This is a genomic window from Gordonia lacunae, from assembly GCF_002149015.1.
Taxonomy (GTDB): domain Bacteria; phylum Actinomycetota; class Actinomycetes; order Mycobacteriales; family Mycobacteriaceae; genus Gordonia; species Gordonia lacunae.
The window spans coordinates 1-56981 of record NZ_NGFO01000006.1 but is presented as its reverse complement, the minus strand read 5'-3'; the positions used below and the strand labels follow the sequence as shown (position 1 = coordinate 56981).

Here is a 56981-nt window from a genome sequence, read left to right as displayed (position 1 = left end):
TCGGTGACCTGTTCGTACACCTCGACCTCGTGCCCGAGCTGTCGCAACGCGATGGCCGCCGAGGTTCCGCCCATGCCGGCGCCGATGATCACTGCTTTCACAGGAACCCAGGCTAGGTGTCCCGGCGCCGCGGCGCGCGGCGAGCGTCCGGGACAGCGGGCAACCCGGTCGACGGCGTGACGAACTCGCACGCCGATGGAACCGGTGATGTCAGGACCGATGGTGGCCGGTGACGAGCGCGGTGACCATCTCCTGCCACTGGTGGGTGATCGTGTCGAGGTCGAGCCCGACCTCCACCAGCAGGTAACGCACCGAACTCGCCGACAGCGGCGCCTGGACGGTGAGCGCCAGGAAATCCAGCGCGCCGTCGAAGCCCAACTGCCGCAGCAAGATCTGTACATGCTGGGTGGACGTGCGGGCCACCGGATGGCTCATGAAGTCCTCGGCGCCGGCGCCGGCCTCCAGCAGGATGTCCAGGTGGTCGGAGGTGAGTTTGAGACGAGCGCGGCCGTAGGCGAGTAGACGGTCGAGCGGGGGAGCGCCCGGTCCCAGCGGCTCCGGACCCGAGAGATAGGCCTGCTGGATCTCGGACTCACTGTGGTCGAGGAGCGCGAGCATGAGCCCGGTCCGACTGCCGAAGCGACGGAACACTGTGCCCTTGCCCACACCTGCCTCGCGGGCGACGGCCTCCATCGTGACCGCGGCCGCGCCGTGATGGTCGATCAGGTTCTTTGCGGCAGCCAGCAGCAGACGCCGGTTACGTGCGGCGTCGGCACGTTCGGTCCCCGAGGGGTTGAGCGAGATGTGGAGCGGGGAGTGGTCGGGCCCATTCGGCACGTGATGAGCCTAACTCTTGACCAGATTCGGAATGAATCGGACCCTGGTCCGGTTAGAGCATGTCGTAGACAAGGTCCCGTGGGCATTCACGGACCCCTGTGCCATCGAGAGGAATCACATGTCGGAACGAGTCGTCGAACTGGTCGCGCTGGTCGGAAGCCTGCGCGCAGCATCCCTGAACCGCCAGCTCGCCCACGTGGCCGCGGACAACGCGCCCGCCGGGGTCTCCATCACTGTCGTCGACGACCTCGGCTCGCTGCCGTTCTACAGCGAGGATGTCGATGTCGAGGATCAGCTCGACGCCGGCGTGGCGAAGCTGCGCCAGGTCGTCGGTGCCGCTGACGGCGTGCTCATCGCCACCCCGGAGTACAACGGCACCATCCCCGCCGCGCTGAAGAACGCCATCGACTGGCTGTCGCGGCCGTACGGCACGGGTGCGCTGACCGGCAAGCCCGTCGCGGTGCTGAGCGCGGCTCTCGGTCAGTACGGCGGCGCGTGGACGCGTGAGGACACCCGCAAGTCGGTCGGCATCGCCGGCGGGCGTGCGATCGAGGAAGCCGACCTCGGCGTGCAGGTCGCCGCTCTTCCCGAAGGAGGACTGAATGATCCGGCGGTCGTCGAGAAGGTCGTCGCCTCCGTCTCCCGGCTCGTCGACGAGGTTGCTGTCAGCGCCTGATCTCACCACGACGTACGACGCCGCGCCCGGCTCTGCCCGGCGCGGCGTCGTCGTGTCCGGGGTCGGGTGTGGATGGTCGGTGGACATGTTGTGGACCGCCTCTGGACAACCTGTGAGCGACACGCCGAACACGCGGTGGACACGCCCGGATTTGTGATCGTGCACCGCTCCGACCTGCATGTCTTCCATCAATGTTATTCACAACCCCTTGTGGTGGTCAGAAATGTCAGCCACTAGGTGTAGTGTTTGCGTTACCAGTCAGGCACAAGACGAGAAGCAGTTCGACTCCTCGACGAAGCCATCACGGTGGTGATCCAGATCACCATCTTCACGCTGGAAAACCGCACGTCACTGGCGATTCCTACGACCCGAGGAGTACCTCCGAATGTCAATCACCGTCTACACGAAGCCGGCCTGCGTCCAGTGCAATGCCACCTACAAGGCCCTCGACAAGCAGGGCCTGTCCTACGAGATCGTCGACATCAGCGAAGATGCCGAGGCGCGTGACTACGTGATGGCGCTCGGCTACCTGCAGGCGCCCGTCGTGGTCGCCGGCGACGCACACTGGTCGGGCTTCCGCCCCGACCGCATCAAGGCGCTCGCCACCGCCGCTGCCTGACCCGTCGGTCGTCACCATGGCGGTGACGACATCCACCGACCGGCGATGCGCGAAGCGATCCGACGGGGAAGCCGGATCGCACCGTATCTCCGTAGTCATCGAGGAAATGGTCACGCCGGTCACGGCGTTGATACCGACAGTGCCTGCCGGGAGTCGACTCCCGCGGGCGAGATCCACGAGAACGACCAGGTTGGAGGAGACATGACGGCAGCCGCATCGCCGTTGATCGTGTACTTCTCCTCCGTTTCGGAGAACACCCACCGGTTCGTCCAGAAGCTGGACATGCGCGCCGAGCGCATCCCGCTCCTCGATCGGACCGGTGTTTTCCGTGTCGACGAGCCGTACGTCCTGGTCTGTCCGACCTACGGCGGGGGCAAGGCGACGGGGCAGCCCGGCGGTTACGTCCCCAAACAGGTCATCCGCTTCCTCAACGACGAGCACAACCGATCGTCGATCAGGGGGGTGATCGCGGCGGGTAACACCAACTTCGGTGAGGAGTTCTGTTACGCCGGCGACGTCATCGCACGCAAGTGCCGGGTGCCCTACCTGTACCGATTCGAACTGATGGGCACCACCGACGACGTCGACCGCGTGCGCGCGGGACTCGCGGAGTTCGCCCTGAGTCCGGCGTTCGCGGCAGGTGTGTCGCTCAGCGCCTCGCCCGCCTGACCCGACGTTCGCGCGTCGCCAGGCTTTGTCGTACCCCGTCGATATCGTGCCCACCATCGGCCTCAGCCACCACTATCCGCAGGAGTCATCTGTCGTGTCGCCCACCGCCGCCGTCTCGGACACCACTTCAGCCAGCAAGTCGGGCGTGCACCCCGGGCCTGCGGGGCATGATCCCGGAGAGCTCGATTACCACGCGCTCAACGCGATGCTCAACCTGTACGACGCCGACGGCAAGATCCAGTTCGACAAGGATCGCGAGGCCGCGAACCAGTACTTCCTGCAGCACGTCAACCAGAACACCGTCTTCTTCCACGACCGCGACGAGAAGCTCGACTACCTCATCGAGGAGAACTACTACGAGCCCGAGGTCCTCGCGAAGTACGACCGCACGTTCGTGAACGAACTCTTCGATTACGCCTACGGCAAGAAGTTCCGGTTCCCGACCTTCCTCGGTGCGTTCAAGTACTACACGAGCTACACACTGAAGACCTTCGACGGGAAGCGGTATCTCGAGCGTTTCGAGGACCGCGTCTGCATGGTGGCGCTGACCCTGGCCGACGGTGACACCACGCTCGCCCGCAACCTCGTCGACGAGATCATCTCGGGCCGGTTCCAGCCGGCGACGCCAACCTTCCTCAACTCCGGCAAGAAGCAGCGCGGCGAGCCGGTCTCGTGCTTCCTGCTGCGTATCGAGGACAACATGGAGTCGATCGGCCGGTCGATCAACTCGGCGTTGCAGCTGTCCAAGCGAGGCGGCGGAGTCGCTTTGCTGCTCAGCAACATCCGTGAGCACGGGGCACCGATCAAGAAGATCGAGAACCAGAGCTCGGGTGTCATCCCGATCATGAAACTGCTCGAGGACTCCTTCTCCTACGCCAACCAGCTCGGCGCCCGGCAGGGTGCGGGTGCGGTGTATCTGCACGCGCACCACCCCGACATCTACCGCTTCCTCGACACCAAGCGCGAGAACGCGGACGAGAAGATCCGCATCAAGACGCTGTCGCTTGGTGTGGTCATCCCGGACATCACGTTCGAGCTGGCCAAGGCCAACGACGACATGTACCTGTTCAGCCCGTACGACGTCGAACGCGTCTACGGCGTGCCCTTCGCCGACATCAACGTGACGGACAAGTACCACGAGATGGTCGAGGATCGTCGGATCCGCAAGACCAAGATCAAGGCCCGCGAGTTCTTCCAGACCCTCGCCGAGCTGCAGTTCGAGTCCGGCTACCCGTACATCATGTTCGAGGACACGGTGAACCGGGCGAACCCGATCGACGGCAAGATCACCCACTCCAACCTGTGCTCGGAGATCCTGCAGGTGTCGACGCCGTCGACCTTCAACGACGACCTGTCGTATGCCGAAGTGGGCAAGGACATCTCGTGCAACCTGGGTTCGCTGAACATCGCCAAGACGATGGACTCGCCCGACATCGGTCAGACCATCGAGACCGCGATCCGCGGACTCACCGCGGTCAGCGACCAGACCACGATCACCTCGGTGCCCTCGATCGAGCACGGCAACAACCAGTCCCACGCCATCGGCCTGGGCCAGATGAACCTGCACGGATACCTGGCCCGTGAGCGTGTCTTCTACGGCAGCGAAGAGGGCATCGACTTCACGAACATCTACTTCTACACGGTGCTGTTCCACGCCCTGCGCGCGTCGAACCGGATCGCCAAGGAGCGTGGCCGGGCGTTCACCGGTTTCGAGAAGTCGAAGTACGCGAGCGGCGAGTTCTTCGACAAGTACCTCACCAAGGCGTGGGAGCCGGAGACCCAGAAGGTGCGAGATCTCTTCGGCCAGGCCGGGATCGCCATCCCGACCCAGGACGACTGGCGCGAGCTGAAGGAGGCCGTCCAGCGCGACGGCATCTACAACCAGAACCTGCAGGCCGTCCCGCCGACCGGCTCGATCAGCTACATCAACCACTCGACGAGCTCGATCCACCCGGTTGCCGCCAAGATCGAGATCCGCAAGGAAGGCAAGATCGGCCGCGTCTACTACCCGGCGCCCTACATGACGAACGACAACCTGGAGTACTACCAGGACGCGTACGAGATCGGGTACGAGAAGATCATCGACACCTATGCCGCGGCCACGCAGCACGTCGACCAGGGTCTCAGCCTGACGCTCTTCTTCAAGGACACCGCCACCACGCGTGACGTCAACAAGGCTCAGATCTACGCATGGCGGAAGGGGATCAAGACGCTCTACTACATCCGCCTGCGCCAGATCGCGCTCGAGGGGACCGAGGTGGAGGGCTGCGTCAGCTGCATGTTGTGATCCTCTGTGAGGCAGCATCTTTCAGGACTTCCAGACTTCAATTGACCAGTTAGACGAGGAAGAGTCATGACCTCCACCGAAAGCCACAGCCCCGCCGACGGAGCGCCCATCAAGCTGGTCAGCCGGGTCTCGGCGATCAACTGGAACCGCGTGCCCGACGAGAAGGACGCCGAGGTGTGGGATCGCCTCACCGGCAACTTCTGGCTGCCCGAGAAGGTGCCGGTGTCCAACGACATCCCGTCGTGGGGCACGCTCACCGAGTATGAGAAGCAGCTCACGATGCGGGTGTTCACCGGTCTCACCCTGCTCGACACCATCCAGGGCACGGTCGGTGCGGTGTCGCTGATCCCGGATGCGACCACTCCGCACGAAGAGGCGGTGCTCACCAACATCGCGTTCATGGAGTCGGTGCACGCCAAGAGTTACAGCTCGATCTTCTCCACGCTCTGCTCCACCAAGGAGATCGACGAGGCGTTCCGCTGGTCGGAGGAGAACGAACAACTCCAGCGCAAGGCGCAGATCGTCATGGACTACTACCGTGGCGACGACCCACTGAAGCGCAAGGTCGCCTCGACGCTGCTCGAGTCGTTCCTGTTCTACTCCGGCTTCTACCTGCCGATGTACTGGTCGAGCCGTGCGAAGCTCACCAACACCGCCGACCTGATCCGTCTCATCATCCGCGACGAGGCGGTCCACGGGTACTACATCGGTTACAAGTACCAGCGCGGACTCGAGGTCGAAACCCCGGAGCGTCGTCAGGAACTCAAGGACTACACCTTCGAGTTGCTGTTCGAGCTGTACGACAACGAGAGCGACTACACCGAGGCGCTCTACGACGAGGTCGGGCTCAGCGAGGACGTCAAGAAGTTCCTGCGCTACAACGCGAACAAGGCCCTGATGAACCTCGGCTATGAGGCGATGTTCCCGCGCGACGAGACCGACGTGAACCCGGCGATTCTGTCGGCGCTGTCGCCCAACGCCGACGAGAACCACGACTTCTTCTCCGGGTCGGGCAGTTCATACGTCATCGGCAAGGCCGTCAACACCGAGGATGAGGACTGGGACTTCTAGTCCCTCTCGGGATCCGTAGCGTCACTGCGCACATGGCGCGGTGACGCTACGAATCGTCGACGGTGAGGCGGTCGTAGAGGTCGCCGAGCTCGTCGATCGTCTCGGCGATGTCGGCGGGCGCCACACCGGTCGCGCGCAACGCGGCGCGCAGCTCCGCGCCGTCGAGAGCGGTCAGCGGGTTCATCCGCGACGGCGACGGTAGCGGTGGCAGTGTCGAGGTTGAGCCGTAGAAGTCGTCGGGCCGCAACGAGTCCGATGGCCCGGCATCGTCCGACATCCGTGTTTCCGCGGGGCGCGAATCGATCTCGGCCAGCAGAGCCCGGAGGTCGGTACCCATCACCGTGAGCAGGGTCAGCGGGGTGCGGTCGATCTCGGCGGCCACCTCGTAACAGGTGACGAGCGCGTGGATGCACCGTGGCGCCTCGTCGGGGCAGGTGCAGTCGGTCTCGACATCGGCGGACTCGGTGGGCACCAGCAGCTCACCCAGCGTCGGGGGTTGCTCGCCGCGGGTCAGCAGCATGAGCTCGTCGACGGCGCGCCGCTCGCGGAGGAGGGTCGCGAGCGTCGCGGTGTCGACGGTGCGGGTGGTCAGGATGACGTCGAACGGTTCGAGCTGCGTGCCTTCGACCGATGCGGTCACCTGGCCGGCGCCGATCCGCAGGCCGCGCAGATGGCGATCACGGAAGTATCTGCGTGCCTTGGTGATGCGGCGACTGTCGGCGACCGACTCACCGTCGGCGCCGCGGCCCTCGACCACGTCGACGAAACCGCGCGACCATGAGGTGAGTCCATAACCGCGGACCGCGATCGTGCCGCGTTCGCCCCGGCGTTGCGTGCCTTTCTTGCGCACCGTCATTCGCTGACCGCCTCCTCGCGTAGCCGGAACAGCTCGAAGAGTTCGTCGTCGGCAAGGTCGGACACCCAGTTCTCACCCGCGGCGACCGTCAGTCGGGACAACTCGCGTTTCTTGGCGATCATGTCGTCGATTCGTTCCTCGATGGTGCCGACACAGACGAAGCGGTGCACCGACACCTTCTGATCCTGGCCGATGCGGTAGGCGCGGTCCGTGGCCTGATCCTCGACGGCCGGATTCCACCAACGGTCGACGTGGATGACGTTGTTGGCGGCGGTCAGGTTGAGGCCGGTGCCGCCGGCCTTCAACGTCGCCAGCAGGATTGGCGGCCCGTCGTCGGATTGGAAGTCGGCGACCATCCGGTCGCGTTCGGTGCGGCCCAGGCCGCCGTGGAGCAGCGGGATCTCGGTGCCGAACTCCGCACTCAGCCACGAGGAGAGCATGTCGCCGAAGGCGGCGAACTGGGTGAAGACCAGCGCGCGGTCGCCCTCGTCGGCGACCGTGGAGACGATGTCGTCCAGCAATTCGACTTTGCCGGAACGATGTTCGCCGTCGCGGACGAGGTCGGTGCCGTCGGCGAGATAGTGCGCCGGGTGGTTGCACACCTGCTTCAGCCGGGTCAGGGCGGCCAGCACGTTGCGGCGCCGAAGGGTCCGCTGCTGTTTGTCGCGCAGTGCCGTCATCAGCTCGTCGATCACCGCGCGGTACAGCGCCGCCTGCTCGACGGTGAGGTTGGCGCGGACGGCGAAGTCGGCCTTCTCCGGGAGGTCGGCGGCGATCGCCGGGTCGCTCTTCTCGCGACGCAGGATGAAGGGGCGGGTGATCGCTGAGAGTCGCCGGAGCGCGGCCGGATCGCGGTCTCGTTCGATCGGCTCGGCGTAGCGCGCCCGGAAGACCGATGCCGACCCGAGCAGACCAGGATTGACCAGGTCGATGACGGCGCGGAGATCCTCCAATCGGTTCTCGACCGGGGTGCCGGTGAGGGCGACACGGTGGTCGGCGGGGACCGTCCGGACCGCCTTGGCCGCAATGGTGTTCACGTTCTTCAGGTGCTGTGCCTCGTCGACCACGATCCGGTGCCAGGGTCGGGCGGACAGCAACTCGTGGTCGCGCGCCGCGATCGCAAAGGTCGTGACGACGACATCGGCGGAGTCGCGAATCCCGGCGAAGGCGACCCCGGACTCCCGGGACGGCCCGTGGTGGATCGCCACCCGCAGTGCCGGCGCGAATCGGGCGAACTCCCGCGCCCAGTTGCCGACCAGCGACATCGGGCAGACGACGAGCGTCGGCTTGGGGGGTTCGGCGGCGGGCGGACCGGACCGACCGCTCCTCTCATGGCACTCCAGTGCGATGATCTGCAGCGTCTTGCCCAGTCCCATGTCGTCGGCCAGGACACCCCCGACTCCCAGTGTGGACAGGTGGGCGAGCCAGTCCAGCCCACGCTGCTGATAGGGACGCAGGGTGGCGGCCAACTCGGCTGGTGGCGTGACGGACTCGGGGCGGAGGGTGCCGCCGTCGGCGACGTCGTCCAGCCACGACAGGCCCTCGACGCGCGAGACCGGAACCGGAAGCCGATCCGATTCGCCGGTGACGAGGTTGAACAGCTCGCCGAAATCGCTCGGCGGTTCGGTCGCGGCCAGCGCGCGCTGGGCGGCGACGAACGCGGCCGCCCGGGACAACGCCGAACCCTCGGCGCGCATCCACACCCCGCGCACCCGGACCAGGTCCCCCTTCTGTCCCGACAGCTCGTCGAGATCGGCGTCGGTGAGCGTGATCGCGTCCGGGGTGTCACCGAGGGCCAGGCGCCACTCGAACTCCCGGATCTCCCGCAGACCGACCATCGCCGCCGGCGCCCCGCCGCCGGGCGGGGCGAGCGCGCGCAGCGTCAGACTAGGACGGACCTCGGCGATGGTCCGGGGCAGCAGGACCGGGATGCCGGCCACTCCGAGCGCCGCCGCGCCGGTGGCGAAGAGCTCCTCGGCGACGTCGGTCGGCAGCAGGAAGTCGAGGGAGCCGCGGTCGGGATCGGCCCGGCCGAGATCCGGGAACTCGCGCACGGCCGTTGCCAGCTCGGTCGTCAACGCGTCGAGTTCGTGGGCGTCGAGCCGGTGCGGAGCGACAGGTTCGACCTGCCCGTCGATGCTGCGCCGGCAGACCTGCAGCCGCCACCGGGAGGATTCAGCGACCTCGGAGCGGCTCGGCACGTCGAAGGTGTCGTCGTCCCACGCGTCGTCCCACCGGCTCTCGGCGAGATCGTCGTACTCCGGTTCGTGCAGGCGGAAGATCAGCGAACGATCGTCGCGCGGGGCGCCGGAATTCCACCTCGACCAACCTCCCGCGGCGGCCGCCAGGCGTTCGGGCGAGCTGGGTGGGCGGGGATCGGCGTCGGGGAGCAGTGCCCGGACGATCGGTGACGCGGGGCGTGGTTCACCGAGACGGGCTGCCGAACGCGCGATGGCAGAACGGCATTCGTGGTCGACGAGTTCGGCGAGGAAGTCGTCGAGGGCTGCTGCGGAACCGTTGTGCAACAGCGCGTCCGGCGCGCTGCCCACGACGACGGCGTGCCAGCTGCGCCACGTCGGCGTCGCGACGGCAACCCAGCGGACCATCCATTCGCCGGCCACCTGCAGCACCGACGGCACCACCGTGCCGGACCGCACGAACGACCGCACGCCGTCGAGCAGGTACCGGTACCACCGGACGTCGCCCGACACCGGGACCGACCGCGAGGCATCGAGAAGTGTGACCGCCGACGTCATGCCCAGCGTCGCGGCGCGGACGAACTGCCGGCGGTCGTCGGCGTCGACGACGGGGATCTCGCTGCGGAACCGCCGGCTGTCGAGGACATCGCGCAGCGGCGGCGGGAGATCGGACAGATCGCCGTCGATCCACACCGCCATGCCGACGCCCGGCCGCCAGAGGGCGTGCAGGGGCTCGGCGAGATGAGGCTTCGGGGCAGAGTCCGGGGGAGTCTGACCGCTGAACGGCGAATCATGTGGCATCGAGGATCGTCGGCCAGTTTAGCCGTGGCCCCCGACACCGCCCGGCGTCGCGCAGGGTGGCCGGGCGGCGACGTGGTTTGTCCGCTCGACTCCGCGGGTATCGACGATCGTTGCAGCCGGCACGAGCACGGAGGTATCGATGGGACAGTCCGACAGTCACAAGACGTCCGGGAAAGACGCGCCCGAGAAGGAAGTGGAGAAGGATCCGCCCGGCCCGCAGGACCACGGGCGCGAGGGCGGGATGGCCACGCGTGAGAACGCCCCCGAAGCGGTTCAGCGCTCCGAGGGCGGCGGCTCGACGGACGACTAGGTACGCGGGTCAGGACACCTCGCGCAGGAGTCCGGTCGCGACGTCGAAGACGAATCCGCGCAGCGACGTGGTCTTGGTGACGAACGGGCTGTTCCGGATTCGGGTCAGCGACTGGCGGACGTCGTCGTCGAGGTCACCGAACGACTCGGGCGACCAGGTCGGCTTCTGTCCGATCTCGTCCTGGATCTGCCGCTTGAAGTCGTCGTCGGTGAAGGTCAGCATGCCGCAGTCGGTGTGGTGGATGAGGATGATCTCGGTGGTACCGAGCAGTCGCTGGCTGATGGCCAGCGAGCGGATCTCGTCGTCGGTCACCACCCCGCCGGCGTTGCGGATCACGTGGGCTTCGCCCTCGTTCAGTCCGAGGATGCGGTAGACGTCGAGGCGAGCGTCCATACAGGCCACCACGGCAACGTGCTTGGCGGGCGGCAGCGGCAGCGGGCCCTCGAAGGTCTTGGCATATTCGGCGTTGTTCGCGAGGTATTCGTCGGTGACACTCATGCGCCGATCCTGATGTGTCGTCGCCACCCCGGCGAGGGTTTGGACGCCGGTGATCCGAACTGACCGAAACACCCCCCGGCGGATGTAGCGCTTCGTCGCGTCTGGAGCAACGATGTGCGACACCTGCAGACGAACGGGTCAGGAGTTCCCGTCGAGTGACCCCTTGACGTCGTTGAGGACCAGCCAGGCGGCGGCGAGTCCCGAGGACTCGTACCAGAGGGCGTCGTCGACGGCGAGGACGCGTTTCCACACGGGCGCCCCGAGGCTGAGCCATTCGTCGCTCAGCAAGACGTCTTCGCCGTGGGCGCGGCCCTTCTCGCCCTCGAAGCTGACATAGATGAGGTCGGCGTCGGCGTCGCGGAAGTTCTCGTCGGTGACGGGGAACGAGTCGGGCACGCGCTGCGGGCCGGGGCGCTGGACGCCGATGTCGCCGAGGACCTGCCCGGCGAAGGTGTCCATCCCGGCGATCGTCTCGGAGTCGTCCCCGAATCTCACCAGCGACACCTGCGTGTGGGCGGCATCCATCCGCCTGCCGGTCTTGGCGGCCTCGGTCGTGTACTCGGCGAGCCGGGCCCGTCCTGCCTCGCTGCGGTTCACGGCGTCGGCGACCGCCTGGAACTTCTCCTGCCAGGTGCCGCCGGCCGGGATGGTGACGGAACGGACGCCGCGGAATGCCCGGGCGGAGTCCGCGGTGTCGGCGGTGGTGAGCACGAGGCCGGCGTCGGCGTCGGCCACCGCCGCGGCATCGGGGGCCGACCCGATCGCCGGGACCGCGGTCAGCTGCGGGCCGAGATATGCCGGGACGGACCCGGGCTCGGCAGTCACCGCGACGACCGCGGGGCCGAGGCCGAGTGCGCAGAGTGCGTCGAGCACTGCGGGATCGGTGACCACGATGCGTTCGACATCGACCTGACCTGCATCCGGCGCGGTGGGTGCGAGGCACGTCGTCGCGTAGTCGCGGTCGGCCGAGACGATGTTCACCTCGGCGACCCGCGTGGTCACGGTGGAGATGGGTGACCCGTCCGGGGTCGTCAGCGGCTGTTCGCCCGAACAGGCGGCCAGCGCGACCATCGTCAACCCGATCGTCGTCGCCAGGCCCGCGCGTCGGACGAGGGAGCGGCGGGTGCCGGCGTCGACACTTCTGTCAGCCTCGTTCGCGACCGTGACCCTGCGTTGCACCGGCCCAACCTAGCACCGGCGACACAGCGTCCGGCGTAGGCTCGGAGGCGCACAGTCCAGGCGCCGGACACCGGCGCCCCGAAGGCTGCTCCGAGAGCCCCGCGCGTCGTCGAAGAAACCGCCGATGAGCACTGCCGATCCGGCGGCTCCGACATCGAATACGACAGATCGTAGGACCCGCTCGGCTCGGGCGCCGGTGAGGGTTTAGGATCAGTAACCAGCGCTCGGTTTGTTCATGTGCCGACCCACGTCCGAAGGGGTTCGGAGTGGGTTTCGGGCAAGAGGAGGATCTGTGACCGCGGTAGACCAACCCACCACGCAAGTGGCTCCAGTGCGTCCGTTCCCGGAGCGCTATCAGCCCAAGGGTTCGTTCATCTACAAGCTGCTGACGACGACCGATCACAAGTTGATCGGCATGATGTACATCTCCGCCTGTTTCGCGTTCTTCCTCATCGGCGGCCTCATGGCCCTGCTGATGCGTGGTGAGCTCGCGATGCCGGGCATGCAGTTCCTGTCCACTGAGCAGTTCAACCAGCTCTTCACGATGCACGGCACCGTGATGCTGCTGATGTACGCGACCCCGATCGTGATCGGCTTCGCCAACTTCGTGTTGCCGCTGCAGATCGGCTCGCCCGACGTCGCCTTCCCGCGACTCAACGCCCTCGGCTTCTGGCTGTTCGTCTTCGGTTCGACCATCGCGATCGCCGGCTTCATCACCCCGGGTGGTGCCGCCGACTTCGGTTGGACCGCGTACACCCCGCTGACCGACGCCGTGCACAGCCCCGGCATCGGTGCGGACCTGTGGATCATGGGTCTGGCCGTCGGTGGTCTCGGCACCATCCTCGGCGCGGTCAACATGGTCACCACCGTGGTCTGCCTCCGCGCACCCGGTATGACGATGTTCCGCATGCCGATCTTCACCTGGAACATCCTGGTGACCAGCGTTCTGATCCTCCTCATCTTCCCGCTGCTCACCGCGGCGCTGATGGGTCTCGAGGTCGACCGCCAGTTCGGCGCCCACATCTACGACCCGGCCAACGGCGGCGTCATCCTGTGGCAGCACCTGTTCTGGTTCTTCGGACACCCCGAGGTGTACGTCATCGCCCTGCCGTTCTTCGGCATCGTGTCCGAGGTCTTCCCGGTCTTCTCGCGTAAGCCGATCTTCGGTTACTCGGGCCTGATCTACGCCACCCTCGCCATCGCCGCCCTGTCGGCCGCGGTGTGGGCGCATCACATGTACGTCACCGGCGCAGTGCTGCTGCCGTTCTTCTCGTTCATGACGTTCCTGATCGCGGTGCCCACGGGCGTGAAGTTCTTCAACTGGATCGGAACGATGTGGCGAGGTCACATAACGTTCGAGTCCCCGATGCTGTTCTCGGTCGGCTTCATCGTCACGTTCCTCTTCGGTGGTCTGACCGGCGTCCTGCTCGCGAGCCCGCCGCTGGACTTCCACCTGTCCGACAGCTACTTCGTGGTCGCGCACTTCCACTACGTGCTCTTCGGCACCATCGTGTTCGCCACCTACGCCGGCATCTACTTCTGGTTCCCGAAGATGACCGGACGCATGCTCGACGAGCGTCTCGGCAAGATCCACTTCTGGATGACGTTCATCGGCTTCCACATGACCTTCCTGGTGCAGCACTGGCTGGGCAACGAGGGCATGCCGCGTCGATACGCCGACTACCTCCCGTCGGACGGCTTCACGACCCTGAACATGATCTCGACGGTGGGTGCGTTCATCCTCGGCCTGTCGACCCTGCCGTTCCTGTGGAACGTCTTCCGCAGCTACCGCTACGGCGAGGTCGTGACCGTCGACGACCCGTGGGGCTTCGGTAACTCGCTGGAGTGGGCCACCTCGTGCCCGCCGCCGCGCCACAACTTCACCGAGCTGCCCCGCATCCGGTCGGAGCGTCCGGCGTTCGAGCTGCACTACCCGCACATGATCGACCGGATGCGTGCCGAGGCGCACGTGGGTCCGGGACACGAAGCGGGCAAGGATCGTCAGATGGAAGAGGCTCGTCGCGAGCCGTTCACCGTGGGAACGCACGAGGGGTCTCCGGATCCCGACCCGCGCTGACCGGTGAGCAAGGACTCAACAGCCAGTTCCGGTACGACCGTCCTGGTCACTGTCACCGGTCCCGACCGGCCGGGTGTCACCTCTGTTCTCATGGGTGCCCTGGCCGGTCAGGCCGTTGCCCTGCTCGACGTCGAGCAGGTGGTCATCCGCGGTCAACTCACCCTCGGTGTCCTGGTGTCCTCGACCGGCGACCCCGAAGCCCTGCAGGAAGTCGTCGAACAGGCGATGGCCTCCATCGGATTCGAGGTCCGCGTCGAGATCGGGGTCGATCCCGGTAGCCGATCGCCGTCGTCGCACGCCGTCGTCATCCTCGGCAGCCCGGTGACCGCCACCGCGTTCAGCGCGGTCGCCGCGAAGCTGGCGAGCCAGGGCGGCAACATCGACTCGATCCGCGGGATCGCCGACTATCCGCTCACCGGCCTGGAACTGATGGTGAGTGTCGCCGGCCGCGGCGGCGTCGCGGCCGACGCGGCCCTCCGCAAGGGCCTCGCCGAGGTGGCCGCGAAACACTCGGTGGACATCGCCGTCGAACGGGGCGGTCTCGCCCGCCGCGCCAAGCGGCTCATCGTCTTCGACGTCGACTCGACCCTCATCCAAGGTGAGGTCATCGAGATGCTCGCCGCGCACGCGGGCCGCGAAGCCGAGGTCGCCGCGGTGACCGAGGCGGCGATGCGTGGCGAACTCGACTTCGCGCAGTCCCTCCATGAACGTGTCAAAGCGCTGGCCGGCCTCGATGCGAGTGTTCTCGACGACGTCGCCAAGTCACTCGAACTGACACCCGGCGCGCGCACGACGATTCGCACACTGCACCGCCTCGGTTTCCACTGCGGGCTCGTGTCGGGCGGCTTCCGCCAGGTCATCGACGGCCTCGCGCATGAGCTCGAACTCGACTTCGTCCGGGCGAACACCCTCGAGATCGTCGACGGCAAGCTCACCGGCCGGGTCGTCGGTGAGGTGATCGACCGGATGGGCAAGGCGCACGCCCTGCGGTCGTTCGCCGACCAGGTGGGGGTCCCGATGGAGCAGACGATCGCCGTGGGCGACGGTGCCAACGACATCGACATGCTCAGCGTCGCCGGACTCGGCATCGCCTTCAACGCCAAACCCGCGCTGCGCGAGGTCGCCGACGCCACGTTGAATCACCCGTTCCTCGACGGGGTCCTGTTCATCCTGGGTGTGTCCCGCGACGAGATCGAGGCGGCCGACGCCGCCGACGGTGTCTATCGCCGGGTACCCCTGGGCTGAGTTCTCCGCCGCGCCATGGACTTCGAGGACACGGACGCACCGCACGCCGATGTCGACGCGATCGCCGCCGACCATCGTCGGCTGGTCGGCTACGTCGGCGGCGGCGACGATCCGGCCGATCCCGCCGACGTCCTGGCGATGGCGATGGTGCTGCGCATCGAGAAGAACGATCCGCCCGACCGCACCGACCTGCTGACCGCCGCGGCGCGGGCGGTGGCGTTGCTGTGTCTCGACGAACGGAGTGCCGGCGAGGGTCCGTGGGCATCGGCTATGGACGACTGGTGCGGTGCACGTATCCGAAAGATCGCCCGGCGGGCGCGCGGGGCGCAATGGGCCGCCGCGCAAGAGGTCTGGGGCGTGACCGCCACCGAGAACGGCGCATCGGCGCGGGCGTTCGTCCCTGGACGCGTGGGTGACCTCGACCGTCGTGTCGCGAAGTTGCAGATCGGTGGCACCGACGTCGAGGGCACGTTGTCCGGCGAGGCTCCCGGCCGCGGAGTCGTGCTGTGGACCAGCCCGGATCTGGAGATGACCGTCGGCAAACTCGCGGCGCAGGTCGGACACGCGTCCATGCTCGCGGCGAAGTTGCTGACGACCGAGGAAGCGATCCGGTGGAAGTCGGATGGGTGCCCGCTCGCGGTCCGTCAGGCCACTCCCGAGCGCTGGGCCGACCTGCTCGCGGCGGACGCCGCCGCGACGGCGGTGGCCATCCGCGACGCCGGGTTCACCGAGATCGCGCCCGGGTCGGTGACCGTGATCGCCGAAGTCGTGCGGCACGACGGGAGCATGAGCGTCGAAGACCCAAGCCTCGGGAAAAAAGACGGAGAACACGGATGAGTGCCGCAGAACTGCCCGACTGGGTGCGTGAACTGGACCTGCAGCCGCATCCCGAGGGCGGCTGGTATCGGCAGACCTGGCGCAGCGAGGTCGAGATCCCGCGTGGGGTGCTGCCGGGCCAGTACACCGGCGACCGTGCTGCCGGAACCGCGATCTACTTCGTCCTGATGCCGGGCGATGAGTCGGCGTGGCACACGGTCCGCAGTAGCGAGCTCTGGCTCCACCATCGCGGGGCCCCGGTCGAACTCGACCTTGGCGGCGACGCCGATGAGCCCGGCGATCCGCGCACCGTTCTCGTCGGACCCGATATCGAGTCCGGACAGCACCCGCAGGCGCTCGTGCCGCCGGGCGTGTGGCAGCGTGCCCGACCGGCCGGTGACGAACCGGCGCTCGTCAGTTGCATCGTGGTGCCCGGCTTCGACTTCGAGGACTTCCGGCTGGTCTGACGGATCGTCTGCCGTCGTCGGGTCAGCGGCCTACGGCGACCGGCGAATTCAGCGGTGCGAGATGCCCGAAGGTGCCCATCCACACCTCGCGGTCGGGGGCCAGTGACGCGACGATCAGCTCGTCGGCATCGGCGTGGCCGGCGAACCAGCCGAGATAGTCGCGGACCTCGTCGGGCGTCCCGACCCCCGAGTACGTCAGCATCTCATCGATCTGGCGGCCCTGCGGCATCGAGAGGATGGCATCTGCCTCTTCGTCGGTGAACGTCCGGCCGCGTCCGTAGAGCAGTGACACGCGCTGACGCTTGGCGATCTGCAGCTGTGCCTGCGCACGGTCGGCGTCCTCGTCGGCGATGGCCCCGACCCCGGCGATCACATACGGCTCGGCGAGGACCTCGGACGGGCGGAACTCGCGGCGGTACAACGCAACAGCCTCGGTGAGGGCCTGCGGCGCGAAGTGGGAGGCGAAGGCATAAGGAAGTCCCAGTGCGGCGGCGAGCTGGGCACCGAACAGCGATGAGCCGAGGATGTACAGCGGCACGTGGGTGCCGGCGCCGGGTGTCGCGCGTACGCCTTCGACACGCGACTCGTCGCCGAGGAAGGCCTGCAACTCCAGGACGTCGTGCGGGAACCGCTCGGCCGAGGCGTGGGTGCGCCGCAGCGCGGCGAAGGTCTGTTGATCGCTACCGGGGGCTCGACCGAGACCGAGATCGATGCGTCCGGGGTGGAGCTCGGCGAGCGTGCCGAACTGCTCGGCGATGGTGAGCGGGGAATGGTTGGGAAGCATCACACCGCCCGCGCCGAGCCGGATGGTCGAGGTGTGCGCGGCGATGTGGGCGATGAGGACCGCAGGCGCCGACGAGGCGATGGCCGACATGTTGTGGTGCTCGGCGTACCAGATCCGGCGATAGCCCCACTTCTCCGCATTCTGAGCGAGATCGACACTGGCAGAGAGGCTTTGCGCGGCAGTCTCGGTACGACCGATCTGCGCGAGGTCCAGGATCGACAAGGGGAGGTTCGAAGGCGTCACGCTGATGTTCAATGCGCCCGACTCCCCGGACTATTCCCGTCGTCGCGGTGTTGCCGAGTCGGGCCCGTCGAACATCCGGTCGTGGTGCAGGATGGGGGAGTGACCGAATCCGATCCCGACCTCCTGATCGATTTTCGCGACGTCGCCGTCATCCGTGGCGGCAAGACCCTCGTCGGTCCGCTCTCCTGGCAGGTGGAACTGGACGAACGATGGGTGATCATCGGGCCCAACGGCGCAGGCAAGACGACGCTGATCCGGTTGGCCGGTGCCGAGATCCATCCGACCTCGGGTACCGCCTTCGTGCTCAACGAGAAGCTGGGCCGGGTGGAGATCCGCGAACTGTCGACCCGGATCGGTGTCTCCAGCCCGTCCCTGGTCGACCGGGTGCCGCCGGAGGAGATCGTGAGCGATGTGGTGATCTCCGCGGGCTACGCGGTTCTGGGTCGCTGGCGGGAGAGTTACGACGCGATGGACCGGGCGCAGGCGGTCGAATCGCTGGAATCGATGGGTGCCGAGCACCTCGCGGACCGTCGCTTCGGCACGCTGTCCGAAGGTGAGCGCAAGCGCGTCGTCATCTCGCGCGCGCTCATGACCGATCCCGAACTCCTCCTGCTCGACGAGCCGGCCGCCGGTCTCGACCTGGGTGGACGTGAAGAACTCGTCGACCGTCTCGCGCGGCTCGCCGCCGACCCCGATGCCCCGGCCATCGTGCTGATCACCCACCATGTGGAAGAGATCCCCGAGGGCTTCACCCACGCCCTCATCCTGTCCGAGGGCGGCGTGGTGGCACAGGGGCTGCTCGAAGAGGTGCTCACCAGCGAGAATCTCACCGCCGCCTTTCGGCAGCAGATCGTTCTGGACAAGGTCGACGGTCGGTACTTCGCGCGGCGCCGTCGCCGCGCGGGCGGCCATCGGCGAGCAGCAGGAGGTAATTGATGACGTCGACGGAATCGGGTCCGGAGGTCGTGTCCGCACCATTGCGGGATGCCGCGACGGTCGTGCTCGTCCGCGACGCCGCAGAGGGCATCGAGGTGTTCCTCCAGCGCCGCGTCAAGCAGATGGCCTTTGCGGGCGGCATGACGGTGTTCCCGGGCGGTGGCGTGGACAAGCGCGACGCCGACGCCGACCTGGCGTGGACCGGTCCCGACGCGGCTTGGTGGGCGACGCAGTTCGCCAGTGACGCCGAGACGGCGCAGGCACTGGTGTGTGCGGCGGTCCGGGAGACCTTCGAGGAGTGCGGCGTCCTGCTCGCGACCGACGCCGACGGCGCCTTCGCCGACCCGGAGGGGCTGGCCGACGATCGGCAGCGCCTCGTCGAGAAGTCGTTGTCGTTCGCGCAGTTCCTCACCTCGCGCGGACTCACGTTGCGTGCCGATCTGTTGCGTCCGCTCGCACACTGGATCACCCCGGTCAACGAGAAGCGACGCTACGACACCCGTTTCTTCCTGGCGGCGATGCCCGACGGGCAGCACGCCGACGCCGAGACCACCGAAGCCGAGGTCGCGCGGTGGGTGAACGCCCGGGTCGCGATCGACTCGTGGGCCGCGGGCAAGCACTTCCTCATGCCGCCGACGTGGTCGCAGCTGAACTACGTGTCCGGGTTCTCGACGATCGACGAACTGCTCGATGCCGATCGTGTCATCGAACCGGTCCTGCCGAACGTCACGCCCGGCGCGGGACTTGCCGGCCTCGGTTTCCCGAACTCCGATGAGTACTTCCGGACGCTCGGCGACCAGAAGCCGCCGGAGATCACGCTCTGATCCGTCCAACGTCGTGTACCGATCGGCCTGAGATGCGCCCTCGTGCGGGGGGCAGCGACGACAGGTGCGCGGGCGGGTTGTGGGTGGTGGTTCTCGTGATGGCGCCGGTGTGTGCGTTCACCGATCCAAGTCGATGACCTCGGCGTCCTCCTCGTCGCCGATGTCGTCCCGGTCGGCCCAGTCGATGAGCGTGTCGAGGCGGTGGGCCACGTCGTCGATCTCGGCGTGGAGGTCGCCGAGCTCGGCGAAACGGGCCGGCACGGTGGCGATCGTGAAATCGTCGGGTTCGATGTCGTCGATCTCGGTCCAGGTGATCGGCGTCGACACGGTGGCCCGCTCGTTGCCGCGCACGGAGTAGGCCGACGCCATGGTGTGGTCGCGGGTGTTCTGGTTGTAGTCGACGAAGACCGCGGCCGGATCCCGGTCCTTGCGCCACCAGGTCGTCGTCACGTCGTCGGGCGCCCGGCGTTCGACCTCCCGAGCGAATGCCAGCGCGGCTCGTCGGACCTGCGGGAAGCCCCACTCCGGCGCGATGCGGACATAAATGTGCAGGCCGCGGCCACCCGAGGTCTTCGGGAACCCGCGCATGCCCAGTTCGTCGAGCACTTCTTCGACGACGTGCGCCACGCGTCGAATCCGGGAAAACGTGCAGTCGGGCATCGGGTCGAGGTCGATCCGCCATTCGTCGGGGGACTCGGGGTCGGCGCGACGGGAGTTCCAGGGGTGAAACTCGACGGTCGACATCTGCACCGCCCAGATCACCGACGCCAACTCGGTGACACACAGCTCGTCGGCGGTGCGGCCATACCGCGGGAAGTAGATCTCGGTGGTCTCCAGCCAGTCGGGTGCGCCGGCCGGGACGCGCTTCTGGTGCACCTTGGTGCCGCTGACGCCCTTGGGGAACCGGTGCAGCATGCACGGGCGGTCGCGCAGGGCTCGGACGATCCCGTCGCCCACGGACTGGTAGTACTCGGCGAGGTCGCGCTTGGTCTCGCCACGCGCGGGAAAGTAGACGCGGTCGGGACTCGACAGCCGGACGGTACGGCCGCCGACCTCGAGTTCGATGGGTTCACCTGCGGAACCCGACGTTTTCGCCATGACCGCCACTGTATGACCCCGAGGTCGGTCAGCGGCGGACTCTGCGGCCCGCGTCTCCGGGCTGGGGCATCGAGGGGACTTACCAACCGGTAGCCTTCGACCATGCCTGAGTTCGTGACCCTCGAGTGTTCCGACGCTCATCCGGGCGTCGGCACCATCTTGTTGCAGCGGCCGCCTATGAACGCGTTGAGCCGGCAGGTGCAGGCCGAGCTGGCCGCCGCGGCCGAGGAGGCCACGGTGCGCACGGACATCAAGGCCGTCGTCGTCTACGGCGGTCCGAAGATTCTCGCGGCCGGCGCCGATGTCAAGGAGATGCGGGACATCGGTTATGCCGAGATGAGCCGGGTCGCCGGTCGTCTGCAGCGCGATCTCGGCGCGATCGCAGCCATCCCGAAGCCCACGGTCGCGGCCATCACCGGATACGCCCTCGGCGGCGGCCTCGAAGTCGCGCTGGGTGCCGACCGGCGCATCGCCGGCGACAACGCGAAGCTCGGACTGCCCGAGGTGTTGCTCGGTCTGATCCCGGGCGGCGGCGGAACCCAGCGGCTGGCACGCCTCATCGGCCCGTCGAGAGCCAAGGACCTCATGTTCACCGGACGCTTCGTCGACGCCGAGGAGGCGCTGGCCATCGGGCTCGTCGACGAGGTCGTCGCGCCCGATGAGGTCTACAACGCCGCGCTCGCCTGGGCCGGTCAGTTCGACGGCGCCGCCTCGGTGGCGCTCGCGGCGATCAAGAAGGCCGTCGACCAGGGGCTCGATGTCGATCTCGACACCGGACTCAAGATCGAGGAGCAGCTGTTCGCCCCGCTGTTCGCAACGGAGGACCGCGCCATCGGAATGGCGTCGTTCGCCGAGAACGGGCCCGGGAAGGCGGAATTCGTCGGCCGCTGAGCCGGCCGACGACACCGTGCACCTTCGACTCCACCACCTACATCACCACGCAAACAGGAAGCGATCATGACCACCGACGTCACTCCGGGCACCGATCCGGCTCCCAACCCACACGCGACCGAGGAGCAGGTCAAGGCGGCGCTCACCGACACGAAGCTCGCCCAGGTGCTCTATCACGACTGGGAGGCCGAGACCTACGACGAGAAGTGGTCGATCAGCTTCGACGAACGCTGCATCGATTATGCGCGTGGACGTTTCGACGCCGTCGCCACCGATGAACCCCTGCCGTACGGGCGCGCGATGGAACTCGGGTGCGGCACCGGTTTCTTCCTGCTGAACCTGATGCAGTCGGGAGTGGCGACGAAGGGATCGGTGACGGACCTGTCGCCGGGCATGGTCAAGGTCGCGCTGCGCAACGCGGAGAACCTCGGTCTCGATGTCGACGGCCGCGTCGCCGACGCGGAGAAGATCCCCTACGACGACGACACCTTCGATCTCGTCGTCGGCCACGCTGTGCTGCACCACATCCCGGATGTCGAGCAGGCGCTCCGCGAGGTGCTGCGGGTCCTCAAGCCCGGCGGGCGTTTCATCTTCGCGGGTGAGCCGTCGACGATCGGTGACTTCTACGCGCGCTGGATGAGTCGTGCCACGTGGTTCGCCACGACGAACGTCACGAAGCTCGGTCCGCTGCAGGGATGGCGGCGCCCGCAGGAGGAACTCGACGAGTCCTCCCGCGCTGCCGCCCTCGAGGCCGTGGTCGACATCCACACCTTCGATCCCGACGAACTCGCCGGCATCGCCCGGGCCGCCGGCGCGCACCAGGTGGACACCGCCACCGAGGAGTTGGCCGCCGCGATGCTCGGCTGGCCGGTCCGCACCTTCGAGGCCGCGGTGCCGCCGGAGAAGCTGGGCTGGGGCTGGGCCCGCTTCGCCTTCGGCGGATGGAAGCGCCTCACCTGGCTCGACGAGAACGTGCTGCGCAAGATCGTGCCGCCGAAGTTCTTCTACAACGTCGTGGTGACGGGGACGAAGCCGCGGTAGTCGGGTTTCGTCGGCTCACCCCGGAGTTCTGTCTTCGCTCTCGGCCTTGTGCAGGTCGGTGCGCGCTCCACGCCCAGGACGCTTCGAATGCCACTCGTCGATCGTCGTCGGTAGCCAACCACGCACTGTCCCGCGGGGAATGGTGCCGTCCTCGTCGACCGGACCGATCGTCACATCCGCGGTGGGGAGTTTGTACCGGCCGAGAGCGGAGGGCACCACGCCGATCCGCTCGGCGACCTGCCGCTGGGAAAGGTAGCGGCGTGGTTCAGGACTTTGCATGGATACCTCGATCTCTCATGGATCCATTCTGTCCCGGGGCGGCGGCTGTGTCGCGAACTCGACTCGTTTACCCGGGGCCGTCGGCTCGCCGTACCGCCGGCACGCGGGTTGCGCTGTCAGCCCCGCTCGGCCCGGGCGAGAGCCCGGCGAGCCAGGCGTCGACCTCGGCCTGCGATCGCAACCGCGCGACCGGCGGGCCGGGATGGGTCTCGCCCAGACGAGGCACCGATTCTGTATACGCGTGCCGGTGGCTCACCGACCATCGGATGATGTGTTCGGGGTCGGTGAGGATGGTCCTCATCGGCGGTTCGATGTTGCCGTGCCACAGCACTTCGCGGCGGACTCGGCGGCGGATCGTGCGGCGGACGACGCGCGGGAACGTCGTCGTCCAGTACGGCAGGTCGAGCCACACCAGGATGTCGGCGTTCGCCGCGATCAGTGGCCGGGCGTCGCGGTACTGCCATTCCGTCACCCACGCAACGTTGTCGATGAATGTTTGTACGTCGTCCAAGAATTCGGGCCTGCGTGTCCAATCGGGGCCGTGATGCAGCGCGTCGATCTCGACATGGGGGACGTCGACGATCGTGGCGATCCGGCGTGCGGTGGTCGTCTTGCCGACCCCCGACACGCCCGCCACCGCGATCCGACGCGGCGGGTATGGCAGATCGTCGTCGACGTTCACCTCGCCATCGTCGCAGAATTCTCGGACGTCGCCCCGGCGGTGATGTGCCGCGATGGTGGTGTGCACCGCCGGTGTGCGCCGCGACGGTAGCCTGCAAGCATCATGGGCTACTCCTTCGGTCTCGACGATGTCGCGTTCCTACGGTCGCGTCACGGTGAGAAGGCGCTCGAGACGGTGTCCGGCCTCGATCTGTCGCCGTCGACGATGCTGGCCGACATCACCGAGGTCCGTAGCCGGTATGCGCCGCACGATGCCGCGCTCATCGAGACGGTGCGGTGCCGACGGCGCGCGCACCCGAAACTGCGTGACGCCGAGGCCCTCCTGCTCACCGACGACGCCCTTCAGCAGGCGACCGCATCGGTGGTCGCCGCGCATCGCGCCGCCGAGATCGCGGAGCGATTCCCGGCGTCGGTGGTGCACGATCTGACCTGCTCGATCGGTGCAGAACTTCGAGAACTGGTGCGCGTCAGCGATATCCAGGGTGTCATCGGCAGCGACATCGACCGACTCCGGCTCGCGATGGCGCGGGCGAACGTGCCCGACGCGACACTGCTGGTCGCGGATGCGCTGACCCCGACCTCGACTGCAGACGTGCTGCTCGCCGATCCGGCGCGACGAACGGACGCCGGCCGGATCTTCCGGCTCGACCAGCTCACCCCACCGCTCTTCGAACTGCTGACCACCTACCCCGGCCGCGTCCTGATCGTGAAATGCGCCCCCGGGTTGGATCATCAGATGCTGCGGAACCGCTTCGGCTTCGACGGCGAGGTCCAGGTCACCTCCCTCGACGGCGGCGTGCGCGAGGCATGCCTGTGGTCGGGGCCCGGGGTGGAGCCCGGTCGTCGAGCCACCGTCCTGCGGACCAGATCAGACGGCACGGTCGCCGAAGTCGAGATCACCGACCGCGAGGCCGACGACGTGCCCGCCGGTGAGGCCGGGGAGTGGATCGTCGATCCGGATGGGGCGATCGTCCGGGCAGGACTGGTCCGGCACTACGCCCACCGGTACGGGCTCTGGCAACTCGATCCGCAGATCGCTTATCTCACCGGCAGTTCGGTCCCCGAGGGCGCGCGCGGGTTCCGGGTGATCGAGGAGACGGGCGTGGCCGAGAAGGTGCTCCGGAAGGCGCTCGCCGCGCTGGAGTGCGGCCCGCTCGAGATCCTCGTCCGTGGACTCGACGTCGACCCGGACCGGCTGCGAAAGAAGCTCAAGCTCAAGGGCTCCCGACCGTTGTCGGTGGTACTCACCCGGATCGGACGTAAGGGTGTCGCGTTCATCTGCGAGCCGGGCGTCCGGTTCTAGTCGCGCAGAATCCGGGATCCGTATCGGTTTCCGGTACGGATCCCGCACTCGCTGAGCGCTTACTCGAGGTTCGCCTTGCTGTCGAAGAAGTACACCTCACCGAGGTTGGTCGCGGTGGCGATCTGTCCGGAGTAGGACACCGAGACCCCGGTCGCGAAGCCGCGCGAATCGGGCAGCGGCAGAGTCCGTGTGGTCGCGCCGTCGGTCGTGGACACCTCGACCAGAGACAGTGAGTCCTTGCCGGGGTCGCGGGCGACCGTCCACGCGGTCTGCTGCTGGGTCAGCGCGGACAGGCTGACCGTCGCCAGATCGGTGCGCTGCCAGACCTGCTCGGCGCGATCGCCGCGGTCGCGAAGGAGGGTCAGCGGGGCGCCGAGTGAACCGGTCGGGATGATCAGGCCGTCCGGCGAGACGGTCATCGTCGCGAAACCGTGCCCGCCGATGTCATGAGTCCACCGGGTCGATCCGTCGTCGGTGTTCAGGGCGACGATCTTGCCGTCGCGCGAGAACGCATAGAGGGTCGCGCCGTCGGCCGAGAGCGTCGGTGTCCCGACGACGCCGCTCGGGACGTCGGCCTGCCAGGCGGTCCGGACCTCACGGTTTCCGGCGACCGGGCCGTACTTCATCGCCCGGATCTGCGAAGTCGCCGCGCCCTGCGGGAAGAAGTTGAGATAGAACAGTTCTCGCTGGGTGTCCACTGCCGGAGGTGCGGGTATCGCGCACTGCGGCCCGTTGCGCACGCAGTCGCCGAAACCGCGGAGCGGTTGCGCGGGATCGGCGTCGGCCCGCAGTTTCACCTCGGGCGCGAGGAGTTCGTTGCGCTGGGTGTCGATCAGCAGGATCTGGCCCTGCGTGCTGGCCACCAGCACGGTGTTGGGCGCCGCGAACTTCGCCGACAGCGGAACGCCGATCACACCCGCCCGCCACCGGATCGCGCCGCCGGCATTGAAGGCCAGGAAGGTCGATTCCTCGCCGAGATAGGGCTGGTCGTACTGGTCGACGAGCATCGCGTTGATCTCGACGCCGGCCCGCATGTCCTTGCAGAAGTTCTTGCGCCCCGACCGGCTGTCGAGCACCAGGACGTTGCATCCGGCCGCCGCATTCGACGTCACGCCCACGTTCCCCTTGCCGGAGATGGTCACCGGCGCGGTGACCGGGCCGCCGGTGGGCCGGGTCCAGCTCAGCGTCAGGTCCTCGGGCACATCGGCATACGCGAAATTGGCGTTGCCCGGGACGCCCCCATAGCTGGGCCAGCCGACGCTCGGGACGGAGCGGACATCGATGTGGCCGTCCGAGCAGCCGGCGAGGACCAGCGAGCTCACGGCCGTCAGCGCGACGAGCAGGCGGGTCAGCGCAGATCGGCGGCGTCGAGACACCTGCGGTCGTGCGAAAGCCATCCTGCTCCTCGTCGTCGTGTCCGGGCCGTCGTCGTTGCACGGCGCCGGACGATGACAGTGGGCCCGCTCGCTCCGCTCCCGGCGCCCATGCCGTCGAATGGCACCCGTGCGTGCCAGCAGTGAGCCTATCGTGCGCGAAAATCGCGTCGATTAGGGTTTCTCGTCATGACCACCATGTGGAACGCCTCGTACCGGTCCCGCCGGCGCGCAGGCCGACGCCGCGACCCCGACCAGGCGCGTTTCCTCACCCTGGACTCGCTGCGCTGGGTGAGACGCAATCGCGCGTACACACCGTGGTACCTCGTGCGCTACTACCGTCTCGCGCGTTTCCGCCTGGCCAACCCGCACATCGTGCTGCGGGGCATGGTGTTCCTCGGGCGCAACGTCGAGATCCACGCGACACCGGAGCTGGCCCGCATGGAGATCGGGCGTTGGGTACACATCGGCGACGGCAACTCCATCCGCTGTCACGAGGGCAGCCTTCGCATCGGCGACAAGACCGTGTTCGGCTGCAACAACGTGGTCAACTCGTACCTCGACCTCGAGATCGGCGGCTCCACCCTCATCGCCGACTGGTGCTACATCTGCGACTTCGATCACAAGATGGACGACATCACGCTGCCGATCAAAGACCAGGGCATCGTGAAGGGCCCCGTCCGGATCGGTCCGGACACGTGGGTGGCGGCCAAGGTGTCAGTCCTGCGCAACACGATCGTCGGTCGCGGATGCGTCCTCGGTTCGCACGCGGTGGTCAAGGGTGTCATCCCCGACTACGCCATCGCGGTCGGCGCACCCGCCCGGGTGGTCAAGAACCGGATGGACGCCTGGGCGTCTAACGCGGCGGAGCGCGCCGAACTCGAACGCGCCCTCGCCGACATCGAACGCAAGAAGGCCGCGGCCGAACGGGACTGATTCCGATCGTTCCGGAACCGGAGAGAGCCAGTGAACCCATGGTTCCCGTGGTCCGGAAAGAGCGGCCGTCGACGTCTGTCGGTCACGAAGCGAGCCGCGCTACGCCTGCCCCGGGTCCCGTTCCGGCAGAGGGCGTTCCGGGATGTCGGGTCGTCCGATCGCGTGCCGGACCCGACGCTTCGCCGCGAGGTGCACGCTCGCGGTCCGCTCGGCGACCTCGGCCCACGAGAACTCCGCGGTGAGCCGCGCCCGGGCCCGCAGGGCGCGTTGCGCCGCCGCCCCCGGATCGGACAGCGTCGCACGGACCGCCGCCGCCAGACCCGCGACATCCGCAGGCTCGAAGGTCAGGCCGGTGTCGGGTTCGCGGACCGCCTCGCCCAGGCCGCCCGCGGTCGACACGATCAACGGCGCCCCGGTCGCCGCCGCCTCCAGCGCCACGATGCCGAACGGCTCGTAGCGGCTGGGCAGGACGATCGCGTCGCAGCGATGCATCAGCGTGACCAGCTCGCCGTGGTCGACCGGACCGACGAAGGTCACCGCCTTGCTGACCCGGTGCTTGCGGGCCTGCTCCATCAGCCAGTCCCGCTGTGTGCCGTCACCGGCGACGGTCAGCGTCGTCCCCGGATGGCTACGCCGGATCCGCGGGAGCGCGGCCAGCAGATCCTGCACGCCCTTCTCGTATTCGAGACGCCCCGCGAACAGCAACTCCGCCGGACCACCCGGTCGCGAGCGCTCGGCGAACGGCCACGTGCGGATGTCGATGCCGTTGTGGATCACCGTGATGTCGGCGGCGTCGTACCCGAACAGTCGGTTCACCTCGTCGCGCATCGACGCCGAACACGTGATGAGGGCGTCGGACTCCGACACCAGCCACCACTCCACCGAATGCACCTGCCGGTTCGTCCGACCGCTCACCCAGCCGCTGTGCCGCCCGGCCTCGGTCGCGTGGATCGTGGAAACCAAAGGCACGTCGAAGAATTCGGCCAGCGCGATGGCCGGGTGGGCGACCAGCCAGTCATGCGCGTGCACCACGTCGGGCACCCACCGCGACCCCGGCTCGCTCGCTCCGCTCCCGGCGCCGGGTAGATTCGGCCCGCTCGCTCCGCTCCCGGCGCCGGGTAGATTCGGCCCGCTCGCTCCGCTCCCGGCGCCGCCGTGCAGAATCCGCAACCCCGCTCGCACGAACGCATGCCCCATGGCGAGCGTCCACGCCATCATGTCCTGCCCGAACTCGAACTCCGGCGGATCCTCGGCGACGGCCACGACGCGCACGCCGTCGACGACGGTGTCCGTCGTCGGGTGACTCACCGCATCGGTTCCCGACGGTCGCCGGGTCAGGACCACCACGTCGTGACCCGCGGCGGCCATCTCGGTCGCCAAATGATGTACGTGCCGACCGAGTCCGCCCACCACCACGGGCGGGTACTCCCACGACACGAACAACACCCTCATCCGATTTCCCCCTCGGTGTCGGTCCCGGCTGCGCCGGTCCCTGCCGGCCCCCGTGTCCCGGTGCCGGAGCCGGTGTCGTCATCGTCGGCCCGGTCGGCGGTCAGCGTCGTCCGAAGCCGACGCGCATCGAGTGCGGGAAAGAGATTGTCGGCGCGCGACCAGCTGGCGGCGAGCGTCTCGGCAGCGTCGTCGCGGCCTCGCATCGCCGCGTCGCTGATCTCGCGGGTGGCGTGCGCATGCGTGTGAGCTCGCGACACAGCGTACTGCGCGGCGGTGTCCTTCGACACCATGAACGGCCAGTCCGACGACACGGTCAGGAGCGTCTCCCGCAGGATCTGATCGGCCACGCGATTCCGCCCACCGCCTCGATGCTGCATCTTGGCCACCGCGTCGAGGGCCGTCTCGGTGACCTCCGCGTTCAGGTCGACCAGGTGCTGCACGGCCGGACCGTTCCACACCCGCCAGTCCTTGCCCGAGCCCCACGACGATCGGGGGAGATCGAACGGTGCACCGACGAACCCGGCTTGCGTTGCGCCCGCCAGTGTTCCGACGGTGACCCCGACCTCGGGCAGGCGGCGGAGCACCCGCTCGAGCCAGATGGGGCCCTCGTGCCACCAGTGCCCGAACAGCTCGGTGTCGAACGCCGCGACGACCAGCGCGGGACGGCCGATCCGGTCGGACTCGTCGATGAGCCGTGCGCGTACGTGCGCGACGAAGTCCTCGACATGCCGGTCGAGAACCGCGTCGACCCGGGCGGGGTCATACGGCTTCTTGTCGTCGCCGGACACGGTCCTACCGGTGACCCGGAACCGCTTGAGTCCGGTGTCGTGGTCATACGTGTGGAAGTCGCGGTAGGCGCCGTGGCCCGGATAACCCGACTTGGGCGACCAGACCCGATAGCTCACCGTCAGGTCACGTCCGTAGGCGACGACTGCGCTGTCGCCGACGGGGCGTCCCAGCGCGGTGTCGCCGTGCAAGGCGGGCCCGTCGACCATGAAGTGGCCCACGCCTGCGCTGTCGTATTCGGTCTCCATCCCGGGCGCGAAGGCGCATTCGGGAGCCCAGATGCCGGACGGATCGAATCCCCAGCGCGCGTGGGCGTCTGCGAGCCCCTCGGTCAGTGAGAAGTGGCGCAGTCGCGGGTCGAGAAGCGGCGCGAACGGATGGGCGAGGGGGCCGCCCAGGATCTCGACGACCCCGCTCGCGGCCAGCTCCCGGATCAAGGGCGACGCGCCGTGGCGCCACCGGTTCGCGAAGGTGTCGAGGGCACGTTGGGCGTCGAGGTACTCACGGCGTCCCGCTGCTGCGCGGTCGGAGTCTCGGGACATCGCGGCCTGGGTGGCCCGGAGCTGCCAGTCGGCGAGCCACTCGTACATCGACGACGCGCAGTGCGGGTCGTCGAGCTGGGCGGCCAGGACCGGCGTGATGCCGAGCGAGAGCTGGTCGGTGAATCCGTCGGCGGCAAGACGTTCGAGGACGTCGAACAACGGCAGGTACGACGCTGCCCACGACTGATACAGCCATTCCTCGCCGACCGGCCAGCGCCCGTGATTGGCCAGCCACGGCAGATGCGAATGCAGGACCAGTGTGAACTGGCCCGGAACGGAAGCGGTTCCGGTGGTCACCCTCAGCCCCGCAACGCGACCGCGAACAGGTCGAGGGAGGCGTCGATGTCGTGCTCACCCGAGTCGACGAACTCGAAGTCCGCGGCGACCACGCCGGCGACATCCGCGGCGAGTTCGTCGGGCCAGGGCTCCCCGGCGAGCGCCCGCTCGATCTGGGCGTCGATGAGCGAACCACCCCACTTGGCGTCGAGCCCCCGCAGTCGAGGTCCGTGCACGACGCCGAGCATCGCGTCGACCGCGAAACCTCCCTCGGTGAGCAGTTCGGTGAGTTCGGCCGCGTCGAGCTCGCGGGTGTGGAAGGGGTTGAGCGGTGTGTCGCGACCGGGGGAGAAGGTGATGCGGTTGGGCGTCGACATCAGCAACGACCCGCCGGGGCGCAGCACGCGGCGGCATTCGGCGACGAAGCGGGGCTGGTCCCAGAGGTGTTCGATCACCTGGAAGTTGACCACGACGTCGACCGAGCCGTCGGCGAGCGGGAGGTCGACGAGATTGCCCTGGTGGACGACGAGTTCGGGATACCGGCGACGGGTGTGCTCGACGGCGGCGGTGTCGTAGTCGACGCAGACCACGGACGACGCGCCGGCGTCGGCGATCATCGCGGCGCCGTAACCCTCGCCGGACCCGGCTTCGAGGACATCGCGACCTGCACATCGGCCGGCGATGTGGCGATAGGCGATCTCGTGGCGCCGGAACCAGTAGTTCTCGGCGGGAATCCCCGGGACCGTGCGCTCGCCGGTGAGTGCGAGCTGCTGGTCGGTGTCGAGCGCCTCGAGACCAGTGGTTGCCGTCCCGCGCGACGATCCGAGGTCTGCGTCAGTCATCTGACAGAGAGTAGGGCATGCCCCACCGGTCGCCGGGGCCGTCGTGCCGAGCGAGCGAACGGTCGCCGCATTGTGTGAGGTAGTCGATGTTTAGTGGAAACATAGGAGACGCTAAAGTGGTGGGGACCCATGGCCTTACCCGCCGGTAAGTTGCCGAACCCGATGCAGGAGGTCGACGTAGACCCATGACAAACATTGTCGTACTGATCAAGCAGGTTCCCGACACGTGGTCCGAGCGCAAGTTGTCCGACGACGACTACACCCTGGACCGTGAAGCCGCTGACGCCGTCCTGGACGAGATCAACGAGCGCGCCGTCGAGGAAGCGCTGAAGATCAAGGAGGCCGACGGCGGTGAGGTCACCATCCTGACGGCGGGCCCCGAGCGCGCGACCGACGCCATTCGCAAGGCACTGTCGATGGGTGCGGACAAGGCGATCCACATCAAGGACGACCTCATGCACGGCTCGGACGCGGTGCAGACCGCATACGTCCTCGCGCGGGCACTCGGCACGGTCGAGGGTGTCGAGCTGGTCATCGCCGGCAACGAGGCCACCGACGGCCGCGTCGGCGCCATCCCGGCCATGATCGCCGAGTACCTCGAGCTGCCGCACCTCACGCACCTGCGCAAGCTGACCCTGGAGGGCGAGACCCTCAAGGGCGAGCGTGAGACCGACGACGGCATCTTCCACGTCGAGGCGAGCCTCCCGGCCATCGTCAGCGTCAACGAGAAGATCAACGAGCCGCGCTTCCCGTCCTTCAAGGGCATCATGGCCGCGAAGAAGAAGGAAGTCACCGTTCTCACCCTCGCCGAGATCGACGTCGAGGCGAGCGACGTGGGCCTGGAGAACGCCGGCTCGGTCGTGACGGCGAACACCCCGAAGCCGCCGAAGACCGCGGGCGAGCGCGTCACCGACGAAGGCGACGGCGGCACCAAGGTCGCCGAGTACCTGGTCGGCCAGAAGATCATCTGACCTTCTCCACGCAGACCACCGGCGAACCCCCAGACATTCAGGAGAAAACCACCATGTCAGAAGTACTCGTTCTCGTGGAACAGGACGCCGAAGGCGCCCTGAAGAAGGTCACCAGCGAGCTCATCACCGCCGCCCGCGCGCTCGGCACCCCGTCGGCAGTCGTCGTCGGCAAGCCCGGCTCGGCCGACGGCATCATCGACGGACTCAAGGAGGCCGGCGCGGAGAAGATCTACGTCGCCGAGTCCGACGACGCGGGCAGCTACCTCATCACCCCGCAGGTCGACGTCCTCGCCTCGATCGCCGAGACCGCATCGCCGGCCGGCATCCTCGTCCCGGCGACCGCCGACGGCAAGGAGATCGCGGGACGCTTGGCCGTGCGCCTCGGCTCCGGCGTCCTCGCCGACATCGTCGACGTCAAGGAAGGCGGCGTGGGCATCCACTCGATCTTCGGTGGCGCCTTCACCGTCGACGCCCAGGCCAAGGGCGACGTGCCGGTCTTCTCGATCCGCCCCGGTGGCGTCGAGGCCGCTCCGCAGGCCGGTGCCGGCGAGCGTGTCGACGTCGAGGTCCCCGCTCAGGGCGAGGGCGCGGTCAAGATCACCAAGGTCGAGCCGAACGTCGGCGGCGACCGCCCGGAGCTGACCGAGGCGTCGATCGTCGTCTCGGGTGGCCGTGGTGTCGGCAGTGCCGAGAAGTTCTCGGTCGTCGAGGAACTCGCCGATGTGCTCGGTGCTGCCGTCGGCGCCTCGCGTGCGGCCGTCGACTCCGGTTACTACCCGGGTCAGTTCCAGGTCGGTCAGACCGGCAAGACCGTCTCGCCGCAGCTGTACGTCGCCCTGGGCATCTCGGGCGCCATCCAGCACCGCGCCGGCATGCAGACCTCGAAGACGATCGTGGCAGTCAACAAGGACGAAGAGGCCCCGATCTTCGAGATCGCCGACTACGGCATCGTCGGTGACCTGTTCAACGTCGCGCCGCAGCTGACCGAAGAGGTCAAGAAGCGCAAGTGATCGCCCGCTGATCAGCTCCACAACCCGGTGACCCCCGACTCCGCGTCGGGGGTCACCGTGCGTTCGGGGGTCGTTCACCCGCAGGTGGCCGCCGCGAAGCGTGTTCACCCGATGGCGGCCCGAGTTCATCGAACCCGCACCGACACGACACACTCCGGTGGTCCCGCCGATGCCCGGTCTGGCTTTCATTCGAGTCATGAACGCCATGCAGTCGCCAGTCCGCACCAGCCACGTCTCGCGCGCACGGTTCACGCGGGCCGTGCCGACGACCCTGCTCACCGCGGGACCCATCCGCGTCCTCGTGTCCGACGATCCCGCCGACATCGTCGCCGCACAGGAGTTGCGGTACCGCGTCTTCGCCGACGAGCCCGGCTTCTCCAACCGCATCGGGGACGCGGTCACCGGCCGCGACGCCGACCGGTTCGACGCCTTCTGCGAACACCTCATCGTCCGCCACGCCGACGATGGTGTGGTCGGCTGTGCACGACTCCTTGCTCCGGCCCGGGCCATTGCCGCCGGCGGCTGGTACTCGGCGACCGAGTTCGATCTTCGCGAGATGAACGACATCGTCTCCGCCACCGTCGAATTGGGCCGCGCCTGTGTTCATCCCGCGCACCGCGACGGGTCGGTGACCGCGCTCATGTGGGCGGCGCTGCTCCACTACATGGACGACGCCGATCTGCGGTACCTGATGGGGTGCGTGTCGGTGCCGCTGCACAGTCCGGGGGAGTGGCTCCCGGGATCGTCGTTGCGCGCCCTGCGGGACCGGCTGCGCGACGACCACCAGGACCCCCGGCGGCGGGCACACCCACTGGCGGCAGCGCGCATCGGCGGACGCCTGCTCGACGACATCGTGCCCGCGGACACGGTCGCGATGCCGCCGCTGATGCGCGGGTACCTCCGACTCGGTGCCAGGATCTGTGGCGAGCCCGCGGTCGACGACGTCTTCGACGTCGCGGACTTCCTGACCCTGCTCGACCGCGAGGGTGCGAACAAGCGATACCTCGACCGGCTGCGATCCAGTGCCAGACGGCTCGGATCGACCGATGCGGGTATCGCGCCGGAGTCCGGGGGCGCGGCACGATGACCGCGCTGCTGGTCGGTCCGGTCGCACTGCGCACGGCTGGTCCCCGGCGCGTTCACGCCCAGTGCACACCGGTCCGCTCGTCCGGCGGTGCCGCTCATCCGTGGTTCCCGATCAGCACGTGCGGCGAAAGCTGCATCGGCGCGACGGCGGCGCGGCCGCTCGGCGCGATCTCCGACGCGACGATCGTCGCGTGGCGGCTGTGCCGTCTCGCCGCGGTCGTGGTGTGGATTCTCTGGGCCGTTCTGACCGCCGCAGTGGTGGCGCGCCTGCGTCGCCGGCCGGCGCGCGCTCTCCGGGCCCCCGCGTCGGGCGCTCTGCTGGCGGCATTGGGCATCTCCGTCGACGTCGAGGACCGACGATCCGATCCGGCGCGGGCGGGCCTCGTGGTCGCCAATCACATCTCCTTCCTCGACGTTCTCGCGCTGGCGCTGGTCAGCCCCGCCCATGTGGTGGCCAAATCCGATGTCGTCGGGATGCCGGTGGTGTCATCCCTCGCGCGCCGGTTCGGCGTCATCGCCGTCGACCGCGGCACACTCCGCGGCTTGCCGGGGACCGTCGGCGAGGTCGCCGGCCGCCTGCACCGCGATTCGTCGGTGATCGTGTTCCCCGAGGGCACCACCTACTGCGGCCGATCGGCCGGTGCGTTCCGGCCCGCCTTCTTCCAGGCCGCGATCGACGCGAACGTGCCGGTGGTCCCGGTGAAGCTGCGCTTCGTGGGCACCGACGGGACCACGGCCACGGCGCCGAGCTTCATCGGCGCGGACACCCCGGCCGACACGCTCCGGCGGGTGCTGCGGGCACGCGGCCTGGCCGTCACCATCGTCATCCACCCACCCGAGGCACCCGGTCGGGATCGCCGCGAACTGGCGGGTCGATGCGAGCGCGTCGTCGCGGGCTCGCCCGCGGTCACCGAAAGTGACATCATCCGTTCTCTCATATAGGTTTCTCCGGTAGCCGTCCGTAGCTCTGCGGACGATCAACCGCGTACCTCCAGGAGGCGACGATGACGTCCACGCAAACCCGAGAAGCCGCGCGCGCCAAGTTCTTCGAGCTCCGGGACGTCGACGGCCGGGTCGACGACGCCGACCTCGACACCGTCTGGGCCGGACTGTCGACGCTACGGCCCGAGGAGATGCTCGGCGCGTGGAAGGGCGGGGAGTTCACGACCGGGCACGCCATCAACGGCATGCTCGCCAAGGCGAACTGGTTCGGCAAGACCTTCACCTCGCGCAGCGACGTCCAGCCGCTGGTGTGCCGCGACGAGAACGGCGATCTCTACTCCAACGAAAAGCTGGGCAAGGGCGAGGCGAGCCTGTGGGCGATCGAGTTCCGGGGCGAGATCACCGCGTCGATGGTCTACGACGGCCAGCCCGTCATCGATCACTTCAAGCGCGTCGACGACACCACGGTGATGGGGATCATGAACGGCAAGGGCGGCGTCATCGACGGTCGTCACCTGTACTTCTACCTCGAGCGGGTCTGAGAGCGACCGGTCGATCCGGCGTTTCGCGCCCTCCGGCACCCGCTTTCGCCGTCGTCCGGCGGCAACCGGGCCGGCAGCCCGCCGATCGGCCGGCCGATCGCGGAATTTGTCGGCGCCCGGCGCGCGTTTATCCTTGCTAGCGATGCCCGTGCCAAGCCGACCGCCCGTGAAGGCGCCTGTCTACCTCGACCACGCCGCTTCGACGCAGATGCTGCCCGAAGCCGTCGAGGCGATGACCGCCGTCTTCGCCCAGCCGGGTAACGCCTCGTCACTGCACGGGTCCGGTCGCACCGCCCGCCGCCGGCTCGAGGAGTCGCGCGAGGCCATCGCCGCGGCCGTCGGTGCCCGGCCGTCCGAGGTCGTCTTCACCGGGGGCGGAACCGAGTCCGACAATCTGGCGGTCAAGGGGATCTTCTGGGCCCGGCGCAACGCCGACCCGCGTCGTCGCCGGATCATCACCTCGGCGATCGAGCACCATGCGGTTCTCGACCCCGCGCAGTGGCTCGCCGACGAGGCCGACGCCGAACTCGTGCTGCTGCCCGTCGACGCCGACGGTGTGATCTCGCCGGCCGACCTGCGCGCCGAGCTCGAGGCGCATGCCGACGAGACCGCCCTCATCTCGATCATGTGGGCCAACAACGAGGTCGGCACGATCCAGCCGATCACCGAGATCGCCGCGCTGGGGTCCGAGTTCGGGATACCGGTGCACTCCGATGCGATCCAGGCGGTCGGCCACCTGCCGGTCGACTTCGCCGCGAGCGGCCTCTCCGCACTCAGCCTGACCGCCCACAAGTTCGGCGGCCCGCAGGGCGTCGGTGCCCTGCTACTGGGCCGGGACGTCGGATGCGTCCCGCTGCTGCACGGCGGCGGCCACGAGCGTGACGTCCGGTCGGGAACCCAGGATGTCGCCGGTGCGGCCGGCATGGCCGCCGCGCTGTCGTGGTGCGTCGAGAACCTGGAGGCGAACACCGCCCACGTGCGAGCGCTGCAGACCCGGCTGACCGAGGTCCTCCTCGGCGTCGACGGAGCGGTGCGCAACGGGGCCGACGGCGACGGTCGCCTCCCCGGGAACGTGCACGTGTCGTTCGCCGGATGCGAGGGTGACTCGCTGCTGATGCTCCTCGACGCCAAGGGCGTCGAATGTTCGACCGGATCGGCCTGCACCGCAGGCGTCGCGCAGGCCAGCCATGTGCTCCTCGCGATGGGGCTCGACATGGCCGACGCGCGCTCGTCGTTGCGCTTCTCCCTGGGCCACACCACCACCGATGCCGACATCGACGCGGTCGCCGCGGTCATCGACGAGGTCGTCGACCGGGCGCGGGCCGCGGGGCTGGTGTCGGCCCCCGGCGGAAGGATCACCTGATGCGAGTACTGGCGGCGATGAGTGGCGGCGTCGACTCGGCGGTCGCCGCGGCACGAGCTGTCGAGGCCGGCCACGAGGTGGTCGGAGTCCACCTGGCGCTGTCCACGGCCCCGGGTGCGCTACGCACCGGCTCGCGCGGATGCTGCTCCCGCGAGGATGCCTCCGACGCCCGCCGAGCGGCCGACGTCCTCGGAATACCCTTCTATGTCTGGGATTTCGCCGACCGCTTCAAAGACGACGTCATCGACGAGTTCGTCGAGGCCTATGCGGCGGGACGCACGCCGAACCCGTGCCTGACGTGCAACGAGAAGATCAAGTTCGCCGCCCTCGCCGACAAGGCGCTCGCCCTGGGTTTCGACGCGCTGGCCACGGGCCACTACGCCCAGCTCGTCGACGGGGAGTTGCGGCGCGCGGTCGACGCCGACAAAGACCAGTCCTACGTGCTCGCCGTCCTGACGCGTGACCAGCTGTCGCGGGCGATGTTCCCCATCGGCGACACGCCGAAGAGTGAGATCCGGGCCGAGGCGGCCCGCCGTGGCCTGGCCGTCGCGGACAAGCCGGACTCCCACGACATCTGCTTCATCCCCAGCGGCGACACCCGCGCGTTCCTCGGTGCCCGCATCGGCGTCCGGCCGGGAGCGATTGTCGACGCGTCGTCGGGTGAGCGTCTCGCCGAGCACGACGGTGTCCACGGCTTCACCATCGGTCAGCGCAAGGGCCTCGGGGTCGAGTCGCCGGCCGCCGACGGCAAGCCGCGCTACGTCACCGAGATCGACCCGGATTCGGGGACGGTGACCGTCGGGACGGCCGCCGACCTCCAGGTCTGGGGGATCACCGCCACCCGCGCGGTCTGGACTTCGGGAGTCACCCCCGACGAGCCCTTCGACGCCATGGTGCAGGTCCGCGCCCACGGCGGACTCGCGCCGGTGCGGGCCACCGCGACCGTGGTCGACGGCGAGCCCGGTATCGAGATCGAGCTGCAGGAGCCGCTCACCGGCGTCGCCCGCGGTCAGGCCGCGGTGCTGTACCTGCCCGATGCCCGACGCGGCGACCAGGTCGTCGGGTGTGGTCGCATCGCCACCACCGCGTCGCAGCCGACCGTCGTACCGTCTCCGTGACCGCACCGGCACTGCCCACCGGCGTGGGCACCGGCGTGGGTTCGATGCCGGGAACCGACGCGCGTGCCGCCGCCGAGGTGGTCAACGGCGAACTCGATTTCGCGCACCTCGTCGAACTCCCCGGACGCGGCATCGGCTCGGATCTGATCGGCCGGATGGCGGCGATCCTCGTCGACCTGCCGATGGATACCGCGACGTGGGGATACCGCCTCGCGCAACGCCATTCCCGACTGGCGCGACGGGCGGCAGATCTTCTCGCCGAGGACCTCGACGTGGTCGAGGAACTCTGGGAGACCGCGGGTTTCGTCGGCACCGGACGCCCGTTCAAGGTGCAGGTCGCCGGTCCGTTCACCACGGCGGCGTCGGTCGAGCTGGCCAATGGGCAGCGAGTCCTCAAGGATCACGGGGCGGTTCGCGACATCGTCGAGTCGACGGCCGAGGGTGTTCGTGCGCATGTCGCCGAGGTGGAACGCCGGCTCGGTGCGCGCGTGGTGGTCCAGCTCGACGAGCCGATGATCGGCCAGGTCATCGACGGCACGGTGAAGCCGCTGACCCGCTTCGACCCCATCCGGGCGATACCGGTGGTCGAGGTGGCCCGAGCACTCACCGAACTCGTCGACCACGTCGGTGCGCCGGTGATCCTGCACGATTGCGGCCGGCCACGATGGGGCCTGCTCGACCATCTTCCCGGCGTCGCGTATTCGATCGACCTGACCACACCGTCGGCGACCGATCTCGACGGCATCGGCGCCCTCGTCGATCGCGGCGGCGTGCTCTTCGCCGGCCGCGTGCCGTCGACCGCGCCCGACCGCCCGCTGGCCGCCGAACACGTGGCCACCGAACTCGCCGCGCTGACCGACCGCATCGGATTGAACCGGAAAGTGTTGGCGGACAACGTCCTCGTGACGCCGACCTGTGGGCTGGCCGGCGCGTCTGCGAGCTGGGCCAAGTCGGCGCTGGCGATCACCGCCGAGGCCGGCCAGCTGCTCGGCAGCGATCCCTCCGCACTCTGAAACCCCTGCAGGCCCGGCGTCGCAGACCTATTCTCGTCGGTATGCCGCACCCGATCATGTTCGACGACGCGGACCCCTATCTGGGCCGCATCCGAAAGATCGCGCTCGCACTGCCTGACGCGACCGAGGTCGTCGCGCACGGTCGGCCGACCTTCCGCTGCGGCAAGATGTTCGGCAATTACGGCGGCGGCGTGAAAGGCAGCAAGGTTCGTCACGACCAGTCGATCCTGGTCCTCGCCGACGACTCCGAACGGCCCGCCCTGCTGGACGATCCGCGCTTCTTTCTACCCGCCTATCTCGGCCCCGCCGGATGGGTGGGTCTGATCCTCGACGACGACACCGACTGGGACGAGGTCGGCGAACTCCTCGACACCAGCTACCGCCAGATCGCACCCAAACGTTCGGTGGCCAAACTCGACTCCGTGTGAACACATGAGTGGTACATCCCTCGTCGCGACAGCGGGCCTCGCCGACTGCGCCGCCGACAACACCTGCAGTATGGACGGACTGGTCGCTGACACCGTCGTGTACGCGATGGGTGCTGGTGCGGTGTGTATCTGGCTGGTGATGTGGCCGATAGCCTTGTGGTCTGTTGTTGCCGAGCCGACGGGGAAGCTGCGTGGGGCCGCCTGGGCGGTCCTTGTCACCGCGTTACCGTTCGTCGGCGCGATCGCTTTCTGGACACGGGCGCGTTGGGTGCCCCGAAGGAGCTGATCGCGTCGGCCAGCCGCAACCCTCCTCATGCGACCGAATCGAACGAACGCAACGCCTACGCGACGGCGTGGCGGGAATCGTTGTACGCCGTCACACCAAGGTGGATTCCCGCGATCACGATCGCGGCCACCGTCATCGGAGCTCCGCCGACCATCAACAGCCCCCAGAACCCCGTCCAATGCGCCACCCCGTAGACGGTCAGAGCGGCTAGTGCAGCCACCGCCAGCCACGACACCCACCAACGCATCATCAGGGCGGCGACAACTGCTGGGGCACTGAGCAACGCGCCGAGTGTCACCAGTGGCCACGCACCGTAGGCAAACCACACCGGGTCGTCGCATGTGGCGCCGGCACGAACACCGGGCTCGTCCAACTCGCCGAACTTTCCGCACGACATCGATGACCACCCGGCCGGTTCGAACGCGTTCCACACCGCAAATGCGCAACCCAGAGCGGCCACCACGATCCATGCCACCCGAACCCATGCGACCGACCGCACGCGACCCTGCTCGGTTCGAGTTCTGCCGTGCTCACTCATGCGACTCAGCATGTGCTCGCGGCGCACCCGCGCGCATCCACACCTCCCGGATCGCCACCCCGACGAGGACGAGCACCATGGCAACGGTGCTGTGGAGGAAGACGCCGTCGATGGCACCCGGAGTGGCGATCACAAACAGGACCAGCGCCACGAACGGCATGAGCACGGTGATGATGCCGGCGAGGAGGCGTCGCGCTGCGAGCGCGTCGACGATCGCCGAGATCACGACCACGAACGCGGCGAATGCGTACACTGCCGGGTCCTGCCACCACTCCGGTGCAGACGACCCGATGAGGTCGACATAACCCAAGTCGGTGGTCGGGGTGTAGGCCGTCCAACCGTGAGGCGCACCGCCGACGAACGACGCGTCCACCGCGACGTGCTCCATCCACCAGGTGATCCCACCCGCGAAAAGTGCCGCGACCACGAACACCCACCACATGATGTGACCCGTGACCCGAGCACCGAACAACACCGAATGAGGAGACATACGGCAACTATCGCCCACGCCGATGCCGTCTCGTCGCCGACTCTCGAACTGCGACACACCGCCATACGCCGCTGATCAGGGGAGCAGCGATCACAGCAGACGAATTCGCGAGGCCATCGGCGACGTCGATGGCGACTCGACCGAGGTCCGAGCACTGTCCGGCGAATCCAGCCGACCCGGCAGTGTTTCGCGCTACGGTGTGCCGCGCGGACGTGCAGGAATGGGAAAGCGACGGGTGTGACTGATGGGATTCTTGTTCATCAGAGTTCACCACGGTTCACCGCTGTTGCGTGAGTGACATAGTCTGTCGCGCAGTCGGATTCGGCGAAGAATGGGTTGTGGAGAAACTTCGTCGTCGAACGTTTGGGCGAGTACCTTGGCGTCATGACCACGATCACCGAGCTCCGGGACACCCTCATCGGCATGCCGCCACCACCCGACGACGGGAGTGGTCGCGCCGTGTTCGAGCGTCTCGACGAACTGCGGGTGCTGCGCAACGTGGTCGATCACCAGATCGCCGTCCACATAGCGCTTTTCGACGCCTCCGATGCCGCAGCGCGCGCGGGCTCGACGACCCGGTCGTGGCTGATCGAGATGGGAATGCCCCCGGCAGCCGCCGGCCGTGGTGTGCGGATCGCCGCAGGCCTGGCGTCGTTGCCGAAACTCGCCGACTGCGCCGCCGACGGATATCTGTCTGCCGAGTGCGTGGATGCGGTGGTCCGCGGCATCACTCTCATCGACACACGTGCTCCGGCAGCGCTGTCCGACGACGACCGGTCGGCGGTCGAGAGCGAGTTGCTCACCCAGGCGTTCTCCGGTGCCACACCCGCCGAGATCAACGACCACGCCCGGAGTATCGCAGTTCGGGTCGCAGCCACTGACCCGGACGCGGTTCCGGCGGCTGATGATGCGTCACTGAACACCCTGCACACCCGGGTGACCGAGGAAGGCAGGGTCGCGATCACTGCCGATGTGACCGCGGTGATCGGCGAGAAGTTCTTGTCGATGATCGACGAACGCTCCTGCCCGCGCCCGGAACCCGACGGCGCTGACGATCGCCGTGGTGTGGCGCAGCGTCGCGCCGATGGGTTGGAACTCCTGCTCCATCAAGCGGCGATCGGTGCGGCGATGACGACCGCCGGCGCACCCCGCACCCAAGTCCTGGTGACCATCCCCGCGGACGGCGCTGATCCGGCGCGCCTGCCGTGGGTCGGGGCGGTCACAGCATCGACAGCCCGACGCCTGTCGTGTGACGGCGGAGTGGCCGAGATCGTGCTCGACGGCGAGGGGGTGCCGTTGCGGATGGGCACCACGAAACGGTTGTTCCCGCATCATCTGCGGCAGGCCATCGTCGTGCGCGATCAGTGCTGTGTGAAATGCGGTGCCCCCGCGGCGCATACCCAAGTCCATCACCTCGTCCATTGGGCTGATGGTGGTGCGACTGATCTGGACAACGGGTGCCTGCTGTGCCAGCGCTGTCACACCCAGGTGCATCACCACGGCTGGCGCGTGGTGATGGGACCCGACCGGCATCCGTGGTTGATCCCGTCGGTCGACATCGACCAGCGACGTCTACCCCGCCCGGCCTACAACCGGCGCACCATGCGACTCGACGACGCCCTCGTCTGACCGCCCCGCCCCCAGACCCTCCGGCGCCGACCCGACGCCACACGACCTTTGACAACTCCACAGTGTGCGACGAACCAATCGCTGCGACTCGTTAGCAAGACCAGTGACAGCATGGTGTTCTGATCACGGGACCTCACGCCCCAGCGGGCCTTGTCACAGGAGCCGCGCCATGGTGATGGGCGAATGCGGTCGACAGGCTTCGCCATACCAGGGACAACTTTCAAGCAGCCCAGTCGTCGCGTCAACGACGGCCATATGTGTCAGTGCAACGAACAGCAGGCCCTGTCCGACCGCTCCGATACCCTCGGAACGTGGCAGATACAACGGAGTCGGGTCAGCCGGTCACCGAGCAGTCGGGGCCGGAGGGCGACCTGCGTGAGGAGTGGACCGCACTCGCCGAGGAGATCCGCGAGCACCAGTTCCGCTACTACGTGAAGGACGCGCCCGTCATCACCGACGGCGAGTTCGACCTCCTCCTGCGGCGCCTGCAGGCACTCGAAGACGCGCACCCGGAGCTCGCGACCGCCGACTCACCCACCAAGCTGGTCGGTGGCGGCTTCTCCACGGCGTTCTCCCCGGTCGATCACCTCGAGCGAATGATGTCGCTGGACAACGTCTTCGACCACGACGAGATGCGCACCTGGGTCGATCGCGTGGTCGCCGACGCCGGCACCCGGGTGGACTTTCTCTGCGAACTCAAGATCGACGGGGTCGCTCTCGGGCTGGTGTACCGGAACGGGGTCCTGGAGCGTGGCGTCACCCGTGGCGACGGCCGCACCGGTGAGGACGTGTCCCTGAATGCGCGGACGATCGACGACATCCCGATGCGTCTGACCGAGTCTGCGGAGTACCCGATCCCCGAGGTCCTCGAGGTGCGCGGCGAGGTCTTCTTCCGGGTGGAGGACTTCGAGACGCTGAACGCCTCCCTCGTGGCGGAGGGCAAGGCGCCCTTCGCGAATCCGCGCAACTCGGCCGCCGGTTCGCTGCGCCAGAAGAACCCGCAGATCACCGCCCGTCGCAGGCTGCGGATGATCTGCCACGGCATCGGGCACACCGAGGGCTGGCGGCCGGAGTCCCTGCACGACGCCTATCTGGCGCTCGGCGCCTGGGGTCTGCCGGTGTCGACGCACACCACCAAGGTGTCCGACGCCGACGAGATCATCGACAAGATCACCTACTGGGGCGAACACCGTCACGACGTCGAGCACGAGATCGACGGCATCGTGGTCAAAGCCGACGACGTCACCGTGCAACGACGCCTCGGGTCCACCTCGCGCGCGCCGCGCTGGGCGATCGCCTACAAGTACCCGCCGGAAGAAGCCACCACCAAGCTCTCCGACATCCAGGTCAACGTCGGGCGGACCGGCCGCGTCACTCCCTTCGCGGTCCTCGAACCCGTACTCGTCGCCGGGTCCACGGTGTCGCGCGCGACCCTGCACAACGGTTCGGAGGTCAAGCGCAAGGGCGTGCTGATCGGCGACACCGTCACCATCCGCAAGGCCGGCGACGTGATTCCCGAGGTCCTCGGACCCGTCGTCGACCTGCGTGACGGCAGCGAAGTCGAGTTCGAGATGCCGGAGAATTGCCCGGCATGCGGCACGACGCTGCGGCCGGAGAAGGAGAGCGACGCCGACCTCCGCTGCCCGAATCAGGAGAGTTGCCCGGCTCAGTTGCGCGAGCGGCTCTTTCATCTCGCGGGCCGCGGCTCCTTCGACATCGAGGCGCTCGGCTACGAAGCCGCGTCGGCCCTGCTGTCGGCGGGGGTCCTCACCAACGAGGGCGATCTGTTCTCGTTGACCGCCGACGATCTGGTCCGCACCGACCTGTTCACCACCAAGGCGGGTGCGCTGTCGGCCAACGGCAAGAGACTGCTGGCGAACCTCGACAAGGCCAAGGACGTGGCGCTGTGGCGCGTGCTGGTCGGGCTGTCCATCCGCCACGTCGGGCCCACCGCCGCCCGCGCCCTGGCCACCGAGTTCGGTTCGCTCGAGGCGATCGAGGCCGCCGACATCGATCGACTCGCCGCGGTCGAAGGGCTGGGGATGACCCTGGCCCAGTCCATCCACGACTGGTTCACCGTCGACTGGCATCGGGACATCGTCGAGAAGTGGCGGGCCGCAGGCGTTTCCATGGAGGACGAACGGGATGAGTCGATCGTCCGAACGCTGGAGGGGAAGACGATCGTGGTGACGGGCTCGCTGGTGGACTTCTCCCGTGACGGGGCCAAGGAGGCGATCCTGCAGCGCGGCGGCAAGGCGTCGGGTTCGGTGTCGAAGAAGACCGACTATGTGGTGGTCGGGGAGTCGCCGGGCACCAAGGCCGACAAGGCCGAACAGCTCGGCGTGCCGGTGCTCGACGAAGACGCGTTCAAGAAGCTGCTGGAGACCGGCGAAGCGGAGTGATCGTTCAGCCCAACGCGGACTCGAACGCGCGGTAGGCGCGCTGATCGAACAGGACGAACCGGACCTCTTCGATCGACGTGTCCGGCACCGTTGCCCGCACCGTCTCGACCGCTGTGCGGGCCCCGTCGTCCATCGGCCAGCCGTACACCCCGGTCGAGATCGCCGGGAAGGCGATCGTGGTGGCGCCCAATTCGGTTGCCACACGGAGTGATTCGCGATAGCACGAGGCGAGTAGGTCGGAGCGGTCCTCGTCGTGGGAGTAGACCGGCCCGACGGTGTGGATGACCCAGCGCGCATCCATGTCACCCGCGGTGGTGGCCACCGCCGCGCCGACCGGGAGTCCGCGGCGGTAGGGACCCGCGCGGAGCTCCCGACACTCGGCGAGAATCGCCGGGCCGCCGCGCCGGTGGATGGCGCCGTCGACCCCACCGCCGCCGAGCAGCGTGGAATTGGCGGCATTGACGATCGCATCGACCGACTGCGTCGTGATGTCGCCCTGGATCAGAGTGATGGACGTCATCAGTCCATGATGCCCGCGGGACGGCCAGATGTGGCCGGCTCTCAACTCTCGGTACGCAGCACGGTGCTGACGATCCCGGCGAGGTAACCGAGCCGGGCGACCTCGGACGGCCGGAAGTCCGGTCCGCCGATGCGTCCGAGCAGAATCGCCTTCGACTCCGAACCCAGCGGAGCCGCGGCGAGGCGGGTGTCCATGTCCTGCCACGCACCCGGTACCCAGTCGCCGTCGGCGTCGAGCTCGGTGGCCCTCTCCAGAGGAAGCCAGTCGGCCCTGGTCAACGGGGTCTCCGGGGCCCCGGACGAGCCGAAGAGCTGAAGCACGCCACCGCTGGCGGGGGTGATGACCATCGCCCACGAGACGCGCAGCACCCGGGGCGCGTTGTCCACGAGGACCTGTAGCCGATCACGTCCGGCGGTGGCCACCTGGTCGACCAGCTCGAGTTCGCGGTGGGTGTCCAGGACTCCGGCATACGGCCGGATCGAGTCGACGCGGACACCGTTGACCTTCTCGGCCGCGGTGATCAGGCTGTCGGGCAGGGCGCCGGGGGCGACCTCGACGACGAGATCGTCCACTGCGTAGCCGTTGCCGCGCTCGACGACCTCGAGGGACAGGATGTCTGCACCGACCGAGCCGAGCTGCACGGCGAGCACACCGAGGCTGCCCGGCCGGTCTTCGAGATAGACCCGCAACAGGTAGGACACGTGCGACATTCTCGCACCCACGCACCCGTCGCGCGCACCGCCCGCGGCCCAACGGGTGGCTGGGGTGAGTCCCGGTCGCGGGTTCCCATAGTCTGGAGACGTTGCGCGAACCGTGTCGACGACGCGATGAGGGCGGCACAGAGGACGACTCGAACGAACAGTGATGTGAGGAAGGACGCTGCGGTGGCTGGCGAACCGAAGTCCATATCGCGGGACGAGGTCGCGCATCTGGCGCGACTGTCGCGACTGGCACTGAGCGAGGACGAACTCGATGTCTACGCCGAGCAGCTGGACTCGATCCTGACTCATGTCGCGTCGGTGTCGAAGGTGGCCGCCGACGATGTACCCGGAACGGCCCACCCGGCCGAGCTCGCGAACGTGCTCCGTCCTGATGTCGTCGTTCCCGGCCTGACGACCGACGCCGCACTCTCGGGTGCGCCCGCGGTCGAACAGGACCGATTCGCCGTCCCGCAGATCCTGGGAGAAGAGCAGTGAGTCCCGATTCCAGCGCCGCAGCGCCGCGTCCCGAGGGTGATCTGACCGGTCTGTCGGCCGCCGAACTGGCCACCAAGATCGGTGCACGCGAGGTCAGCTCGGTGGAGGTCACCCAGGCCCACCTCGACCGCATCGCCGAGATCGACGACCAGCTCGGCGCGTTCCTCCACGTGAGCGGTGCCGAAGCGCTGGTCGCCGCCAAGGCTGCCGACGACGCGATCGCCGCCGGTGAGACCCCGTCAGCTCTCGCGGGCGTGCCCATCGCGCTCAAGGACGTCTTCACCACGGTCGACGCCCCCACGACGTGCGGTTCCAAGATCCTCGAGGGATGGGTGCCGCCGTACGACGCCGCGGTCACCGAACGGCTTCGCGCCGCGGGTATCCCGATCCTGGGCAAGACCAACATGGACGAGTTCGCCATGGGCAGCTCGACCGAGAACTCGGCGTACCAGCTGACGCGGAACCCTTGGAACCCCACCAAGATCCCGGGTGGCTCGGGCGGTGGCAGCGCAGCGGCGCTCGCGTCGTACGAGGCGCCCCTGGCGATCGGCACCGATACCGGTGGGTCGATCCGTCAGCCGGCCGCCGTCACCGCGACCGTCGGGGTCAAACCCACCTACGGCACGGTCTCGCGATACGGCCTCGTGGCGTGCGCCTCGTCGCTCGACCAGGGCGGCCCGTGTGGCCGGACCGTCCTCGACACCGCGATGCTGCACGAGATCATCGCCGGACACGATCCGCGCGACTCGACGTCGATCAACGTGCCGGTGCCCGATGTGGTCTCGGCTGCCCGCGAGGGCGCCGAGCAGGATCTCAAGGGCGTGCGGATCGGTGTCGTCACCGAACTGCAGGGTGAGGGCTACCAGTCCGGCGTGCTCGGCTCCTTCCACCAGGCGGTCAAGCTCCTCGAGGAGCGTGGCGCCGAAGTGGTCGAGGTCAGTTGCCCGCATTTCACCTACGCGCTCGGCGCCTACTACCTGATCCTCCCGTCGGAGGTGTCGTCGAACCTGGCGCGCTTCGACGCGATGCGTTACGGAGTGCGCGTCGGCGACGACGGCTCGCACTCGGCCGACGAGGTCATGGCGTTGTCCCGCGAACAGGGCTTCGGACCAGAGGTCAAGCGCCGCATCATGATCGGCACCTACGCGTTGTCCTCGGGCTACTACGACGCCTATTACGGTCAGGCGCAGAAGGTCCGCACCCTGATCTCACGCGACTTCGCCACCGCCTTCGAGAAGGTCGACGTGTTGATCTCGCCGACCACACCGACGACCGCGTTCCCCATCGGCGAGAAGGTCGACGATCCGCTCGCGATGTACCTGTTCGACCTGTGCACGCTGCCGGTGAACCTCGCCGGAATCGGTTCGATGTCGGTGCCGTCGGGGCTGTCGGTCGACGACGGGATGCCGGTCGGGTTGCAGATCATGGCACCGGCCCTCGCCGATGACCGCCTGTACCGCGTCGGCGCGTCCTACGAAGCTGCTCGGGGCCCGATCGTCTGACCGTTCCTCAGTTCCGCAACGGGTGCGGCGGTCCGGCCTGCTCGGGACCGTATCGATGGCCGACACCGGCCGCCCCGTCGAGCGCGCCGAGCAGGTCGACGCTGGTCTGCACGAAACTGATGACGGGCAACCACGGCGCGTCGGGCACCCGCGGACCACGGACGTGGGTGTCACCGGTCGCGCCGTGCGGACGCCACAGTTCGGCGAACGACCAGCGCACGACAGGATCGCTGGAATTGGCGAGAACCGTTCGCGGCGTGCGGGAGAGCAAGGCGACGGTCCCCGCAGGCGGGGCGACCAGCACGGTCTCGTCGAGCAACGAGGGGTGCTCGTTCTCGAGCCACACCCGCGCGGCGTCGGCACCCACGGCTCCGAGGCTCTGCCCATAGAGGATCACTCGCGGACGTTCGTGCTCCGGGACACTGTCGAGGACGGTCGCCACCGCCGACACCACGGCGATCGCCGATTCCGCGGACCCGGACCGGTCGGACACGAAGGCCTGCCACGACGGAACCTGGTCGTAGGGCAGGGTGAGAACCCGGACGTCGCCGGCGAAACGACTGCCGAAACCGTCGACCGCCGCCGAGTCGACCCAGCCCGATCCGGTCGGCACCGCGACCACGACCGCGCGCGCCGAGAGCCCTCCCGACGCGGTCCACGAGCGCGCCAGATCGGCTGCGGCAGCGTCGAACTCGCCGACCCTCAGCTCGCCCCGCAGCAGAGTTCCCGGATCGTGCTGCGCCGACGACGAGACCGGCAACCGCTGTTCGTCGGCGCCGGCATCGGCGGGCGCGAGCAGCCCGGCCGTGAGTGCAAGGGCGCCGGCGGCGACCACTGCGGCGGTCCGCGGGACGGCCACGATCGCCACCACGACCACGGCGGCCGGCAGTGTCGCCGCAGCGCACCATCCCACACCCGCGGGTGCGACGTCGACCGCGGACCGGATGAGGTTCTGCCACCAGACCGCCATGCCGACCGCGCTTCCGAGGATCACCAGGCATGAGCCGAAGACGATGCGCCGCGCCTGTTCTTCCGGCCTGCCCCTGCTCCGCCGTGCGAGGACCCTCCCGGTGCACGCCCCCAGCGCGCTGAACACGGTGGTCAGGACCGCGGTGATCGTCGTATCACGTGGCAGGGTGCCCGGGTAGAGCGCGGCGAGGTAGCCGAGTGTCACCGCGATACTGATGGCCGGGTGCGGTAGCGATCCGAATGCACTGTCGCGCAACCACTGCGCGTATCGATGTGACGTCATCGCTGCCGCGCCTCGTGCTCGTCCGGGTCGACCAGGGCGCGTTCGACGCTCGTGTACACGAGTGCCGGCAGGGTCTCGCCGCGGGCGGGGGGACCGCCGTACTGACGCCACGTGTTCCACGCCAGCCCGATCCGGGCGCCGAGCGCGGCAGTCGTACACGCAGGCGTCCGGCAGGACGCGTACATCCGATCGATCAGCATGCGGTCCAGAGCAATCCGGGCCCACGCGCCGAGAGGGGCGCCGTCTCGCTGTGCCGCCCGCAACAGGTCGTAACCGAAGTCATGGGTGCGGCACAGGGGAGTGAAATGTTGCGGCAACGGCACAGGCGACGAGCAGTCCCCGTCCGGATCGACCGGATACCCGCCGACGACCTGGGGAACGTACCCCTGCGCCGTCACGAAGGACGCCGGAAGGGGCGCCACCGCGGTCGCCGGGTGCGGCCCCACGAGGGCGACGACCACGGCAGCATAGGGATTGTCGGCATCGTCCGGAGACGCCGCCACCGTTGTACCCGTCGCTGCGAGGAGTGGGCCTGCGACGGCGTGCGCGGTCGAGATCCACTGGCCGGTCAGGAGAACGGCGAGGGTGAGTGTCGCCGCCCACCACCGTAAGCGACGTCGGCGCCCGCGGAGAATCGAGCCGTTCGGGTCGGGGAAGCCGTTGTCCGGCCCTGTGTTTCGGATGTGCGCTGATCCGGTCATGGTCATCGACGCTATGAGGCCGATCCCGACCGGCACATCGCTCCGCGGAGCCGTTCCCGGTCGTCTCCAGGTCGGTTCGACGGCGCCGAACCGCTACGCCGGTATCGGGTCGTCTCCCTCGAAAGTATGAGGTCGGCGAGGGGTCGGCACGCCTAGGGTGAGGGCATGTTCGGATACCGCAAGAAGCTCCGCGCGGTGGGGGCGTCCTCACTGGAATGGGCGTCGACCGCACCGGTGGCCCAGGACCCCGCGGTGCGGCACTACTTCTCGTCGCGCCTCAACTGGTTCTTCCTGTTCGTGGCGCTGGTCATGTACTCGGTCGCCTGGCCGACACTGCCCATCACGCATTCCATGCCGGTGTTCGTGCTCCCCGTGGTCGCCGCCTTCGCGGCCCTGCCGATCGCTCTCGCGTGGTCGGCCCCGCTGTTGGGGTGGGCGATCTCGGTGGTCTCCGCCCAGCTCATCGGGATCGTCGTCCCGGTACGGGGCACGTGGGAGCTGACGATCCAGGTGACCCACCTCATCGAGCTGCTGGTCCTCACCTTCATGGCCTTCCTCAGATGCCCGCTCCGATGGATTCCGGTGGTCTGGATCTCGACCTCGATCGTCATCGCCTTCGCCGTGCAGCCGACGGCTCGGATCGGATGGGTCTTCGGGATCACCGTGCTGGCGGTCGTGGTCGCGTTGCTGCGGGGACTGATGGCCTCGCGCCGGCAGCTGGCAGTTCGCACCGAGCAGACCGAGGCCGCCGAGGCCGAGGCGGCCGTGCTCCAGGAGCGGGCGCGCATCGCCCGGGACCTGCACGACGTGGTCGCCCACCGGATGTCGATGGTGGTGGTGATGTCACAGACCGCCAGATATCGCCTGCCGGATGTGAGTCCTTCGGCTGCATCGGAATTCGACGCCATCGCGGACGCGGCACGCACCTCCCTCGACGAGGTCCGGCAGTTGCTCGGCGTCCTGCGCGTCGAGGATGCGGACGCTTCGGCGACGCCCAATCCCGGCCTGGCCGAACTCGATTCGCTGGTCGCCGAGACACGGCGCGCGGGTGCCGAGGTCGTGCTGGATCTGGACGTCGACGCCGACGAAGTCGGCGAATCTGCTGCGCTGGTGATCTACCGGATCGTGCAGGAGTCGCTGGCCAACGCCACCCGGCACGCCCCCGGCGGGCGCGTGGACGTCGAGGTGTCGCGCGGGGAGGGCGACCTCGTCGACGTCGCCGTGGTCAACACGGCCGCGACCGCCGATCCGCTGCAGATCGGCGGCAGCGGTGTGGGCATCCCCGGGATGATCGATCGCGCTCAGGCAGTGGGCGGTTCGCTGGTCGCCGCACCCACACCGACCGGCGGCTTCGCGGTACGCGCTCGAATTCCGGTGGTGCCTCGACGTGAGGTCGTCGTCCCCGAGCCGATCGTGTTCTCCTCGGGTTCCGGTGAGCCGCCGTCGCGACGACGGTAGCGTGACGGCGTGCCGATCACCGTAGTCATCGCAGATGACCAGGCCATGGTGCGTCAGGGTTTTTCGGCTCTGCTCGCCGCCCAGCCCGACCTCTCGGTCCTCGGCGACGCCGCCGACGGGGTCGAAGCCGTCGAGGTCTGTCGCCGGGTGCGCCCCGATGTCGTCCTGATGGATGTGCGCATGCCGCGCAAGGATGGCCTGTGGGCGGCCGAACAGATCCTCGCGTCGTCCGCCGAGCCGCCGACGCGCGTGCTGATGCTCACGACCTTCGACATCGACGACTACGTCTACGAGGCCCTGCGGATCGGTGCCTCGGGCTTCCTGCTCAAGGACGCACCCGCTGACGAGCTGGTGCGCGCGGTGCGCGTCGTGGCCGCGGGGGAGGCCTTGCTGGCGCCGTCGATCACCCGGCGGCTCATCACCGAGGTCACCGCCAACCGCCGCCGGCCGTCGCGGGACGACAAACTCGACACCCTCACCCCACGAGAACGCGAGGTGCTGGACTTGGTGGCCGACGGCAAGTCCAACGCCGAGATCGGTGCCGACCTGTTCGTCACCGAGCAGACGGTCAAGACGCACGTGAGCAGCCTGCTGAACAAACTCCGGCTCCGGGACCGAGCCCAGGCGGTCGTGTTCGCCTACGAGAACGGCATCAAGTGATTTCGCGGCCAGCGCCCGGCTCGCCGGGGCACTAGATTGGGGATGTTCGGGCAGGTTCGACCGATGACGACAGGGAGGGTGGTCTCACCAGATGGCCAAGAGGTTCGGCATTCTGACGTCCGGGGGAGACTGCCCCGGACTGAACGCGGTGATCCGCGGCGCAGTGCTCAAAGGTGAGACCGTCTACGGCCACGAATTCGTCGGCTTCCGGGACGGCTGGGCCGGACTCGTCTACGGCGACATCGTCGAACTGAACCGGTCGACGGTCCGCGGCCTGTCCAACCAGGGCGGCACCATCCTGGGCACGAGCCGGTTCGGTCCCTACTCCGAGCCCGACGGCGGCCCGGAGAACATCAAGAAGGTGCTGAAGAACCTCGAGATCGACGGCGTGATCGCGATCGGCGGCGAGGGTACCGCCGCGGCGTCGAAGAGACTGTTCGACGACGGCATCAACATCGTCGGGGTTCCCAAGACCATCGACAACGACATCGCGGCGACCGACTACACCTTCGGGTTCAACACCGCGGTGGAGATCGCGACCGAGGCCATCGACCGGCTCCGCACCACCGGCAACTCGCACAAGCGGTGCATGGTGCTCGAGGTGATGGGCCGCCACGCCGGCTGGATCGCCCTGCACTCGGGGATCGCGGGCGGCGCGCACGTCATCCTGATCCCGGAGAACCCCGAGAGCCTCGACCAGATCTGTGCCTGGGTCACCAGCGTCAAGTCGCGTGGCCGTTCACCGATGGTCGTCGTCGCCGAGGGGTTCACCCTCCCGGAGATGAAGGAGGCCCACTCCACCAAGGGTCTCGACGGCTTCAACCGACCGCGGCTCGGCGGCGTGGCCGAGGTGCTCGCGCCGCTCATCGAGGAACGGACCGGCATCGAGACCCGGGCCACCATCCTCGGGCACATCCAGCGCGGCGGGGTGCCGTCGGCCTATGACCGGGTCCTGGCGACACGCATGGGCATGGCCACCGCCGACCTCGTCGCCGAGAAGGGCTGGGGGCAGATGGTCGCCCTTCACGGCACCGAGATCGCGCGCATCACATTCGACGAGGCCCTCGGCGAACTCAAGACCGTACCGCTGGACCAGTACAAGGAGATCCGGGTCATCTTCGGCTGAACGCGGGTGCGCCTCAGGCGACGGGGGTGACCGTGGCGACGGGCTCGCGCGGGATGATGATCCAGAGCGCCAGGTAGATCAGCACCTGCGGCCCGGGCAACAGCATCGACAAGATGAACAGGACGCGGATGAGCGTCGGGTCCCAACCCCAGCGTTCGGCGATGCCGCCGCACACACCGCCCAGCCAGGAATTGGTGCGCGAACGCATCAGGCGCGGGCCGTCGTAGGCGGGTTGTGGGGTGGTCATGTCGTCCTCCTGGGTGGGCGTGGGTTCCGACGTCGTTCGCCGGTGTCTTCGACGCTACGAGCGGGTGCACGTTCCCGGCATCGGTGATCACCCTGAACGTGCCCCTGGGATATCGCCGCATAAACTGACTGCCATGACTTCCGCAGCCGTCGACCTGTTGGACTACGACGAGGTGCTTGCCGCATTCGATCCGGTGATGGGCCTCGAGGTGCACGTCGAGCTGGGCACCGCGACCAAGATGTTCTGCGGGTGCCCCACCGAGTTCGGCGCCGACCCCAACACGCAGGTGTGCCCGGTGTGCATCGGACTGCCGGGCTCGCTCCCGGTCGCCAACGCCAAGGCGATCGAGTCCGCGATCCGCATCGGCCTGGCACTGAACTGCTCCATCCGGCCGTCGAGTGTCTTCGCGCGGAAGAACTACTTCTACCCGGATCAGCCGAAGAACTACCAGATCTCGCAGTACGACGAGCCGATCGCCTACGACGGTTTCCTCGATGTCGTGCTCGGCGACGGCACCACCTGGCGGGTCGAGATCGAGCGCGCCCACATGGAAGAGGACACCGGCAAGTCGCTGCACATCGGCGGCTCGACGGGCCGGATCCACGGCGCGAGTCATTCGCTGCTCGACTACAACCGCGCCGGGGTGCCGCTCGTCGAGATCGTGACGCGACCCATCGAGGGCGCGGGAGAACGCGCGCCCGAGGTCGCCAGAGCCTACGTGTCGGCGCTGCGCGATCTGCTCAAGTCGCTGGACGTGTCGGACGTGCGCATGGACCAGGGTTCGATGCGCTGCGACGTCAACCTGTCGCTGAAGCCGAAGGACGCCACCGAGTTCGGTACGCGCACCGAGACCAAGAACGTCAACTCGCTCAAGAGCGTCGAGGTGGCCGTCCGCTACGAGATGCGCCGCCAGGCCGCCATCCTGCAGACCGGGGGCGAGATCGTCCAGGAGACGCGGCACTTCCACGAGACCGACGGCACCACGTCAGCCGGGCGCCGCAAGGAGACCGCCGAGGACTACCGCTACTTCCCCGAGCCGGACCTGCCGCCGGTGCAGCCTGATTCGGCGTGGATCGAGGAACTCCGGGCCACCCTGCCGGAACTCCCGTGGCTGCGGCGCGCCCGCATCCAGGAGGAGTGGGGAGTGTCCGACGAGGTGATGCGCGACCTCGTCAACGTCGGCGCGGTCGATCTCATCATCGCCACCGTCGACGCCGGGGCAGCACCCGAGGCGGCGCGTGGCTGGTGGGTGTCCTTCCTTGCGCAGCAGGCGAACTCACGCGGAGTCGACCTCGCTGACCTGACCATCACCCCGGCCCAGGTCGCCGAGATCATCGGGCTGGTCGACGAGGGGAAGCTCACCACCAAGCTCGCTCAGCAGGTCGCGACCGCGGTCCTCGACGGCGAGGGTGAGCCCGCGCAGATCGTTGCCGATCGCGGTCTCGAAGTGGTTCGCGACGACTCGGCACTCCAGAAGGCCGTCGACGACGCCCTCGCCGCGAACCCCGACATCGCCGAGAAGATCCGCGGCGGAAAAGTCCAGGCCGCCGGCAAGATCGTCGGCGACGTCATGAAAGCGACTCGCGGACAAGCGGACCCGGCGCGCGTGAAGGAACTGGTCATCGCGGCCTGTTCCTGACGGCGAACCGTACAACTCCCGGCTCCTGCGTGCGAAGAGCAACCTTCGCTCCCTAGAGTGCGAGGGTCGCGACCCCTCTGCTCCCTGAGGTGCGAGGTGCGACCCCCTGTTCCCTGAGGTGCGAGGTGCGACCCCCTGCTCCCTGAGGTGCGAGGAGCGCTAGCGACGAGCCTCGAAGGGTCTGGTGACGCAGGTTCCGGAGCCCTTCGTGGCTTGCTTCGCTCGCACCTCAGGGAGCAGAAGGTGGCTTCGGTACCTCAGGGACCACAAGCCGTGCGGGTCCGATGGATTGGCAGCAGAGCGTCACGTCCGGTCGTTGCCACCGCCGGCGGGCAGGAAGCGGAACACGCGGTCGTCGGTGGGTTTCGGTGACCCCACCTCTTTGTTGACGGTGGCCACCTGCAGCAAGCCGTTGGGTAGCGCAGCCATCCGGCCGAGTGCGCCGTAGCGGCGTTCCAGCACGACGGCCGGCGCGGTGATCGTCGGCTCCTCGCGGGTCGGCTCGTTGATGGCCTCGATGCGCTGGGTGCGTGTCGTCGAGACGAAGATGCTGCCGCCCGCGACACCACAGCCGGCGATCTGCGGACGGTCGGGCCACGTCCACAGCACCTTGGGGCCGCCTTCTTCGAGCACCTGCACCCGGTCTTCGGTGGCGGTCTGGTCGGCGACGTAGACGGTTCCGGTGGAAGCGTTGGGGCACAGCGACACCGTGGATCCGAAGCCGGAGGCGAGAATCGCCGGCCGGGGGCTCGCGCCCGAGGTGAACGACGTGACCAGCAGCACCTTGCCGGCCAGTGAGGACGGGTCGTCGGCGGCCGCGGGATTCCCGGCGTTGCCGGTGGCGACCACGAGTTCGGTCGGCGACCGGAAGAACATCGCGCCCATGTTCCCGGTGGCACCCTTCGGGATGCCGGTCAGGATCGGCTTGGGCACGTCACCCGGGGCCAGGCGGACGATGCGGTTGTCCGCCGGTGTCGTGATGTACGCGTAGATCAGCCGGTCCTGGGAGTAGGTGGGGGAGAACGCGAAATCGATGAGACCGCCGTCACCGGATGCATCGACCGATGTCTCGCCCAGGGTGCGGGCGGGACCGTAGCGCTTGGTGGTGATGATCTTGCCGGTCGTGCGTTCGGCGACGACCGTGACCTCGCCCTGCTCGTCACCGGGCATCACACCGCCCGTCGATGCGAGGCAGGTGGCGATGACAGCGGGGTCGGGGTCGACGCACGGACCGGTCGGGGGCGGCTGCGTCTCCCGGGGGGTCTCCGGGGGCGGAGTCGGCTCGGGCTGACCGCTCGGCCGGTTGTTGGGGCTGAACGCGCCCGCCTCGCGCTGATTGTCCTGCGCGGTGAAATCCGCACAGCCGCCGACCAGGACGACCACCGCGGTGAGCACCGTGAGCGCCGTGAGCAGGGTGCGCCACCGAACCCGTATCCGTCGACCCGCCGAGGCGGGTGAACTCGTCCGGCCGGCATCACCGCGCGTGCCCGTCGGGCGCCCCTTCCACATGGCGTCCACAGTAGTGGTGCCCCGGCTCGTGGCGCCCTGAGCATGGTGCCCGACTCACCCCGCCGGGGTCCGGTGACCACGGAGCGCGAGCCTCTAGAGTCGGGCGTGTGAGCGAACGCGACACGTCGGGCACCAGCGAGCGCGACACACGGGCGACGAGTCCCTACGACGAACCGACCGGACAGATCCCGGTCCCGGGAACCGGCGGTGGAGCGCCCGGTGCGGGAGCCGGCCCGGCGGCAGCGGGGCCCGAGGCCGGCCCGCCGACACCGCCCGCGGTGACCGATCGCGACGACTTCTACAACCGGCACGCCCGGCGGTCGCCCGCCCCGTACTCGCGGGTCGACGACCTCGACGACCTCGATCCGGGCGACGTGGAGACGCGGCCCGCCGCGGGTGCCCCGCCGCCCTCGCGGCCCGCCGCGGAGCCACCCCGGCCCCCCGCGCAGACCGCGTCGCC

55 protein-coding genes and 1 pseudogene (1 of these 56 running past the window's edge) are annotated in these 56981 nt (G+C 68.3%); 34 read left to right on the top strand and 22 right to left on the bottom strand.

Annotation, left to right across the window (positions count from 1 at the left end):
* On the bottom strand, positions 1-101 hold the 5' portion of the coding sequence (gene hpxO / locus CA982_RS06700) for an FAD-dependent urate hydroxylase HpxO (protein WP_086534559.1). 1057 nt of this gene lie to the left of the window's left edge; 101 of the gene's 1158 nt are visible here — the first part of the coding sequence; its start codon is at positions 99-101; its stop codon lies beyond the left edge, outside the window.
* 109 nt (positions 102-210) lie between these two features.
* Positions 211-837 (bottom strand): TetR/AcrR family transcriptional regulator, encoded by a 627-nt coding sequence (locus CA982_RS06695; protein WP_086534558.1) that lies wholly within the window; start codon positions 835-837, stop codon positions 211-213.
* 118 nt (positions 838-955) lie between these two features.
* On the opposite strand from CA982_RS06695, the gene CA982_RS06690 reads away from it, so the two are divergent.
* From CA982_RS06690 to nrdF, 5 genes are all read left to right on the top strand, one after another.
* Positions 956-1513, top strand: a complete 558-nt coding sequence (locus tag CA982_RS06690) for an NAD(P)H-dependent oxidoreductase (protein WP_086534557.1) — start codon at positions 956-958, stop codon at positions 1511-1513.
* Between the two features lie 385 nt (positions 1514-1898).
* Positions 1899-2132, top strand: coding sequence for a redoxin NrdH (locus CA982_RS06685; RefSeq protein WP_004019249.1), 234 nt, complete (start codon positions 1899-1901; stop codon positions 2130-2132).
* A gap of 201 nt (positions 2133-2333) precedes the next feature.
* Positions 2334-2801, top strand: coding sequence for a class Ib ribonucleoside-diphosphate reductase assembly flavoprotein NrdI (gene nrdI, locus CA982_RS06680; protein ID WP_086534556.1), 468 nt, complete (start codon positions 2334-2336; stop codon positions 2799-2801).
* Positions 2802-2895: 94 nt separating this feature from the next.
* Positions 2896-5088: a class 1b ribonucleoside-diphosphate reductase subunit alpha gene (gene nrdE / locus CA982_RS06675; protein ID WP_086534703.1), complete on the top strand. Its 2193-nt coding sequence runs from the start codon at positions 2896-2898 to the stop codon at positions 5086-5088.
* 66 nt (positions 5089-5154) lie between these two features.
* Entirely contained in the window at positions 5155-6159 is a 1005-nt protein-coding gene (nrdF, locus tag CA982_RS06670) for a class 1b ribonucleoside-diphosphate reductase subunit beta (protein WP_086534555.1), read from the top strand.
* 46 nt (positions 6160-6205) lie between these two features.
* On the opposite strand, the gene CA982_RS06665 is transcribed toward nrdF, so the two are convergent.
* Both CA982_RS06665 and CA982_RS06660 read right to left on the bottom strand, forming a co-directional pair.
* The gene (locus CA982_RS06665; RefSeq protein WP_086534554.1) at positions 6206-7015 is read right to left on the bottom strand and encodes an SWIM zinc finger family protein; all 810 of its coding nucleotides are present in this window, start codon (positions 7013-7015) and stop codon (positions 6206-6208) included.
* A complete protein-coding gene (locus CA982_RS06660; RefSeq protein ID WP_086534553.1) occupies positions 7012-10014 on the bottom strand; it encodes a DEAD/DEAH box helicase in 3003 nt (1000 codons plus the stop codon). Before CA982_RS06660 ends, CA982_RS06665 begins: the two co-directional genes overlap by 4 nt.
* A 139-nt stretch (positions 10015-10153) precedes the next feature.
* On the opposite strand from CA982_RS06660, the gene CA982_RS26670 reads away from it, so the two are divergent.
* Positions 10154-10324 (top strand): hypothetical protein, encoded by a 171-nt coding sequence (locus CA982_RS26670; protein ID WP_086534552.1) that lies wholly within the window; start codon positions 10154-10156, stop codon positions 10322-10324.
* 9 nt (positions 10325-10333) lie between these two features.
* On the opposite strand, the gene CA982_RS06650 is transcribed toward CA982_RS26670, so the two are convergent.
* Together CA982_RS06650 and CA982_RS06645 are read right to left on the bottom strand one after the other, a co-directional pair.
* Entirely contained in the window at positions 10334-10822 is a 489-nt protein-coding gene (locus tag CA982_RS06650) for a beta-class carbonic anhydrase (RefSeq protein WP_086534702.1), read from the bottom strand.
* A gap of 138 nt (positions 10823-10960) precedes the next feature.
* Positions 10961-12001 carry an ABC transporter substrate-binding protein gene (locus CA982_RS06645; RefSeq protein ID WP_208617900.1) on the bottom strand — a complete coding sequence of 347 codons (1041 nt, stop codon included), beginning with the start codon at positions 11999-12001 and terminating at the stop codon, positions 10961-10963.
* Positions 12002-12293: 292 nt separating this feature from the next.
* Here CA982_RS06645 and ctaD point away from each other — a divergent pair, with 292 nt between their 5' ends.
* From ctaD to CA982_RS06625, 4 genes are read left to right on the top strand one after another with little or no spacing between them, the layout of a single operon-like run.
* Positions 12294-14078: an aa3-type cytochrome oxidase subunit I gene (gene ctaD / locus CA982_RS06640; protein WP_086534551.1), complete on the top strand. Its 1785-nt coding sequence runs from the start codon at positions 12294-12296 to the stop codon at positions 14076-14078.
* 3 nt (positions 14079-14081) lie between these two features.
* Positions 14082-15323, top strand: a complete 1242-nt coding sequence (serB, locus tag CA982_RS06635; RefSeq protein ID WP_086534550.1) for a phosphoserine phosphatase SerB — start codon at positions 14082-14084, stop codon at positions 15321-15323.
* Positions 15324-15338: 15 nt separating this feature from the next.
* On the top strand, positions 15339-16160 hold the full coding sequence (locus CA982_RS06630; RefSeq protein WP_086534549.1) for an aminoacyl-tRNA hydrolase: 822 nt from the start codon (positions 15339-15341) through the stop codon (positions 16158-16160).
* Positions 16157-16606, top strand: a complete 450-nt coding sequence (locus tag CA982_RS06625) for a cupin domain-containing protein (protein ID WP_086534548.1) — start codon at positions 16157-16159, stop codon at positions 16604-16606. Before CA982_RS06630 ends, CA982_RS06625 begins: the two co-directional genes overlap by 4 nt.
* Before the next feature lie 22 nt (positions 16607-16628).
* On the opposite strand, the gene CA982_RS06620 is transcribed toward CA982_RS06625, so the two are convergent.
* Positions 16629-17633, bottom strand: coding sequence for an LLM class flavin-dependent oxidoreductase (locus CA982_RS06620; RefSeq protein WP_086534700.1), 1005 nt, complete (start codon positions 17631-17633; stop codon positions 16629-16631).
* Between the two features lie 99 nt (positions 17634-17732).
* Here CA982_RS06620 and CA982_RS06615 point away from each other — a divergent pair, with 99 nt between their 5' ends.
* Both CA982_RS06615 and CA982_RS06610 read left to right on the top strand, forming a co-directional pair.
* Entirely contained in the window at positions 17733-18569 is an 837-nt protein-coding gene (locus CA982_RS06615; protein ID WP_086534547.1) for an ABC transporter ATP-binding protein, read from the top strand.
* Complete coding sequence (locus CA982_RS06610) at positions 18569-19393, top strand: NUDIX hydrolase (RefSeq protein ID WP_086534546.1); 825 nt, start codon at positions 18569-18571, stop codon at positions 19391-19393. The genes CA982_RS06615 and CA982_RS06610 overlap by 1 nt, the downstream gene beginning before the upstream one ends.
* A 117-nt stretch (positions 19394-19510) precedes the next feature.
* On the opposite strand, the gene ligD is transcribed toward CA982_RS06610, so the two are convergent.
* Positions 19511-20491 (bottom strand): non-homologous end-joining DNA ligase, encoded by a 981-nt coding sequence (gene ligD, locus CA982_RS06605; protein ID WP_086534699.1) that lies wholly within the window; start codon positions 20489-20491, stop codon positions 19511-19513.
* A gap of 102 nt (positions 20492-20593) precedes the next feature.
* On the opposite strand from ligD, the gene CA982_RS06600 reads away from it, so the two are divergent.
* Together CA982_RS06600 and CA982_RS06595 are read left to right on the top strand one after the other, a co-directional pair.
* Entirely contained in the window at positions 20594-21382 is a 789-nt protein-coding gene (locus CA982_RS06600; protein WP_086534545.1) for an enoyl-CoA hydratase/isomerase family protein, read from the top strand.
* Between the two features lie 66 nt (positions 21383-21448).
* Entirely contained in the window at positions 21449-22423 is a 975-nt protein-coding gene (locus CA982_RS06595; protein ID WP_086534544.1) for a class I SAM-dependent methyltransferase, read from the top strand.
* 15 nt (positions 22424-22438) lie between these two features.
* Here CA982_RS06595 and CA982_RS06590 read toward each other — a convergent pair whose 3' ends face one another.
* Together CA982_RS06590 and CA982_RS06585 are read right to left on the bottom strand one after the other, a co-directional pair.
* Positions 22439-22702 carry a helix-turn-helix domain-containing protein gene (locus CA982_RS06590; protein ID WP_086534543.1) on the bottom strand — a complete coding sequence of 88 codons (264 nt, stop codon included), beginning with the start codon at positions 22700-22702 and terminating at the stop codon, positions 22439-22441.
* Between the two features lie 67 nt (positions 22703-22769).
* On the bottom strand, positions 22770-23384 hold the full coding sequence (locus tag CA982_RS06585) for a P-loop NTPase family protein (RefSeq protein WP_244176152.1): 615 nt from the start codon (positions 23382-23384) through the stop codon (positions 22770-22772).
* A 102-nt stretch (positions 23385-23486) separates the two neighbouring features.
* On the opposite strand from CA982_RS06585, the gene CA982_RS06580 reads away from it, so the two are divergent.
* A complete protein-coding gene (locus CA982_RS06580; protein WP_086534542.1) occupies positions 23487-24686 on the top strand; it encodes a class I SAM-dependent methyltransferase in 1200 nt (399 codons plus the stop codon).
* 59 nt (positions 24687-24745) lie between these two features.
* On the opposite strand, the gene CA982_RS06575 is transcribed toward CA982_RS06580, so the two are convergent.
* Positions 24746-26083 (bottom strand): outer membrane protein assembly factor BamB family protein, encoded by a 1338-nt coding sequence (locus CA982_RS06575; protein ID WP_086534541.1) that lies wholly within the window; start codon positions 26081-26083, stop codon positions 24746-24748.
* A 165-nt stretch (positions 26084-26248) separates the two neighbouring features.
* On the opposite strand from CA982_RS06575, the gene CA982_RS06570 reads away from it, so the two are divergent.
* Complete coding sequence (locus CA982_RS06570; protein ID WP_086534540.1) at positions 26249-26995, top strand: acyltransferase; 747 nt, start codon at positions 26249-26251, stop codon at positions 26993-26995.
* Positions 26996-27094: 99 nt separating this feature from the next.
* Here CA982_RS06570 and CA982_RS06565 read toward each other — a convergent pair whose 3' ends face one another.
* The 3 genes from CA982_RS06565 to CA982_RS06555 are packed head-to-tail and all read right to left on the bottom strand — an operon-like array spanning position 27095 to position 30893.
* The gene (locus tag CA982_RS06565; protein ID WP_086534539.1) at positions 27095-28447 is read right to left on the bottom strand and encodes a glycosyltransferase family 4 protein; all 1353 of its coding nucleotides are present in this window, start codon (positions 28445-28447) and stop codon (positions 27095-27097) included.
* Positions 28444-30072, bottom strand: a complete 1629-nt coding sequence (locus tag CA982_RS06560) for a 1,4-alpha-glucan branching protein domain-containing protein (protein ID WP_086534538.1) — start codon at positions 30070-30072, stop codon at positions 28444-28446. Before CA982_RS06560 ends, CA982_RS06565 begins: the two co-directional genes overlap by 4 nt.
* A 2-nt stretch (positions 30073-30074) precedes the next feature.
* Entirely contained in the window at positions 30075-30893 is an 819-nt protein-coding gene (locus tag CA982_RS06555) for a class I SAM-dependent methyltransferase (RefSeq protein WP_086534537.1), read from the bottom strand.
* Between the two features lie 185 nt (positions 30894-31078).
* Between CA982_RS06555 and CA982_RS06550 the strand changes: the two genes are divergently transcribed.
* The 9 genes from CA982_RS06550 (at position 31079) to CA982_RS06510 (ending at position 39366) form a co-directional block, all read left to right on the top strand.
* Positions 31079-31864 carry an electron transfer flavoprotein subunit beta/FixA family protein gene (locus CA982_RS06550; RefSeq protein ID WP_004019278.1) on the top strand — a complete coding sequence of 262 codons (786 nt, stop codon included), beginning with the start codon at positions 31079-31081 and terminating at the stop codon, positions 31862-31864.
* A 53-nt stretch (positions 31865-31917) separates the two neighbouring features.
* Positions 31918-32874 carry an electron transfer flavoprotein subunit alpha/FixB family protein gene (locus CA982_RS06545; protein ID WP_086534536.1) on the top strand — a complete coding sequence of 319 codons (957 nt, stop codon included), beginning with the start codon at positions 31918-31920 and terminating at the stop codon, positions 32872-32874.
* A 100-nt stretch (positions 32875-32974) separates the two neighbouring features.
* Positions 32975-33961 carry a GNAT family N-acetyltransferase gene (locus tag CA982_RS06540; RefSeq protein ID WP_086534535.1) on the top strand — a complete coding sequence of 329 codons (987 nt, stop codon included), beginning with the start codon at positions 32975-32977 and terminating at the stop codon, positions 33959-33961.
* Positions 33958-34902, top strand: coding sequence for a lysophospholipid acyltransferase family protein (locus CA982_RS06535; protein WP_086534534.1), 945 nt, complete (start codon positions 33958-33960; stop codon positions 34900-34902). Before CA982_RS06540 ends, CA982_RS06535 begins: the two co-directional genes overlap by 4 nt.
* A gap of 62 nt (positions 34903-34964) precedes the next feature.
* Entirely contained in the window at positions 34965-35444 is a 480-nt protein-coding gene (locus tag CA982_RS06530; protein ID WP_086534533.1) for a DUF4334 domain-containing protein, read from the top strand.
* 142 nt (positions 35445-35586) lie between these two features.
* Positions 35587-36807 (top strand): cysteine desulfurase family protein, encoded by a 1221-nt coding sequence (locus CA982_RS06525; RefSeq protein ID WP_208617899.1) that lies wholly within the window; start codon positions 35587-35589, stop codon positions 36805-36807.
* Positions 36807-37925 (top strand): tRNA 2-thiouridine(34) synthase MnmA, encoded by a 1119-nt coding sequence (gene mnmA / locus CA982_RS06520; RefSeq protein ID WP_086534531.1) that lies wholly within the window; start codon positions 36807-36809, stop codon positions 37923-37925. Before CA982_RS06525 ends, mnmA begins: the two co-directional genes overlap by 1 nt.
* Positions 37922-38938, top strand: a complete 1017-nt coding sequence (locus tag CA982_RS06515) for a uroporphyrinogen decarboxylase/cobalamine-independent methonine synthase family protein (RefSeq protein WP_086534698.1) — start codon at positions 37922-37924, stop codon at positions 38936-38938. The genes mnmA and CA982_RS06515 overlap by 4 nt, the downstream gene beginning before the upstream one ends.
* Before the next feature lie 41 nt (positions 38939-38979).
* Positions 38980-39366, top strand: coding sequence for an MmcQ/YjbR family DNA-binding protein (locus CA982_RS06510; RefSeq protein ID WP_086534530.1), 387 nt, complete (start codon positions 38980-38982; stop codon positions 39364-39366).
* A 341-nt stretch (positions 39367-39707) separates the two neighbouring features.
* Here the strand turns inward: CA982_RS06510 and CA982_RS06500 are convergent, their stop codons facing one another.
* Both CA982_RS06500 and CA982_RS06495 read right to left on the bottom strand, forming a co-directional pair.
* Positions 39708-40190 carry a hypothetical protein gene (locus CA982_RS06500; RefSeq protein WP_143412529.1) on the bottom strand — a complete coding sequence of 161 codons (483 nt, stop codon included), beginning with the start codon at positions 40188-40190 and terminating at the stop codon, positions 39708-39710.
* Positions 40183-40680: a hypothetical protein gene (locus tag CA982_RS06495; protein ID WP_086534527.1), complete on the bottom strand. Its 498-nt coding sequence runs from the start codon at positions 40678-40680 to the stop codon at positions 40183-40185. Before CA982_RS06495 ends, CA982_RS06500 begins: the two co-directional genes overlap by 8 nt.
* 384 nt (positions 40681-41064) lie before the next feature.
* Between CA982_RS06495 and CA982_RS06490 the strand changes: the two genes are divergently transcribed.
* Both CA982_RS06490 and ligA read left to right on the top strand, forming a co-directional pair.
* Positions 41065-42309, top strand: coding sequence for an HNH endonuclease (locus CA982_RS06490; RefSeq protein ID WP_086534526.1), 1245 nt, complete (start codon positions 41065-41067; stop codon positions 42307-42309).
* Between the two features lie 311 nt (positions 42310-42620).
* Positions 42621-44711 (top strand): NAD-dependent DNA ligase LigA, encoded by a 2091-nt coding sequence (gene ligA / locus CA982_RS06485; protein WP_086534525.1) that lies wholly within the window; start codon positions 42621-42623, stop codon positions 44709-44711.
* Between the two features lie 4 nt (positions 44712-44715).
* On the opposite strand, the gene CA982_RS06480 is transcribed toward ligA, so the two are convergent.
* The gene (locus CA982_RS06480) at positions 44716-45231 is read right to left on the bottom strand and encodes an O-acetyl-ADP-ribose deacetylase (RefSeq protein WP_086534524.1); all 516 of its coding nucleotides are present in this window, start codon (positions 45229-45231) and stop codon (positions 44716-44718) included.
* Between the two features lie 41 nt (positions 45232-45272).
* Entirely contained in the window at positions 45273-45941 is a 669-nt protein-coding gene (locus CA982_RS06475) for an ACT domain-containing protein (RefSeq protein ID WP_086534523.1), read from the bottom strand.
* 174 nt (positions 45942-46115) lie between these two features.
* Between CA982_RS06475 and gatC the strand changes: the two genes are divergently transcribed.
* Both gatC and gatA read left to right on the top strand, forming a co-directional pair.
* The gene (gatC, locus tag CA982_RS06470; RefSeq protein ID WP_086534522.1) at positions 46116-46427 is read left to right on the top strand and encodes an Asp-tRNA(Asn)/Glu-tRNA(Gln) amidotransferase subunit GatC; all 312 of its coding nucleotides are present in this window, start codon (positions 46116-46118) and stop codon (positions 46425-46427) included.
* A complete protein-coding gene (gene gatA / locus CA982_RS06465) occupies positions 46424-47929 on the top strand; it encodes an Asp-tRNA(Asn)/Glu-tRNA(Gln) amidotransferase subunit GatA (protein ID WP_086534521.1) in 1506 nt (501 codons plus the stop codon). The genes gatC and gatA overlap by 4 nt, the downstream gene beginning before the upstream one ends.
* A 7-nt stretch (positions 47930-47936) precedes the next feature.
* Here gatA and CA982_RS06460 read toward each other — a convergent pair whose 3' ends face one another.
* Together CA982_RS06460 and CA982_RS06455 are read right to left on the bottom strand one after the other, a co-directional pair.
* Positions 47937-49181 carry an alpha/beta-hydrolase family protein gene (locus CA982_RS06460; protein ID WP_086534520.1) on the bottom strand — a complete coding sequence of 415 codons (1245 nt, stop codon included), beginning with the start codon at positions 49179-49181 and terminating at the stop codon, positions 47937-47939.
* Positions 49178-49882 (bottom strand): hypothetical protein, encoded by a 705-nt coding sequence (locus CA982_RS06455; RefSeq protein WP_414963026.1) that lies wholly within the window; start codon positions 49880-49882, stop codon positions 49178-49180. The genes CA982_RS06460 and CA982_RS06455 overlap by 4 nt, the downstream gene beginning before the upstream one ends.
* A gap of 165 nt (positions 49883-50047) precedes the next feature.
* Between CA982_RS06455 and CA982_RS06450 the strand changes: the two genes are divergently transcribed.
* The 3 genes from CA982_RS06450 to CA982_RS06440 all read left to right on the top strand — a co-directional run bounded on the left by CA982_RS06450 (position 50048) and on the right by CA982_RS06440 (position 53126).
* Positions 50048-51340: a sensor histidine kinase gene (locus tag CA982_RS06450; protein WP_086534518.1), complete on the top strand. Its 1293-nt coding sequence runs from the start codon at positions 50048-50050 to the stop codon at positions 51338-51340.
* Positions 51341-51349: 9 nt separating this feature from the next.
* Positions 51350-52000, top strand: coding sequence for a response regulator (locus tag CA982_RS06445; RefSeq protein ID WP_033203972.1), 651 nt, complete (start codon positions 51350-51352; stop codon positions 51998-52000).
* 91 nt (positions 52001-52091) lie between these two features.
* A complete protein-coding gene (locus CA982_RS06440; protein ID WP_064570641.1) occupies positions 52092-53126 on the top strand; it encodes a 6-phosphofructokinase in 1035 nt (344 codons plus the stop codon).
* 13 nt (positions 53127-53139) lie between these two features.
* Here CA982_RS06440 and CA982_RS06435 read toward each other — a convergent pair whose 3' ends face one another.
* Positions 53140-53373, bottom strand: coding sequence for a PspC domain-containing protein (locus CA982_RS06435; protein ID WP_086534517.1), 234 nt, complete (start codon positions 53371-53373; stop codon positions 53140-53142).
* Between the two features lie 133 nt (positions 53374-53506).
* Between CA982_RS06435 and gatB the strand changes: the two genes are divergently transcribed.
* The gene (gene gatB, locus CA982_RS06430; RefSeq protein WP_086534516.1) at positions 53507-55012 is read left to right on the top strand and encodes an Asp-tRNA(Asn)/Glu-tRNA(Gln) amidotransferase subunit GatB; all 1506 of its coding nucleotides are present in this window, start codon (positions 53507-53509) and stop codon (positions 55010-55012) included.
* 303 nt (positions 55013-55315) lie between these two features.
* Here gatB and CA982_RS06425 read toward each other — a convergent pair whose 3' ends face one another.
* The gene (locus CA982_RS06425; RefSeq protein WP_244176150.1) at positions 55316-56521 is read right to left on the bottom strand and encodes a PQQ-dependent sugar dehydrogenase; all 1206 of its coding nucleotides are present in this window, start codon (positions 56519-56521) and stop codon (positions 55316-55318) included.
* A gap of 107 nt (positions 56522-56628) precedes the next feature.
* Here CA982_RS06425 and CA982_RS06420 point away from each other — a divergent pair.
* Positions 56629-56981, top strand: a pseudogene (locus tag CA982_RS06420) (DoxX family protein); the annotation flags it as partial.

Coding starts and splice junctions, on each gene's coding strand:
- CA982_RS06690 (WP_086534557.1), top strand. CDS start 956: ATGTCGGAACGAGTCGTCGAACTGGTCGCGCTGGTCGGAAGCCTGCGC.
- CA982_RS06685 (WP_004019249.1), top strand. CDS start 1,899: ATGTCAATCACCGTCTACACGAAGCCGGCCTGCGTCCAGTGCAATGCC.
- nrdI (WP_086534556.1), top strand. CDS start 2,334: ATGACGGCAGCCGCATCGCCGTTGATCGTGTACTTCTCCTCCGTTTCG.
- nrdF (WP_086534555.1), top strand. CDS start 5,155: ATGACCTCCACCGAAAGCCACAGCCCCGCCGACGGAGCGCCCATCAAG.
- CA982_RS06665 (WP_086534554.1), bottom strand. CDS start 7,015: ATGACGGTGCGCAAGAAAGGCACGCAACGCCGGGGCGAACGCGGCACG.
- CA982_RS06660 (WP_086534553.1), bottom strand. CDS start 10,014: ATGCCACATGATTCGCCGTTCAGCGGTCAGACTCCCCCGGACTCTGCC.
- CA982_RS26670 (WP_086534552.1), top strand. CDS start 10,154: ATGGGACAGTCCGACAGTCACAAGACGTCCGGGAAAGACGCGCCCGAG.
- CA982_RS06650 (WP_086534702.1), bottom strand. CDS start 10,822: ATGAGTGTCACCGACGAATACCTCGCGAACAACGCCGAATATGCCAAG.
- CA982_RS06630 (WP_086534549.1), top strand. CDS start 15,339: ATGGACTTCGAGGACACGGACGCACCGCACGCCGATGTCGACGCGATC.
- CA982_RS06625 (WP_086534548.1), top strand. CDS start 16,157: ATGAGTGCCGCAGAACTGCCCGACTGGGTGCGTGAACTGGACCTGCAG.
- CA982_RS06610 (WP_086534546.1), top strand. CDS start 18,569: ATGACGTCGACGGAATCGGGTCCGGAGGTCGTGTCCGCACCATTGCGG.
- ligD (WP_086534699.1), bottom strand. CDS start 20,491: ATGGCGAAAACGTCGGGTTCCGCAGGTGAACCCATCGAACTCGAGGTC.
- CA982_RS06600 (WP_086534545.1), top strand. CDS start 20,594: ATGCCTGAGTTCGTGACCCTCGAGTGTTCCGACGCTCATCCGGGCGTC.
- CA982_RS06595 (WP_086534544.1), top strand. CDS start 21,449: ATGACCACCGACGTCACTCCGGGCACCGATCCGGCTCCCAACCCACAC.
- CA982_RS06590 (WP_086534543.1), bottom strand. CDS start 22,702: ATGCAAAGTCCTGAACCACGCCGCTACCTTTCCCAGCGGCAGGTCGCC.
- CA982_RS06580 (WP_086534542.1), top strand. CDS start 23,487: ATGGGCTACTCCTTCGGTCTCGACGATGTCGCGTTCCTACGGTCGCGT.
- CA982_RS06575 (WP_086534541.1), bottom strand. CDS start 26,083: ATGGCTTTCGCACGACCGCAGGTGTCTCGACGCCGCCGATCTGCGCTG.
- CA982_RS06570 (WP_086534540.1), top strand. CDS start 26,249: ATGACCACCATGTGGAACGCCTCGTACCGGTCCCGCCGGCGCGCAGGC.
- CA982_RS06565 (WP_086534539.1), bottom strand. CDS start 28,447: ATGAGGGTGTTGTTCGTGTCGTGGGAGTACCCGCCCGTGGTGGTGGGC.
- CA982_RS06555 (WP_086534537.1), bottom strand. CDS start 30,893: ATGACTGACGCAGACCTCGGATCGTCGCGCGGGACGGCAACCACTGGT.
- CA982_RS06550 (WP_004019278.1), top strand. CDS start 31,079: ATGACAAACATTGTCGTACTGATCAAGCAGGTTCCCGACACGTGGTCC.
- CA982_RS06545 (WP_086534536.1), top strand. CDS start 31,918: ATGTCAGAAGTACTCGTTCTCGTGGAACAGGACGCCGAAGGCGCCCTG.
- CA982_RS06535 (WP_086534534.1), top strand. CDS start 33,958: ATGACCGCGCTGCTGGTCGGTCCGGTCGCACTGCGCACGGCTGGTCCC.
- CA982_RS06530 (WP_086534533.1), top strand. CDS start 34,965: ATGACGTCCACGCAAACCCGAGAAGCCGCGCGCGCCAAGTTCTTCGAG.
- CA982_RS06525 (WP_208617899.1), top strand. CDS start 35,587: ATGCCCGTGCCAAGCCGACCGCCCGTGAAGGCGCCTGTCTACCTCGAC.
- mnmA (WP_086534531.1), top strand. CDS start 36,807: ATGCGAGTACTGGCGGCGATGAGTGGCGGCGTCGACTCGGCGGTCGCC.
- CA982_RS06510 (WP_086534530.1), top strand. CDS start 38,980: ATGCCGCACCCGATCATGTTCGACGACGCGGACCCCTATCTGGGCCGC.
- CA982_RS06500 (WP_143412529.1), bottom strand. CDS start 40,190: ATGAGTGAGCACGGCAGAACTCGAACCGAGCAGGGTCGCGTGCGGTCG.
- CA982_RS06495 (WP_086534527.1), bottom strand. CDS start 40,680: ATGTCTCCTCATTCGGTGTTGTTCGGTGCTCGGGTCACGGGTCACATC.
- CA982_RS06490 (WP_086534526.1), top strand. CDS start 41,065: ATGACCACGATCACCGAGCTCCGGGACACCCTCATCGGCATGCCGCCA.
- CA982_RS06480 (WP_086534524.1), bottom strand. CDS start 45,231: ATGACGTCCATCACTCTGATCCAGGGCGACATCACGACGCAGTCGGTC.
- CA982_RS06475 (WP_086534523.1), bottom strand. CDS start 45,941: ATGTCGCACGTGTCCTACCTGTTGCGGGTCTATCTCGAAGACCGGCCG.
- CA982_RS06460 (WP_086534520.1), bottom strand. CDS start 49,181: ATGACGTCACATCGATACGCGCAGTGGTTGCGCGACAGTGCATTCGGA.
- CA982_RS06455 (WP_414963026.1), bottom strand. CDS start 49,882: ATGACCGGATCAGCGCACATCCGAAACACAGGGCCGGACAACGGCTTC.
- CA982_RS06450 (WP_086534518.1), top strand. CDS start 50,048: ATGTTCGGATACCGCAAGAAGCTCCGCGCGGTGGGGGCGTCCTCACTG.
- CA982_RS06440 (WP_064570641.1), top strand. CDS start 52,092: ATGGCCAAGAGGTTCGGCATTCTGACGTCCGGGGGAGACTGCCCCGGA.
- CA982_RS06435 (WP_086534517.1), bottom strand. CDS start 53,373: ATGACCACCCCACAACCCGCCTACGACGGCCCGCGCCTGATGCGTTCG.
- gatB (WP_086534516.1), top strand. CDS start 53,507: ATGACTTCCGCAGCCGTCGACCTGTTGGACTACGACGAGGTGCTTGCC.
- CA982_RS06425 (WP_244176150.1), bottom strand. CDS start 56,521: ATGTGGAAGGGGCGCCCGACGGGCACGCGCGGTGATGCCGGCCGGACG.